General features: G+C 39.5%; 47 protein-coding genes, 1 rRNA gene, 1 pseudogene and 1 riboswitch (1 of these 50 running past the window's edge). Of the genes and pseudogenes, 27 read left to right on the top strand and 22 right to left on the bottom strand.

Going from position 1 to position 57,671, the window contains the following annotated elements:
• Positions 1-52: 52 nt before the first annotated feature.
• The 3 genes from GWI97_RS01325 to btuB form a co-directional block, all read right to left on the bottom strand.
• Positions 53-1,595 (bottom strand): 16S ribosomal RNA (locus GWI97_RS01325).
• A gap of 397 nt (positions 1,596-1,992) precedes the next feature.
• Positions 1,993-2,859 carry a glutamate racemase gene (murI, locus tag GWI97_RS01330; protein ID WP_103005225.1) on the bottom strand — a complete coding sequence of 289 codons (867 nt, stop codon included), beginning with the start codon at positions 2,857-2,859 and terminating at the stop codon, positions 1,993-1,995.
• Positions 2,804-4,672 carry a TonB-dependent vitamin B12 receptor BtuB gene (btuB, locus tag GWI97_RS01335; RefSeq protein ID WP_087802661.1) on the bottom strand — a complete coding sequence of 623 codons (1,869 nt, stop codon included), beginning with the start codon at positions 4,670-4,672 and terminating at the stop codon, positions 2,804-2,806. The genes murI and btuB overlap by 56 nt, the downstream gene beginning before the upstream one ends.
• A gap of 69 nt (positions 4,673-4,741) precedes the next feature.
• Positions 4,742-4,948: riboswitch (cobalamin riboswitch) on the bottom strand.
• A 113-nt stretch (positions 4,949-5,061) separates the two neighbouring features.
• On the opposite strand from btuB, the gene trmA reads away from it, so the two are divergent.
• Positions 5,062-6,159: a tRNA (uridine(54)-C5)-methyltransferase TrmA gene (gene trmA, locus GWI97_RS01340; RefSeq protein WP_087802664.1), complete on the top strand. Its 1,098-nt coding sequence runs from the start codon at positions 5,062-5,064 to the stop codon at positions 6,157-6,159.
• Between the two features lie 123 nt (positions 6,160-6,282).
• Here the strand turns inward: trmA and GWI97_RS01345 are convergent, their stop codons facing one another.
• Positions 6,283-6,684: a YijD family membrane protein gene (locus tag GWI97_RS01345; RefSeq protein WP_087802667.1), complete on the bottom strand. Its 402-nt coding sequence runs from the start codon at positions 6,682-6,684 to the stop codon at positions 6,283-6,285.
• Positions 6,684-7,370 (bottom strand): HTH-type transcriptional repressor FabR, encoded by a 687-nt coding sequence (fabR, locus tag GWI97_RS01350; protein WP_036933247.1) that lies wholly within the window; start codon positions 7,368-7,370, stop codon positions 6,684-6,686. The genes GWI97_RS01345 and fabR overlap by 1 nt, the downstream gene beginning before the upstream one ends.
• 199 nt (positions 7,371-7,569) lie before the next feature.
• Here fabR and sthA point away from each other — a divergent pair, with 199 nt between their 5' ends.
• The gene (gene sthA, locus GWI97_RS01355) at positions 7,570-8,967 is read left to right on the top strand and encodes a Si-specific NAD(P)(+) transhydrogenase (RefSeq protein ID WP_036933249.1); all 1,398 of its coding nucleotides are present in this window, start codon (positions 7,570-7,572) and stop codon (positions 8,965-8,967) included.
• Here the strand turns inward: sthA and oxyR are convergent.
• From oxyR to argC, 5 genes are all read right to left on the bottom strand, one after another.
• The gene (oxyR, locus tag GWI97_RS01360) at positions 8,959-9,876 is read right to left on the bottom strand and encodes a DNA-binding transcriptional regulator OxyR (RefSeq protein WP_036933251.1); all 918 of its coding nucleotides are present in this window, start codon (positions 9,874-9,876) and stop codon (positions 8,959-8,961) included. The genes sthA and oxyR overlap by 9 nt on opposite strands.
• Positions 9,877-10,108: 232 nt before the next feature.
• Positions 10,109-11,491, bottom strand: coding sequence for an argininosuccinate lyase (gene argH, locus GWI97_RS01365; protein WP_036933253.1), 1,383 nt, complete (start codon positions 11,489-11,491; stop codon positions 10,109-10,111).
• Between the two features lie 80 nt (positions 11,492-11,571).
• Positions 11,572-12,780 carry an argininosuccinate synthase gene (locus GWI97_RS01370; RefSeq protein WP_036933255.1) on the bottom strand — a complete coding sequence of 403 codons (1,209 nt, stop codon included), beginning with the start codon at positions 12,778-12,780 and terminating at the stop codon, positions 11,572-11,574.
• Between the two features lie 75 nt (positions 12,781-12,855).
• The gene (gene argB, locus GWI97_RS01375; protein ID WP_036933257.1) at positions 12,856-13,629 is read right to left on the bottom strand and encodes an acetylglutamate kinase; all 774 of its coding nucleotides are present in this window, start codon (positions 13,627-13,629) and stop codon (positions 12,856-12,858) included.
• A gap of 20 nt (positions 13,630-13,649) precedes the next feature.
• Positions 13,650-14,654, bottom strand: a complete 1,005-nt coding sequence (gene argC, locus GWI97_RS01380; RefSeq protein WP_103005224.1) for an N-acetyl-gamma-glutamyl-phosphate reductase — start codon at positions 14,652-14,654, stop codon at positions 13,650-13,652.
• Positions 14,655-14,754: 100 nt separating this feature from the next.
• On the opposite strand from argC, the gene argE reads away from it, so the two are divergent.
• Positions 14,755-15,918, top strand: coding sequence for an acetylornithine deacetylase (gene argE / locus GWI97_RS01385; protein WP_036933261.1), 1,164 nt, complete (start codon positions 14,755-14,757; stop codon positions 15,916-15,918).
• An 80-nt stretch (positions 15,919-15,998) separates the two neighbouring features.
• Here the strand turns inward: argE and poxB are convergent, their stop codons facing one another.
• Entirely contained in the window at positions 15,999-17,723 is a 1,725-nt protein-coding gene (gene poxB, locus GWI97_RS01390) for a ubiquinone-dependent pyruvate dehydrogenase (protein WP_115370530.1), read from the bottom strand.
• Positions 17,724-18,287: 564 nt separating this feature from the next.
• On the opposite strand from poxB, the gene GWI97_RS01395 reads away from it, so the two are divergent.
• The 3 genes from GWI97_RS01395 to GWI97_RS01405 are packed head-to-tail and all read left to right on the top strand — an operon-like array spanning position 18,288 to position 20,733.
• On the top strand, positions 18,288-19,109 hold the full coding sequence (locus tag GWI97_RS01395) for a DUF3100 domain-containing protein (RefSeq protein ID WP_087802675.1): 822 nt from the start codon (positions 18,288-18,290) through the stop codon (positions 19,107-19,109).
• Complete coding sequence (locus GWI97_RS01400) at positions 19,106-19,555, top strand: hypothetical protein (protein WP_036933266.1); 450 nt, start codon at positions 19,106-19,108, stop codon at positions 19,553-19,555. Before GWI97_RS01395 ends, GWI97_RS01400 begins: the two co-directional genes overlap by 4 nt.
• Positions 19,555-20,733, top strand: a complete 1,179-nt coding sequence (locus tag GWI97_RS01405; RefSeq protein WP_036933268.1) for a M20 metallopeptidase family protein — start codon at positions 19,555-19,557, stop codon at positions 20,731-20,733. Before GWI97_RS01400 ends, GWI97_RS01405 begins: the two co-directional genes overlap by 1 nt.
• A gap of 58 nt (positions 20,734-20,791) precedes the next feature.
• On the opposite strand, the gene GWI97_RS01410 is transcribed toward GWI97_RS01405, so the two are convergent.
• The gene (locus tag GWI97_RS01410; protein ID WP_036933269.1) at positions 20,792-21,811 is read right to left on the bottom strand and encodes a LysR substrate-binding domain-containing protein; all 1,020 of its coding nucleotides are present in this window, start codon (positions 21,809-21,811) and stop codon (positions 20,792-20,794) included.
• A 707-nt stretch (positions 21,812-22,518) separates the two neighbouring features.
• On the opposite strand from GWI97_RS01410, the gene proP reads away from it, so the two are divergent.
• From proP to GWI97_RS18305, 4 genes and pseudogenes are all read left to right on the top strand, one after another.
• Positions 22,519-24,021: a glycine betaine/L-proline transporter ProP gene (proP, locus tag GWI97_RS01415; protein WP_036933271.1), complete on the top strand. Its 1,503-nt coding sequence runs from the start codon at positions 22,519-22,521 to the stop codon at positions 24,019-24,021.
• A gap of 10 nt (positions 24,022-24,031) precedes the next feature.
• Positions 24,032-25,462, top strand: coding sequence for a deoxyribodipyrimidine photo-lyase (gene phrB, locus GWI97_RS01420; protein ID WP_087802678.1), 1,431 nt, complete (start codon positions 24,032-24,034; stop codon positions 25,460-25,462).
• A 39-nt stretch (positions 25,463-25,501) separates the two neighbouring features.
• Positions 25,502-26,065, top strand: a pseudogene (locus GWI97_RS18300) (glycosyltransferase).
• 15 nt (positions 26,066-26,080) lie between these two features.
• Positions 26,081-26,443, top strand: a complete 363-nt coding sequence (locus GWI97_RS18305) for a hypothetical protein (protein WP_224215415.1) — start codon at positions 26,081-26,083, stop codon at positions 26,441-26,443.
• 97 nt (positions 26,444-26,540) lie between these two features.
• On the opposite strand, the gene ppc is transcribed toward GWI97_RS18305, so the two are convergent.
• Positions 26,541-29,177 (bottom strand): phosphoenolpyruvate carboxylase, encoded by a 2,637-nt coding sequence (gene ppc, locus GWI97_RS01430; protein ID WP_036933274.1) that lies wholly within the window; start codon positions 29,175-29,177, stop codon positions 26,541-26,543.
• A 657-nt stretch (positions 29,178-29,834) separates the two neighbouring features.
• Here ppc and GWI97_RS01435 point away from each other — a divergent pair.
• A complete protein-coding gene (locus tag GWI97_RS01435) occupies positions 29,835-30,572 on the top strand; it encodes a cyclase family protein (protein WP_036933277.1) in 738 nt (245 codons plus the stop codon).
• A gap of 408 nt (positions 30,573-30,980) precedes the next feature.
• Here the strand turns inward: GWI97_RS01435 and GWI97_RS01440 are convergent, their stop codons facing one another.
• Both GWI97_RS01440 and metB read right to left on the bottom strand, forming a co-directional pair.
• Positions 30,981-33,419 carry a bifunctional aspartate kinase/homoserine dehydrogenase II gene (locus tag GWI97_RS01440; RefSeq protein WP_036933280.1) on the bottom strand — a complete coding sequence of 813 codons (2,439 nt, stop codon included), beginning with the start codon at positions 33,417-33,419 and terminating at the stop codon, positions 30,981-30,983.
• Between the two features lie 9 nt (positions 33,420-33,428).
• The gene (metB, locus tag GWI97_RS01445) at positions 33,429-34,589 is read right to left on the bottom strand and encodes a cystathionine gamma-synthase (protein ID WP_103005221.1); all 1,161 of its coding nucleotides are present in this window, start codon (positions 34,587-34,589) and stop codon (positions 33,429-33,431) included.
• Positions 34,590-34,872: 283 nt separating this feature from the next.
• Between metB and metJ the strand changes: the two genes are divergently transcribed.
• On the top strand, positions 34,873-35,190 hold the full coding sequence (metJ, locus tag GWI97_RS01450; protein WP_036933283.1) for a met regulon transcriptional regulator MetJ: 318 nt from the start codon (positions 34,873-34,875) through the stop codon (positions 35,188-35,190).
• A gap of 135 nt (positions 35,191-35,325) precedes the next feature.
• On the opposite strand, the gene rpmE is transcribed toward metJ, so the two are convergent.
• Positions 35,326-35,538, bottom strand: coding sequence for a 50S ribosomal protein L31 (gene rpmE / locus GWI97_RS01455; protein ID WP_006534140.1), 213 nt, complete (start codon positions 35,536-35,538; stop codon positions 35,326-35,328).
• A 203-nt stretch (positions 35,539-35,741) separates the two neighbouring features.
• Between rpmE and priA the strand changes: the two genes are divergently transcribed.
• From priA to rraA, 7 genes are all read left to right on the top strand, one after another.
• The gene (gene priA, locus GWI97_RS01460; RefSeq protein ID WP_161751810.1) at positions 35,742-37,943 is read left to right on the top strand and encodes a primosomal protein N'; all 2,202 of its coding nucleotides are present in this window, start codon (positions 35,742-35,744) and stop codon (positions 37,941-37,943) included.
• Positions 37,944-38,250: 307 nt separating this feature from the next.
• Positions 38,251-39,282 carry a DNA-binding transcriptional regulator CytR gene (gene cytR, locus GWI97_RS01465; protein ID WP_036933288.1) on the top strand — a complete coding sequence of 344 codons (1,032 nt, stop codon included), beginning with the start codon at positions 38,251-38,253 and terminating at the stop codon, positions 39,280-39,282.
• A 70-nt stretch (positions 39,283-39,352) separates the two neighbouring features.
• Positions 39,353-40,153: a cell division protein FtsN gene (ftsN, locus tag GWI97_RS01470; RefSeq protein WP_036933290.1), complete on the top strand. Its 801-nt coding sequence runs from the start codon at positions 39,353-39,355 to the stop codon at positions 40,151-40,153.
• Between the two features lie 112 nt (positions 40,154-40,265).
• A complete protein-coding gene (gene hslV / locus GWI97_RS01475) occupies positions 40,266-40,796 on the top strand; it encodes an ATP-dependent protease subunit HslV (protein ID WP_036933292.1) in 531 nt (176 codons plus the stop codon).
• A gap of 12 nt (positions 40,797-40,808) precedes the next feature.
• The gene (gene hslU, locus GWI97_RS01480; protein ID WP_036933293.1) at positions 40,809-42,143 is read left to right on the top strand and encodes an HslU--HslV peptidase ATPase subunit; all 1,335 of its coding nucleotides are present in this window, start codon (positions 40,809-40,811) and stop codon (positions 42,141-42,143) included.
• A 97-nt stretch (positions 42,144-42,240) separates the two neighbouring features.
• Positions 42,241-43,158, top strand: coding sequence for a 1,4-dihydroxy-2-naphthoate polyprenyltransferase (locus GWI97_RS01485; RefSeq protein WP_036933295.1), 918 nt, complete (start codon positions 42,241-42,243; stop codon positions 43,156-43,158).
• Positions 43,159-43,267: 109 nt separating this feature from the next.
• Complete coding sequence (gene rraA / locus GWI97_RS01490) at positions 43,268-43,771, top strand: ribonuclease E activity regulator RraA (protein WP_036933297.1); 504 nt, start codon at positions 43,268-43,270, stop codon at positions 43,769-43,771.
• An 82-nt stretch (positions 43,772-43,853) separates the two neighbouring features.
• Here the strand turns inward: rraA and zapB are convergent, their stop codons facing one another.
• The gene (zapB, locus tag GWI97_RS01495; RefSeq protein WP_036933299.1) at positions 43,854-44,096 is read right to left on the bottom strand and encodes a cell division protein ZapB; all 243 of its coding nucleotides are present in this window, start codon (positions 44,094-44,096) and stop codon (positions 43,854-43,856) included.
• A gap of 294 nt (positions 44,097-44,390) precedes the next feature.
• On the opposite strand from zapB, the gene GWI97_RS01500 reads away from it, so the two are divergent.
• Entirely contained in the window at positions 44,391-45,206 is an 816-nt protein-coding gene (locus GWI97_RS01500; RefSeq protein ID WP_036933300.1) for an MIP/aquaporin family protein, read from the top strand.
• A 42-nt stretch (positions 45,207-45,248) separates the two neighbouring features.
• Positions 45,249-46,781: a glycerol kinase GlpK gene (gene glpK / locus GWI97_RS01505; RefSeq protein ID WP_036933303.1), complete on the top strand. Its 1,533-nt coding sequence runs from the start codon at positions 45,249-45,251 to the stop codon at positions 46,779-46,781.
• 101 nt (positions 46,782-46,882) lie between these two features.
• Here the strand turns inward: glpK and emrD are convergent, their stop codons facing one another.
• On the bottom strand, positions 46,883-48,067 hold the full coding sequence (gene emrD, locus GWI97_RS01510; RefSeq protein WP_036933305.1) for a multidrug efflux MFS transporter EmrD: 1,185 nt from the start codon (positions 48,065-48,067) through the stop codon (positions 46,883-46,885).
• 334 nt (positions 48,068-48,401) lie between these two features.
• Here emrD and fpr point away from each other — a divergent pair, with 334 nt between their 5' ends.
• Positions 48,402-49,148 carry a ferredoxin--NADP(+) reductase gene (fpr, locus tag GWI97_RS01515; protein ID WP_036933307.1) on the top strand — a complete coding sequence of 249 codons (747 nt, stop codon included), beginning with the start codon at positions 48,402-48,404 and terminating at the stop codon, positions 49,146-49,148.
• Positions 49,149-49,218: 70 nt separating this feature from the next.
• Here fpr and GWI97_RS01520 read toward each other — a convergent pair whose 3' ends face one another.
• Positions 49,219-49,650, bottom strand: a complete 432-nt coding sequence (locus GWI97_RS01520) for a DUF805 domain-containing protein (RefSeq protein ID WP_036933309.1) — start codon at positions 49,648-49,650, stop codon at positions 49,219-49,221.
• A gap of 97 nt (positions 49,651-49,747) precedes the next feature.
• Between GWI97_RS01520 and GWI97_RS01525 the strand changes: the two genes are divergently transcribed.
• Together GWI97_RS01525 and tpiA are read left to right on the top strand one after the other, a co-directional pair.
• On the top strand, positions 49,748-50,383 hold the full coding sequence (locus GWI97_RS01525) for a DUF1454 family protein (protein ID WP_036933310.1): 636 nt from the start codon (positions 49,748-49,750) through the stop codon (positions 50,381-50,383).
• Positions 50,384-50,489: 106 nt separating this feature from the next.
• Positions 50,490-51,260, top strand: a complete 771-nt coding sequence (tpiA, locus tag GWI97_RS01530; RefSeq protein ID WP_161751811.1) for a triose-phosphate isomerase — start codon at positions 50,490-50,492, stop codon at positions 51,258-51,260.
• Between the two features lie 105 nt (positions 51,261-51,365).
• On the opposite strand, the gene GWI97_RS01535 is transcribed toward tpiA, so the two are convergent.
• Positions 51,366-52,367 (bottom strand): sulfate ABC transporter substrate-binding protein, encoded by a 1,002-nt coding sequence (locus GWI97_RS01535; RefSeq protein ID WP_036933314.1) that lies wholly within the window; start codon positions 52,365-52,367, stop codon positions 51,366-51,368.
• Positions 52,368-52,626: 259 nt separating this feature from the next.
• Positions 52,627-53,604, bottom strand: a complete 978-nt coding sequence (pfkA, locus tag GWI97_RS01540) for a 6-phosphofructokinase (protein ID WP_036933316.1) — start codon at positions 53,602-53,604, stop codon at positions 52,627-52,629.
• A 533-nt stretch (positions 53,605-54,137) separates the two neighbouring features.
• Between pfkA and fabG the strand changes: the two genes are divergently transcribed.
• The 3 genes from fabG to GWI97_RS01555 all read left to right on the top strand — a co-directional run bounded on the left by fabG (position 54,138) and on the right by GWI97_RS01555 (position 57,108).
• A complete protein-coding gene (fabG, locus tag GWI97_RS01545; protein ID WP_161751812.1) occupies positions 54,138-54,893 on the top strand; it encodes a 3-oxoacyl-ACP reductase FabG in 756 nt (251 codons plus the stop codon).
• A 210-nt stretch (positions 54,894-55,103) separates the two neighbouring features.
• The gene (locus GWI97_RS01550) at positions 55,104-56,258 is read left to right on the top strand and encodes a glycosyltransferase family 4 protein (RefSeq protein ID WP_036933320.1); all 1,155 of its coding nucleotides are present in this window, start codon (positions 55,104-55,106) and stop codon (positions 56,256-56,258) included.
• 67 nt (positions 56,259-56,325) lie between these two features.
• Positions 56,326-57,108: a glycosyltransferase family 25 protein gene (locus GWI97_RS01555; RefSeq protein WP_036933322.1), complete on the top strand. Its 783-nt coding sequence runs from the start codon at positions 56,326-56,328 to the stop codon at positions 57,106-57,108.
• Positions 57,109-57,270: 162 nt separating this feature from the next.
• Here the strand turns inward: GWI97_RS01555 and cpxP are convergent, their stop codons facing one another.
• A protein-coding gene (cpxP, locus tag GWI97_RS01560; protein ID WP_036933324.1) for a cell-envelope stress modulator CpxP crosses the window boundary here: on the bottom strand, positions 57,271-57,671 show its 3' portion. 133 nt of this gene lie beyond the right edge of the window; only the last 401 of its 534 coding nucleotides appear in the window; its start codon lies beyond the right edge, outside the window; it ends in the stop codon at positions 57,271-57,273.

Consider the following 57,671-nt stretch of genomic DNA (forward strand, 5'->3'; position numbering starts at 1 on the left):
TTCTTCATCAGACAATCTGTGTGAGCACTGCACATAACACGTATCTCTTAGGTAAGGAGGTGATCCAACCGCAGGTTCCCCTACGGTTACCTTGTTACGACTTCACCCCAGTCATGAATCACAAAGTGGTAAGCGCCCTCCCGAAGGTTAAGCTACCTACTTCTTTTGCAACCCACTCCCATGGTGTGACGGGCGGTGTGTACAAGGCCCGGGAACGTATTCACCGTAGCATTCTGATCTACGATTACTAGCGATTCCGACTTCATGGAGTCGAGTTGCAGACTCCAATCCGGACTACGACAGACTTTATGAGTTCCGCTTGCTCTCGCGAGGTCGCTTCTCTTTGTATCTGCCATTGTAGCACGTGTGTAGCCCTACTCGTAAGGGCCATGATGACTTGACGTCATCCCCACCTTCCTCCGGTTTATCACCGGCAGTCTCCTTTGAGTTCCCGCCATTACGCGCTGGCAACAAAGGATAAGGGTTGCGCTCGTTGCGGGACTTAACCCAACATTTCACAACACGAGCTGACGACAGCCATGCAGCACCTGTCTCAGCGTTCCCGAAGGCACTCCTCTATCTCTAAAGGATTCGCTGGATGTCAAGAGTAGGTAAGGTTCTTCGCGTTGCATCGAATTAAACCACATGCTCCACCGCTTGTGCGGGCCCCCGTCAATTCATTTGAGTTTTAACCTTGCGGCCGTACTCCCCAGGCGGTCGATTTAACGCGTTAGCTCCAGAAGCCACGGTTCAAGACCACAACCTCTAAATCGACATCGTTTACAGCGTGGACTACCAGGGTATCTAATCCTGTTTGCTCCCCACGCTTTCGCACCTGAGCGTCAGTCTTTGTCCAGGGGGCCGCCTTCGCCACCGGTATTCCTCCACATCTCTACGCATTTCACCGCTACACGTGGAATTCTACCCCCCTCTACAAGACTCTAGCCAACCAGTTTCAGATGCAATTCCCAAGTTAAGCTCGGGGCTTTCACATCTGACTTAATTGACCGCCTGCGTGCGCTTTACGCCCAGTAATTCCGATTAACGCTTGCACCCTCCGTATTACCGCGGCTGCTGGCACGGAGTTAGCCGGTGCTTCTTCTGCGGGTAACGTCAATTGATAAAGGTATTAACTTTATCACCTTCCTCCCCGCTGAAAGTACTTTACAACCCTAAGGCCTTCTTCATACACGCGGCATGGCTGCATCAGGCTTGCGCCCATTGTGCAATATTCCCCACTGCTGCCTCCCGTAGGAGTCTGGGCCGTGTCTCAGTCCCAGTGTGGCTGATCATCCTCTCAGACCAGCTAGAGATCGTCGCCTAGGTGAGCCATTACCTCACCTACTAGCTAATCCCATATGGGTTCATCCGATAGCGCAAGGTCCGAAGAGCCCCTGCTTTGGTCCGTAGACGTCATGCGGTATTAGCCACCGTTTCCAGTAGTTATCCCCCTCTATCGGGCAGATCCCCATACATTACTCACCCGTCCGCCGCTCGTCAGCAAGAAAGCAAGCTTTCTCCTGTTACCGCTCGACTTGCATGTGTTAGGCCTGCCGCCAGCGTTCAATCTGAGCCATGATCAAACTCTTCAATTAAAAGTGTTTGATGCTCAAAGAAATCGAAAACTTAGCTATTCATAAATGAATTTACTTTTGTTGTTCACTCTTCAAGACTTGATACATCTAATATTTTAGAAGATATCGTCTCTGCGAGTGCCCACACAGATTGTCTGATAATTTGTTAAAGAGCAGTGCAACATTCGCTGCCGTTTCCGGTCTTCTGCGTTGTTGCGAGGAGGTGCATTCTACATCTTCCTCATTTCGTGTCAAGCGTTTATTTTCAAGGCTTCACACTTTTTTCTTCGTTATCTCAACCAACTCACTTAGTGTGGTTTGCCGTGACAACGAGGGCGCATTATAGGGAGTTTTGTGAAGCTGGCAACACTTTTTTTGATTTTTTTTACTGACCGTTGAATTTTCCATCAAATTGCACTTAAAGTGCCAATTTTCTGAGCGATTTGAAACCAAAGTTCGCTAAAACAGGTTTTAGTAATTCGCTATTCTCATCTTCTTTTAGGCAATAAGCGAAGCTAATTTCATTTGAACCTTTAATTTTCGCTTGATTTACGACCAGCCACGCAGTTCTTCGTGCAATTGCAGCACCAGAATCAATAATTCGTGTGCCATCAGGTAAAATAGAAAGAAGCTCATCTGCTAATAAAGGGAAATGAGTGCAACCTAATACGACAGTATCTGGTGGCTCTTTCATTTTTAACCAAGGTGCAAGAACTTTGCGCAGTTCATCTAAAGAAACGCTTTCACCATGAAGTTTCTTTTCTGCAAGTTCCACCAGCTCTGCCGAACCTAAAGAATGAACTTTGCAATCAGTCGCAAAACGTTCAATCAATTCATGGGTATAAGGTCGTTTTACCGTTGCTCTTGTTGCTAATAATCCAACCACGCCATTGCAAGTCAATTTAGCTGCGGGTTTGATAGCCGGCACTACACCTACAATAGGAATATCAGTAAATTTTGCCCGTAACGCGGGAAGGCTTACTGTACTTGCCGTATTACAGGCAATTACAATTGCCGCGAGATCATGTTTCTCGGCAACCGCGCTAATGATATGAACAACACGGTCAATAATGAATTCTTGTGATTTTTCACCATAAGGGAAAGCTTCATTATCAAAAACATAGATATAGTGAGCATCCGGTAATTTTTCACGGATCTCACGATAAACAGATAAACCGCCAACCCCTGAATCAAAAACTAATACAGTAGGGTTAGCGGTAAGTTGTGCATCAGAAGTTGTAACTTCCTGTGAGGAAGTATTCTCGTCCTGGCGTACGATAGCCATAAGCTGTCTCATAATCTTTATCAAACAGGTTGGCTATTCTACCACGAATTGAGAGATGTGATGTAATAGGATATGACGCAGTTAAGTCCCAAAGACTCACACCACCTAAAGAAACATTTTCATAAGTCCCGTAATCTTTATCCGTGCGCTGACCAATATATTGGTAAGTCACTCCCATATCGAGTTTCTCAACTTGCCAATCAAGTTGATATTTCAACTGTTGACGCGCACGACGATCAAGACGTTGATGTGTTTCTTTATTTCTTGCATCTATATATTGAAGGTTAAAGGTGTGATGGAAAACCCATGTATCCATTTCACCTGTAAACTCCACACCTTTAATTAACGCTTTGCCCACATTGTAATTACGGTATGGATAATTCGATTCGCCTTGGATCAATGAGTCGACATAATTACGATACGCAGTGATTCGCCATTCTAAAGGGCCAGTCAGTCCTTCAAAACCACCTTCCCACTGTTTACTTTTTTCAGGCTGTAAATCAGGGTTACTTCCCCACTCACTATAAAGTTGCGTTAATGTGGGTGCTTTAAATGCCGTACCATAACCACCAATCACACGATAGCCATCGACAAACTCCCATCCAATGTTAGTTTGCCAAGTAGTATGCCAACCATATTCCGAGTGCTTATCAGAACGCACAGAAGCTTCAGCAATAATCTCGCCTAACTTTTGCTGTCCTGTTAGATATAAGCCGGTATTATCGAAATGCTCTTTATTAGGAAACCCGTTAGAACCCGCTTTAATAGATTGACGTTGCCAATCAACACCCCCACCTACACTGCCATTTTCTAATAAAAGGTGATTTCCCCACTGCACATTATATTGTTCAGAGTTGGTAAAACGGCTTCCTTTACCATAACGACCATAACGAGGATCATAGTCATAATCTTTAGTGTAGTTATAACTGGTATTTAAAGAAGAAGAGTAGTTATCACGATGGAACTTCACACCGCCATCATAGGTGCGACTAAATAGTGCTCTTGTATCCGTTAAGATATCGTTATAACTGTCATAATAAGCATCATAAGCGGTACGATTATCAAAACCATAAGCACGTGCATATAAAGAAACGCCATCGTTAATATCGTGATTAACCCCTAACCACAACGATTTATTCATAAATCCATCGCGATCAGGTTGCGGGTGGCCTCCTGTATTCCCATTTGCTTCTACATCATAGCCTTTGGTATAGAGATAACTGCCCGCTACCGTTAATGTTGTTCTATCTCCGACTTTCTGTTTTACAGAACCATCATATTCTTGATAACCATGAGAGCCCATTGTGGCATTAAGCGTTCCTCCTTCCGTTTTTCTTTCTGTCAGGATATTAATCACACCACCAATCGCATCTGAACCATAAACAGAAGAACGAGGCCCTCTTATATATTCAATACGTTGAACAAGAGAAAGGGGAATTTGGCTAATATCAGAGCTACCAGACACATTAGCCTGATTTAAACGCACACCATCCACTAAGATCAGTACATGTCGAGATTCTGCGCCACGTACATAAATAGAGCTCATTTGCCCTATTCCACCGTTTTGCCCCACATCAATACCCGGCATTCTGCGTAATACATCAATCACACTATTACTCTGCCAGCGATCAATCTGTTCACGTTCAACAACGGTGATAGGCGCTAAAATAGAAGAGTTCGGCTCTTGAAAGCGGTTTGCTGTCACACTCAATGTATCGCTGTTATTAGCAAACACACCAAAACTACTCACCATTACACTCAAAGCCACACTCGAAGCTATACTTGAAATAAAGAAAACTTTTTTATTATTCATGAAAATCTGCATCCAACAGAATAAGTAGCAGGATGCCGCCAAAATTAAATAAAACGCGTATTTAATTTAAGATGCGACAGGTCTTCGGCAGGTCTTCGGACTCTAGGTTAAATAAACAGAATTATGTATTTAAGATAATGACTTCCCACTGCACTTATTAATGTGTTCGTAGTGTCTTTTATTATCCTTGATCCTATTACCGCTGCGCGTCAGTTCTGGCTTTGCACCAGATTCCCTTTTCACTCCCATAAGGAGACCGAATAACTATGCTACGATTTCAATTCCATTGAGTCCAGAAATTGAACATGAAGAATACTGGACATCTTCATGAGGATCTCTACAATTTCGCTCGCTTAACTTTATTACTGCCAAAAACAAGGCGAGATACCATGCAGAATTCATTACCAACGCAAACATATCAGTCTCAACTGAATGAAAAAACACAACGTCTACAAACGATGATGGCACCTTTTAATGCGCCTGACGCTGAGGTTTTTTCATCACCAGAACAGCATTATCGTATGCGTGCGGAATTCCGCATCTGGCATGAGCAAGACACGCTTTATCATATTATGTTTGACCAAGAAACTAAGCAGCGTATTCGTGTTGACCACTTTCCAGTTGCCAGTCAACTGATTAATAAAATGATGGTTGCCTTGTTAGCAGAAATCAAAAATAAACCAACATTGAGACAAAAATTGTTTCAAATCGATTATCTTTCGACATTGAGTAATAAAATTATTGTCTCATTGCTTTATCACAAGAAATTGGATGAAGCTTGGCAACAAGAAGCTCAAGCATTACGCCAGACCTTAATTACCCAAGGCTTTGATGTGCAGTTAATCGGTCGTGCATATAAAACAAAAATTATGCTCGATAACGATTTTATTGATGAAGTGTTACCTGTCGCTGGTAAAGAGATGATTTATCGCCAAGTTGAAAATAGCTTCACGCAACCTAATGCTCAGGTCAATATTAAAATGTTGGAATGGGCATTAAAGGCAACAGAAAACGCGAAAGGTGACCTGCTTGAATTGTATTGTGGTAATGGTAACTTTTCATTAGCGCTTGCGCGTAATTTTGAGCGTGTGCTGGCAACAGAAATTGCAAAACCATCTGTTCAGGCGGCGCAATACAATATTGCGATGAATCATATTGATAATGTAAAAATTATTCGTATGTCTGCGGAGGATTTTACGCAAGCAATGAATGGGGTAAGAGAATTTAAGCGTCTAGAAGGGGTTGATTTAAAAGATTACCAATGTGAAACCATTTTTGTCGACCCACCTCGCAGTGGTTTAGATGAGAAAACTGTAGAGCTGGTTAAAACTTACCCTCGCATTTTATACATTTCTTGTAACCCAGAAACATTGTGCCAAAATTTAGAGATTTTAATTAAAACACATAAAATCAGTAGGTTAGCTTTATTCGATCAATTCCCATACACCCACCATATGGAATGTGGTGTGTTATTAGAAAAAAGATAACGGCTTATTTCTCTTCTTAGAGTAAAAAATTCTTTAATAACGCGAATAAAAACAAAAACACCAGCAAGATAACTTGCTGGTGTCAAAATTTCGCTGTGTTTACAACAAAGAGATAAGTACAAACTAGTACTGTTCTGCTTGTGATGCTCTTTCAGCTTCTTCAGCCTGTAGGCGTAAGCGTTGGCGCTGTTTAAATTGACGATAAATCCACAACGCAACAATAACAATACAAACAGAAGAGAAAAAGTTTGAACCCCATTCAGGGTTAACGGTTCTGGTGTAAGCGTTATAACCGAATAGACCTAATAAAAAGAATGAAAAAATCAGCTTAGGCATACCATCGGTCATAGGTTGATTTAAATAGCGCTGATACAAACAGTAAACGGCCAAAATTAAACTGATGAGTGGGAAAATTGACCACGTCTCAATAAATGAATTAAAAAAACTCGAATAAGTACCATGTAAAGCGACACCAATGACTGTGGCAAGTAATAGCGTGCTTTTTTCACAGCGATTTTGTTCCATCATTTGTCTCCTTTCTGATGCGTTTTTTTCTTTATGTCTGGGTTATCTTGTAGAGGTGTTTGCGTCTCTTGCTCACGTCGATACCAATAATAAGCACCTTTAGCAATCATACGCAGTTGTAAAACTAATCTTTCTTCTAATTGTTGACGCTTTTCAATATCAATATCCAGTGCTTCTGCGCCTGCACTAAATACAATAGTGACCATTGCTTCAGATTGCATTTCTGTAAAATAACGTGGCATATGACTCTCTTGCTCAAGATAGTCTGCCAGTTCTGCAATAAAATGTTGGATCTCTCGTGCGACTGCGGCACGAAATTCCGCCGAAGTCCCAGAACGCTCACGTAATAATAATCGAAACGCATTAGGATTATTGCCAATGAATTCCATAAAAGTCGCTACTGATGTTCTGATAACACTGCCTCCTTTCGCAATGCGTTGACGTGCTTGTCGCATCAGTTGGCGTAACATCAATCCACTTTCATCAACCATTGTCAGCCCAAGTTCATCCACATCTTTAAAATGACGATAAAATGAGGTAGGTGCAATACCCGCTTCTCTTGCTACTTCTCGTAAGCTTAAACTGGTAAAGCTACGCTCAGCACTGAGTTGGCTAAAAGCAGCCTCTATTAAAGAGCGACGGGTTTTTTCTTTTTGTTTAGCTCTGATGCCAATATTATTACTCACAGAAATCCTGATAATCCTAATTTGGTTTATGCTCAATATATCAAACTTTGTTAAAAAAGCAGTGCGTGCAATCATCTCTAAAGGCACATTCTCATAAAAACTCAACAAAGTGTGACTAATGCCCTTAATGTCAATTGGGCTATTATTCATTCTAATGTTAATATAGCGTTGTCGGTTTGTATAAAACAGGTCTCTTCTTATGCAACATTCTCATTTCGATGCCATTGTTATCGGTTCAGGTCCTGGCGGTGAAGGCGCGGCCATGGGGCTGGTTAAACAAGGAAAACGCGTCGCAGTTATAGAACGTTATAACAAAGTCGGTGGTGGCTGTACTCATTGGGGCACGATCCCCTCCAAAGCCCTACGCCATGCGGTAAGCCGCATTATCGAATTTAATCAAAATCCCCTTTATAGCGACCAGTCTCGTCTTATTAACTCCTCTTTTTCTCAAATACTTCGTCAAGCTAGCACCGTGATTAGCCAGCAGACTAAAATGCGCCAAGGCTTCTATGAGCGCAATAATTGTACAATGTATTCTGGTGAAGCCGCATTTATTGATGAAAATAGGATCAGCGTACGTTACCCTGATGGTACTTGCGATATTCTTTCAGCAGATAATTTTATTATTGCAACAGGGTCGCGTCCTTATTGTCCGCCTGATGTCGATTTCTCTCATTCTCGTATTTATAACAGTGACACCATACTTGATTTAGAGCATGAGCCTCACCATGTCATTATTTATGGCGCCGGTGTCATTGGTTGTGAATATGCTTCTATTTTTAGAGGGTTAAGAGTAAAAGTAGACTTAATCAATACACGTGACCATCTATTGTCTTTCCTTGATCAAGAGATGTCTGATGCTCTTTCTTATCACTTCTGGAATAACGGTATTGTGATTCGTCATAATGAAGAATACGAAAGTATTGAAGGTGTTGATGATGGTGTTATTGTTCACCTAAAATCAGGTAAAAAAGTCAAAGCAGATTGCCTACTCTATGCAAATGGTCGAACAGGAAACACAGATTCGCTGGGTTTAGAAAATGTGGGTATTAAAACAGATAGCCGTGGACTCGTTTCTGTTAACGCGCATTACCAAACCAGTTGTGAACATATTTATGCGGTAGGTGATGTTATTGGTTATCCAAGTTTAGCATCAGCAGCTTATGATCAAGGTCGTATTGCTGCTTTAGCAATTACAGCGGGAAAATCAGAAACACATTTAATCGAAGATATCCCAACCGGGATCTACACTATTCCTGAAATTAGTTCTGTTGGTAAAACAGAGCAACAACTCACTGCAATGAAAATTCCTTATGAAGTGGGTCGTTCTCAATTTAAACATCTAGCAAGAGCACAAATAGCAGGTATGAATGTAGGGAGTTTAAAAATTCTCTTCCACCGTGAAACTAAGCAAATTTTAGGTATTCACTGCTTTGGTGAACGTGCAGCAGAAATTATTCACATTGGTCAAGCAATTATGGAACAAAAAGGTGAAGGCAATACTATCGAGTATTTCGTTAATACAACCTTCAACTATCCAACAATGGCAGAAGCCTATCGTGTTGCTGCACTGAATGGTTTAAACCGCTTATTTTAATGTACTTTGTTTTTTTGCATAAAAGGCGGTCATATGTTCACGGATTGTCTCTGCAAGTTGTTCATAACGATTACGCAAAGGCGATCCGGGACGATAAACTAAAATAATAGAACGTGATGGATTGGGATCTGTACATTCTAGATAACAAACCCCATCACGTTTTTGTTCTTGAGGTACAGATAAATCAGGTAATAGGGTTATTCCGCTACCTGCAGCGACCATATTACGTAACGTTTCTAAACTGGTGGCTCTGAAATGAGTATCTTCTTTTGCACCTGCCTGAAAGCAAAAACCAAGCGCTTGATCGCGTAAACAGTGCCCATCTTCTAACATCAATAAACGCTGACCAGCTAAGTCCCCCATAGGTACAGACTCTCGTTCATGCCATGGGTGCCCTTCATAAATTGCTAACTTCATCGGCTCTTCAAATAGTGGTACTTCAATAAATGGAGCACTCTCTTTTACCATTGCTAAAATTGCACAATCGAGCTTCCCACTATCTAATTGGGCTAATAAGTTATGTGTTTGTGCTTCATGAAGGTACATCTCTAACTTAGGATAGTTTTTATGCAATTCAGGAATAATATGAGGCAATAAATAAGGTCCAACAGTAGGGATAAGCCCAATATGTAAAGGTCCAGCCATACTTTCACCTTGCAATGAAGCCATTTCTTGTAACACTTTGACTTCACGTAGGATCGTTTTCGCTTGATCCACCAGCAATAAACCTTGTTGAGTAAACAGAACTTTACGGCTAGTTCTTTCAAGTAACATCACACCAAGTTCATCTTCAAGCTTACGAATTTGCCCACTTAATGTTGGCTGACTCACATGGCAAGAATCTGCCGCCCGACGAAAATGTTTATGCTCAGCTAGAGCTACCAGATATTCCAAGTCACGGATATTCATTGCAGATCCTACATTTATTGCTGATAGTTAATGTCTATAGATAATATATCAACTGATAAATTTTTCTATCAGTCGAATGTTATTCTGTCTCTCTTTTTTGGTATTTTCTTAATAAAGACTTCAAACAAAATAATTAATTTCGATATTATCGGCAATTAAAAATAAAAGAACAGAGTAAAATTGACTCTGTTCTTTTGGAATAACAGTAAGTTATCTTAGAGAGATTTTTTTCTTATTTATCCATATTTAAAGCTTCTTTGGCTTTTGCTATCGCATAAGCGACCTGCTTTTGAGAAACTCCCCCCTTTGCAAGACGTTTATCTAAACAAGATTGAAGCGATAAAATATCGTACACATCAATCATGATTTTATCGTTAAACATCTGTAATTCAGAAAGAGGTAGCTCTTCAATCGCTTTACCTTGCTCAATCGCACAGACAACTACTTCACCCACAATATGGTGCGCTTCACGAAATGGCACGCCTTTAGCAACAAGATAATCAGCCAGCTCAGTCGCATTCGCATAACCTTGTTTAGCTGCTTCTTCACAACGAGGACGACGAATTTGAATACCATCAAGGACAAGTGTTGCCATATGCAAACAATCAGACCATGTATCGATCGCGTCAAATAGACCTTCTTTATCTTCTTGCATATCTTTATTGTAAGCCAAAGGTAGACCTTTTAAGGTCATCATCATACCCGTTAGTGCACCTTGAACACGTCCACATTTCCCGCGAATAAGCTCAAGCGCATCTGGGTTTTTCTTTTGTGGCATTAATGATGAGCCAGAAGTCACTTTATCTGATAATTCAATAAAACCCGCTTCACCACTATTAAAGAATATAAGATCTTCTGCAAAACGAGATAAGTGCACCATGCCAATAGCGGCTGAAGATAATAGCTCTAATACATGATCACGATCGGATACGCTATCTAAGCTATTGTGAGTCGCACTCGCAAAACCTAACCATCCCGCTAATTGTTCACGATCGATATCATAAGCCGTTCCTGCCAAAGCCCCACAACCTAATGGGCTGATATCTAAACGCTTCAAAGCATCAGCTAAACGACTTTCATCTCTGGCTAACATTTCATTGTAGGCCAAACACCAGTGTGCAAATGTGACTGGTTGAGCGCGTTGTAAATGGGTATAACCCGGCATCACAGCATTTTGATTTTGTTCTGCGGTAATAACTAATGCTTTTTGTAGCTCAACAATTGCTTGGCGAAGATGAATAACCTCTTCTTTGCACCATAATTTTAAGTCTGTTGCGACCTGATCATTACGACTACGGCCCGTATGTAATTTTTTACCTAAATCACCCACTTTAGCAATAAGCTTACTTTCAACCCAGCTATGAATATCTTCTGCATCACTTTGTAAAATAGAGTGCGGATTCGCAATGACTTCTTCTGATAACTCATTTAAAGCTTGCTCAAGTTGCGCTTGTTCATCTTGCGACAATACACCAACTGTGACTAACGCTTTAGACCAAGCTACTGAGCCAAAGATATCCTGTTGTGCCAGTCGAAAATCAAACCGCAGTGAATCATTGAATTGTTTAAACCGTTGATCAGCTTCCTGACTAAAACGTCCACCCCAGAGTGCCATAATCGCTTCCTGTATTTATTCTGTGTAATTAAAAAGTGAGAGTGATGCATCTCATCTTGGCATCACTCTATTGCCTTACGTTATTTCTTGCTCAATGCACGAATACGGGATGGTAGGGAATATAAACGGATAAACCCTTCAGCATGGCTGTGATCGTAAACCTCATCTTCACCAAATGTTGCAAATTCTTCAGAATATAAACTATTGTCTGATTTCTTCTGAATAGCATTCACATGACCTTTATAAAGCTCTAAAACCACTTCACCATTCACCTCTTTTGCCAGTGATTCTGCAGCTGCTTGTAGTGAAGCACGGATTGGCGTAAACCAACGACCATCATAGGCTACATAAGACATCTCTAAGCCCAATTGCTGACGCCATTTAAACGCATCCCTATCAAGAACCAGTTGCTCTACACCACGCAGTGCAGCCATCATAATGGTGCCCCCCGGTGTTTCATAACAACCACGAGACTTCATTCCCACTAACCGATTTTCAACAATATCAATACGTCCGACACCGTGTTTAACACCTAATGCATTTAATGTATCTAAACATTCAAAAGGTGATTGTGTTTTACCGTTTACAGCAACAACCTCACCTGCTTTTACCGTAACAGTCACTAATTCTGGTGTTTCTGGGGCTTTCTTAGGATCAACTGTCCATGCCCAACAATCTTCATTTGATGCATTCCATGGACTTTCTAATACCCCTCCTTCCGTTGAAATATGCCATGCGTTTTCATCACGGCTATAAATTTTCTCAAGTGTAGCAGTAGTGGGAATATTACGGACTTTCAGATAATCCAGCAGTGCTTCACGAGAACGTAAATCCCACTCTCTCCAAGGTGCGACGACTTTTAGTTGTGGAGCAAGAGCTGCATAGGTGCTTTCAAAACGAACTTGATCGTTACCTTTACCTGTTGCACCATGAGCAACAGCATCAGCACCTAATTTTAATGCCAATTCAACTTGTGCTTTAGCAATAACAGGACGCGCCATCGAAGTACCTAATAAGTAGCTACCTTCATATAAAGCACCTGTTTTTAATACTGGGTAAACATAATCTTTGATAAACTCTTCACGTAAATCGATGATATGACACTCAGAAGCACCAGATGCTAATGCTTTTTGTTCTACGCCAACTAAATCATCACGGCTTTGGCCAACATCTGCAACAAAAGCGACAACTTCACAGTTATCGTAATGTTCTTTTAACCAAGGAATGATCGCCGAAGTATCTAATCCGCCTGAGTATGCTAGTACGATTTTTTTAATACCTTTAGTCATAGTGATAACCTTCAATTTCCAATTTGTTTAAATTCTGCCAACTATCAAATAGCGATAAGATTTCTAGAAACATTTTTAAACTAAAATACGGGTTCCTACTGCAACACCATTAAACAGTGCGGTTAGTTTTTCAGCATGGCGCCAACTTGCAATTTCAACGGGTCGACCGAGTGTTTTGGCGGCTTCTAACGCTGCATTTACTTTCACAATCATGCCGTCAGTGATAATGCCTTGGTCAATTAATGTCTGTGCTTTTTCGGCTGACATCTCTGCTATCTTCTGGCCTTTACCATCTAAAATGCCACTAACGTCTGAAAGCAACACTAAATCAGCTCCCAACGTTTCTGCGATAGCGGTTGCGGCTTGATCTGCATTGACATTCATCAGCTCACCTTTCTCAGTCATACCGATAGAGCTGATAATAGGTAGATAGCCCGCATCCAGTAATAAATTAAGTAAATTAGGAGAGCCTGGAGTTGCATCCCCTACATGACCTAATTCTTCATTGATTTGAGTGACTTTCACTAATTGCCCATCCCCCAAAGAAAGCCCTACACCATTAAGCCCAAATTGGGTTGCCCACGATAACAAGGTCTTATTGGCACTTCCGGCCAGTGCTCCTGTAATGATGTCTATCTGATCAGCGGGTGTAACACGCAGGCCTTGCTTTTTCACGACAGGTAATTGCAATTTACCCATCAATTCATCCACCAAACAGCCACCACCATGTACGATGACCAAAGGACGAGAGTGTGTTGAACGATATTGTTGTAATGCGGTGAAAAAACGTGTTAGCGCTTCTTCGTTATCAAGGAGTACACCACCCAGTTTGATAATTAATGGTTCCATGAAACTTCCCTACTCATTATTTAAATAAGTGATTCGGTTTCAGCGAAGCCAAACCGAATATTCATACACTGCACCGCCTGCGCTGCGGCCCCTTTTAACAAGTTATCTTCAACACCCACCACAATTAGATGTTCACCTTGTTGAGCAAACCCGATATCACAAAAAGCCGTTCCTACTACGGCTTTTAATGCGGGTAATCCTTTGTCATAAACACGCACTAATGGCTTATCTTGATAAGCTTCGTCAAAGACTTGTCTGACTTCCTCTTGTGTCACGCCTGCTTTTAACTTACAGGTGATAGTGGCTAAGATCCCTCTGGCAAAATTACCTAAATGGGGGGTGAAAATCACATCAATGCCCAGATGTGTTGCAATTTCAGGTTGATGACGATGAGTAAATACACCATAAGGTTGCAAACTCACTTCACAAAAACTGCTGGTTAAAGAGGCTTTTCTACCCGCGCCACTTACACCGCTGGTGGCATTAATGACTGGCCATTGCGCGGTATCTAACAGTCCCGCTTCCACTAAGGGTTTTAATGACAACTGAGATACCGTTGGATAACAGCCCGGCACAGCAATTAATTGCGCCTGACTGATAATGTCAGCATTCCATTCAGCTAATCCATAAACTGCTTGTGATAACCAATCTGTATTCTTATGCTCGAATCCATAGTATTGTTGATAAAAATGCTCGTTTTGCACTCGATAAGCACCCGATAGGTCGAACACCACACAACCTTGCTCTAAAAAAATCGGGGCAATGTCATGGCTGACTTCATGGGCTGTTGCTAAAAAAACGATATCAATATTCTCAGCCGCTTTAACAACATCAACCATTGGCTCTAAAGGGAGATCCACTAAGCCACGATATTGAGGATGAAGTTCAGAAAAGCACTTTCCTGCATCTGCACTTTGAGCTGATACCATCAGTCTGCTCAAATTCACATGGGGATGCTGCTGAAGATAGGCGGCTAATTCAGCGCCAGTGTAACCACTTGCTCCTACAATCAGAGTATTTAACATGTCATTCTTACCTTGTACTATGAACACAAACCGATTAATGTATTTTTATTCAAAAAAAGTGCATGAATATTGATACTATTATGAAGAAAGGCTGTCAACAGTGAATATTAAATTACCTACATTTATTGAGATTTATCGTCAATTAATTGCAACACCCTCTATCAGTGCTACAGATGCTAAGAACGATCAAAGCAACGAATCACTGATTAATTTGCTTGCTAATTGGTTGGAAACATTAGGCTTTTCCATTGAAATTCAACCTGTACCTGAAACTAGAGGAAAATTTAACCTTTTAGCAACATTAGGAACAGGGAAAGGCGGGTTATTACTTTGTGGTCACACTGACACTGTGCCATTTGATGAAGGTCGTTGGACACAAGATCCTTTTACACTGACAGAAAAAGAAAATAAGTTATACGGCTTAGGCACTGCGGATATGAAAGGCTTTTTTGCTTTTATTCTTGATGCATTGCGAGATGTAGATACTAAGGCGTTAACTCACCCTCTTTATATTCTCGCCACCGCAGATGAAGAAACCTCTATGGCAGGCGCACGTTATTTTGCTGCTAATACGACAATCCGCCCTGATTTTGCCATTATTGGCGAACCGACATCCCTAAAACCTATTCGTGCTCATAAAGGACATTTATCAAATGCGATACGTATTACGGGGCAATCAGGACATTCTAGCGATCCAGAAAAAGGCGTGAATGCGATTGAGCTAATGCATGAATCCATTACTCACCTTAGTACACTGCGCGATACGCTAAAAACGCGCTATAACAATCCTGCATTTATTATCCCTTATCCCACCATGAACTTTGGTTATATTAATGGCGGTGATGCGGCAAATCGAATTTGTGCTTGCTGCGAACTTCATATGGATATTCGCCCATTACCTGGGCTTACATTGCAAGATTTAGATGATTTACTACACGAAACATTAGCTCCCGTAAAAGCACGTTGGCCGGGGCGCTTAAATGTTGAAGCGCTACACGATCCTATTCCTGGTTATGAATGTCCAACCGATCATAAAATGGTTGCTGTCATTGAAAAGTTATTAGGCGAGAAAGCGCAAACGGTGAACTACTGTACTGAAGCGCCATTTATTCAAGATCTCTGCCCGACCTTAGTATTAGGTCCAGGCTCGATTGAACAAGCCCATCAACCTGATGAATTTATTGATACATCATTTATTGAACCGACTCGTGAATTAATGGGGCAATTAATTGAAAACTTCTGTTTAACAGAAAAAGCGCAATAATAAAAACCCTATCAGCTTACGTTGATAGGGTTTTTTATCTTCAATTAATACTCTAAATAATTCGGATTGCAGATAGGCGATTAACGTAACCAATTGGTTTTGGCTAGTTGAACAATTTCATCACCTCTACCATTAATAATCGCTTTCATCATATACAGGCTAAAACCTTTTGCCTGTTCAAATTTAATCTCAGGAGGCATTGAAAGCTCTTGTTTTGCCGTTACCACATCCACAATCACTGGGCCATCATGTTCAAAAGCCTCTTTCAGTGCACTATCCAAATCCTCACCTTTCTCAACACGAATACCTTTGATGCCAGAGGCATTGGCAATAGCAGCAAAATCAGGGTTATGCAAATCTGTGCCATCGGTTAAATAGCCACCGGCTTTCATTTCCATCGCCACAAAACCTAATACACTGTTATTAAAAATAATTACTTTCACTGGCAAATTCATTTGTGCTAACGAGATAAAATCGCCCATTAACATAGTGAATCCACCGTCACCACACATTGCAACAACTTGACGTTTTCTATCTAATGCTTGTGCGCCAATAGCTTGAGCCATGGCATTTGCCATCGAGCCATGATTAAACGAACCTAGTAAACGGCGTTTTCCATTCATTCCAACATAACGGGCCGCCCATACTGTTGGTGTCCCCACATCACAGGTAAAGATGGCATCATCATTTGCCATTTCACTCAATCTGCGTGCTAAATACTGAGGATGAATAAGTTCACGTTCACTCGGTTGTGCAAGTGCATCCAAATCTTGCCGAGCTTTGGCGTAATGTTTCAATGACGCATCAAGGTGAGAGGTATCTATTTTCTCTTTTAAACGAGGCTGTATGGCGTTTAATGTTGCTTTAATATCACCAATCATTGCCATATCGACATGACAATGTGAACCGAGACTGCTTGGATTAATATCGATTTGAATAATATTGGCTTTTGATGGATAAAACGCGCGATAAGGAAATTGTGTTCCTAATAGCACCAGCGTATCCGCATTTTCCATCGCATGATAACCCGATGAAAAACCAATTAACCCTGTCATTCCTACACTGTACGGATTTTTCCACTCAATGTGTTCTTTACCTCGCAATGCATGTACAACTGGCGCTTTTAAAGTTTGAGCCAGTTTAATTACTTCATCATGGGCTTGAGCACACCCAGCGCCACACATTAACGTGATATTTTTTGCATTGTTCAGTGCATCGGATAACTTTTCGATTTCAAAACGATTGGGCATGATCAGTGGAAACTGTAGCGGATACCAATTTTCATGAGCATCTTCTGGAGCAGGTTTTAATGCAACATCTCCTGGTAAAACAACAACCGCAACTCCTTTTTTCAAAATAGCGGTTCGCATCGCGATGGCAAGTATTTGAGGGATTTGTTCTGGGTTAGACACTAATTCACAATAATGGCTACATTCGCGGAAAAGTTCTTGAGGATGTGTTTCTTGAAAGTAGTTACTGCCAATCTCAGCAGAAGGGATATGTGCTGCAATGGCTAATACAGGTACATGATTACGATGACAATCAAAAAGCCCATTAATAAGATGCAAGTTTCCTGGTCCACAAGAGCCAGCACAAACCGCTAATTGGCCATTTACCGCCGCTTCTGCTCCTGCTGCAAAAGCGGCCACTTCTTCATGGCGAGTGCCCATCCACTCAATCGTTCCCATCTTTCGTAAGCTATCACTTAATCCATTGAGTGAATCGCCTGTCACGCCCCAAATACGTTTTACACCTGCATTATGGAGTACTTTAGCAACATAGGTTGCAACTGTTTGCTTACTCATGGTGATATTTTTCCTCAATTTTGGGTAAATGCACCTCTGCGAGCTGAGCTTATCGCCTTCCCTCTTCTATTTTTCTTGCTCACGAGCTTGCAGAGAAAATCATCTCACTAACTCAAATATAAAGAATAACACCAATCACTATAATGTCACTGTAGAGATAAAATCAGTGCAAAAAAAATGCAAAAATAAAATATCACTTTCAAATACATTCATTAAATTTATAATAACCGCATTAAATAAGAATATATCTCATTAATATCGTACTATTATTACTAAATAATAGACAAATCTTGCTTATAGGATTATTTTAATAATTAAAATAATTTTTAGTTGAGATTTTTCACATCACATCTTTATTAACAATTAAGCTGACTCATTTCAGCCTTACTTACTGTCTTTATTAAAAAATTTAACCTTTCCCTATTTGTTAATAAATTTATCATCATTGTTTTATTTCATGTCCCATGAAAAAGAGGTATGAAATAAACATGACATTGGTCACGCTACCTTTTGCTTTTTGTCCTCTAGAATAAAGCCTGATTATTTTTCGACGGAGATTAACGGATGGACAAAAGTAGAAGTCCGATAAAGGTTTTCTTTATTAGTATTCTGGCAGTCCTTTTCTTAATTTTTATTTCACAATATGTTATTGGCAAAAAAGAAATTAAAATTGGCATTGCAGTAATACCTATTCTACCAATGTTATTTGCAGTAATTATTGGTATGTGTATATCTGCTGGATTTACCCGTAAAAAAATTAAAGTATGGGGTAAATTATTTACAGAAAAAGAAGAAGGCTTCTGCGGTAAAATGGTAGGTTTCAGCCTACTTATTTTAGGTACGCAATATGCAGGGATGATTGTTCCTAATATTAAAATGATTTTAAGTGTCGGTATTCCTTTATTTGTTCAGGAACTCGGAAACTTATTACCTGTATTAATTGCGGTTCCATTAGCGATTAAATTTGGATTTGGTCGTCGTACAATTGGTGCTTGTTCATCTATTAGTCGTGAACCTTCTATCGCCGTTATTCAAGGTAAGTTTGGTACAGGCTCACAAGAATATATTGGTGTATTAGCCATTTATTTATGTGGTTCTGTTATCGGTACTTTGTGGTTTAGTGTATTAGGAAGTATCGCACCATTAACAGGATTACATCCACTTGCGCTTGCCGCAGGCTCTGGCGTGGGTTCTGGTTCAATGTTAAGTGCAGCATCAGGTGCATTAATTAATGGTCTTGATGAAGCTTTAGCACAGCAAGTATTAAGTGTTGCTGCTGCATCTAATTTATTATCATCAGCACTAGGCGCACTGTCATTAACCTATTTAGGTTTACCTCTTTCAGAAAAAATTTATAAAATTTTCACCAGAGGCAAAACTGCATGAAAAATATAATTATTGATATGAAATTTGTATTCGTTGCTATTTTACTGGCAATGTTTACTCAGACGTTAACATCAGGGATCGCTCTTTATGCAATGTGGGATAGCTTTATTGCTATGTCATTAGTGGTATTTATTTCACTCGTTGCAAAACATTATTTACCTTCATCTTTACCAACATTTGCTTATGCAACAATTATCGGGATTCTAATTTGTTTACCCGAAACACCAATAAGAGATTTCTTTATTAGTTCTATTGGTAAAGTCTCTTTCTTATCTTGTTGTGTACCTTTATTAGCATTTGCTGGTTTATCTGTTGGTGGTCAATTAGAAGAACTTAAGAAAATGTCATGGAAAGTTATTCTTATTTTCATGATTGTTTCAACATGTTGTTTCTTTGGCGCATCAATCGTCGCGCAAATTGGATTTACTATCCAGGGAGTTATCTAATGAATAATATTTATAATGTCAGTGAAAAACTCTTTCAATTAAATGACTTTAGTAAAAAAACACGACAAGACCTGCACAAAATACCTGAGCTATCAGGTGAAGAATATAAAACATCTAAATACTGTCGTGAATTAATGGAAAGTTTTGGTTATCAAATTAAAACTTTTGATGGATATACTGGCTTCACAGCAGATTTAATCGTTAATTCTGAATTTCCATTAATTGCTATCCGTGCCGATATGGACGGATTAGAAATGCCAGACTTAACCAATAATGAACATAGTTCAGTTCACCAAGGTTGTGCTCATAACTGTGGTCACGATACTCATATGACCATGGCATTAACCAGTGCAAAATATCTTGCCGAAAATAAAGAAGAGATGAGCGCGAACGTCCGTTTTATTTTCCAAATGGCTGAAGAAGATATGCGTGTTCCTGGTGCTGAAAAAATGGTCGAACTGGGTTGTATGGAAGGCGTTGATGAAACCTACGCACTTCATAATGATGCGGCCATTGAAACCGGTTGTGTACGCTTTAATGATGGCGTGATGTCATCTTATGGCTCAGCATGGACATTAGATGTTTATGGTGTTTCTGCACATGGTTCAACACCACATAAAGGCTTAGATGCGATTCGTGAAGCAACTCGCTTAATTGATTATATGGATTATGTTGTTGCGAAAAAAACAGATCCATTTAGCCCAGCAGTCTTTGGTTGTGGCATGATCAATGGGGGAACAATCCCTAACGCATTAGCTGACCACGTTCAAGCTCGCGGTACTATTCGTTCTATGGATGAAAATACCGATCAAGTATTGAAAGCCAGCTTTGACGAAATCGTGGCTCGTAGCACCGCTGGTGGGTTTAAAACAACATTAAGCTACAGCGGATACCCTGCTGTTGTGAATCACCCTACTGCACATCAGCGCTTATTAGATGCGATGCGTAAATTCTTACCAGAAGAGAATATTGAATCGAACGGTAAACCAATGACGGGCAGTGAAGACTTTAGCTATATGGTCAATGCCACTAAAGGTAAAGTGGGTGCAATGTTCTTCTTAGGAAGTGGTAACCAAGCGAAAGGGATTAATAATTACCTTCACGCCAATCCTTATTTTGTTGATGATGATTGTTTATTAGTTGGAGCTCAGATTTTTATTAATATTCTGACTCGCTAATCTTTTATTATTCTGCCCGAAGCCCGTTATTGCCCCCGCAAAACGGGCTTTTTCATTCCTACGCTAATTCTGCATCGTTATTATTGAGACTCACTGAACGCAAATCAGGTAATATTTGATAAACTTCTTTACTGTGCCATTGCGTTTCCCATTGCTCTGGCATCTGAATAATATTCCTATCAATGTGAGGTGCATAAAGAGAAATAAATTCATGCATATAATCCTTCATATGCGTATGTTTACTGACACAAATATGGGTATAGCTCGGTTGTACAAGGTGATCGATATTAATACATTTTAATGCGCGACTATCTTCCGCTTCATCATAAGAAGCCGTTGCAATAACACCAATGCCTAAATGGCGCTTAACGTAGTATTTAATAATCTCCGTATCAGTCGCAGTTAATGCCACTTTGGGTTTAAGATTATTTTTATAAAATACCTTGTCTAACTTCGACCCTCGAGTAAAACCAAAAACATAAGTAATTAATGGATATTCAGCCATTTGTTCAATAGTCACTTGTTCATTGTCTTTTAATTCGGCAAGAGGATGATCGTAAGGAACGAGTAAACTGCGCGTCCAGCGATAACAAGGCAGAGTAATTAAATCTTCATACAAGTGCATAGACTCCGTTGCAATAGCAAAATCTACGTCACCGTTTTTGACCATTTCGGCTAACTGAGCCGGTGCGCCTTGATGAAAATGCAAAGAAATATTAGGGTAATAACGTCGAAAATGGTCAATAACATTGGGCAATGAATAACGTATTTGGGTATGTGTTGTCGCAATATGCAAATCAACTTTTTTATTACGATCTTCTTCAGCCACAATACTTTTAATTCGATCAACTTGTCCGAGAATATCGCAAGCAATTTTATGTACTTCTTTACCCATTGGGCTTAGTGCTAATAAGTTGTTATTTTTACGGACAAATAGCGATACACTTAATTCATCTTCTAATATTTTGAGTTGTTTACTAATTGTGGGTTGAGAGGTATAGAGTTTTTCAGCCGCATTAGTAATGTTGAAATTATTTTTTACGACTTCAACAAAGCTTTTCAGTTGATTAATGTTCATAGAGGTACCTGGGTTAATCTGCACAAATGCGCGGTTAATTATTAATTTTATAAATTTTTATTCTAAATATGAGCAACAGATAAATTATCTTTACTATCTCTGTTTTGATATCCCGCCATACTACCTTGATATAACCTTATAATAAGAATAGCGAGATCTATTCTATTATCCACACTTTCGCCTTAACTATTCGAAAGAATAATAAAGCAAAATAAGGTGTTATTATTTTCTATTTATCTATCAGCCTTTGTATTATGCACAATGCTCATACAAATGCGTTAGCCTGAATCAAAAAAAACAGATCCACCTAACACTATGTTATTAAAATAGAACTTTAATTTTATTTTTAGGGTTTCATTGCAATTACTTTCAGTCTTCCTAAGTCAAATTTACAATCACTAACACCATAAATTTTACAGAAAAGTAGAATTACGTTATGATATTGATCACATTTTAATACTTAGAGGCTATGTTTTGTTATATCAAAACAACAAAGAAAACATCCTAATATCTTATTCAATCTCATCTATACTTAATAAATATTCTCTTATCTATTAGCTTAATATCACTATTTAATTTTGGTAGAAGTAAGCTGTTTTTTAGTGAATTTTTATCACTCACTCTTCTCGCTAACAAATAGTCACTTCATTTCTTTTAATTAATTGAATAACAAGAAATTACGAATACCTTAATAAAGGTTACTTAATATGAAAATGAAGAAAAAAAGAAACAAACCATTACAAATCAATGATATAACCATTATTGATGATAGTAAGCTCAAAAAAGCCATTACAGCAGCCGCATTAGGTAATGCCATGGAATGGTTTGACTTCGGTGTTTACGGCTTCCTTGCTTACGTTTTAGGTCAAGTCTTCTTCCCTGGTGCATCACCTGGCGTACAGATGATTGCGGCTCTTGCCACCTTCTCTGTGCCTTTCTTGGTAAGACCATTAGGGGGTGTTGTATTTGGGATGCTAGGGGATAAATTTGGTCGTCAGAAAGTTTTATCTGTCACCATCATTATTATGGCACTCAGTACGTTTGCCATTGGTCTTATCCCGGCGTATGAAACCATCGGTATTTGGGCGCCCGTCTTATTATTACTTGCCAAATTAGCACAAGGTTTCTCTATTGGTGGTGAATATTCAGGAGCAGCAATTTTCGTTGCTGAATACTCACCCGATCGTAAACGTGGATTTATGGGAAGCTGGTTAGATTTCGGTTCAATCGCAGGCTTTGTCATGGGTGCGGGTGTTGTTGTACTTATCTCTACTATTTTAGGTGAAGCCGCGTTTCATGAATGGGGATGGCGTATTCCGTTCTTCTTAGCATTACCATTAGGTCTTATTGGCTTATATTTACGTCATGCTTTAGAAGAAACACCAGCTTTCCAACAACATGTTGATGCAATGAATAGTGACGACCGAAAATCTATTCAAGATCCACCTCGTGTTTCATTACGAGAAATCGCATCGAAATATTGGAAAAGTTTAACCGTATGTGTAGGTTTAGTGATTGCCACTAATGTCACCTACTATATGTTATTAACTTATATGCCGAGTTATTTATCTCATAACCTAAACTATTCGGCAGATCACGGTGTGCTGATCATCATCGCGATTATGATAGGTATGTTGTTCGTACAACCTGTCATTGGGTTATTGAGTGACAAAATTGGTCGTAAACCCTTTGTTATTGGCGGTAGTATTGGCTTGTTTGTCCTTGCTTACCCAGCATTTATGATGATTAACAGTGATGAAATCGGTTTAATTTTCTTAGGATTATTAATTCTTGCGGTTTTACTTAACTGTTTTACTGGAGTAATGGCATCCATTTTACCTGCCATATTCCCGACCCATATTCGTTATAGTGCACTAGCCATCGCATTTAATATCTCTGTATTAATTGCGGGTGCAACACCAACAGTAGCTGCATGGTTAGTTGAAGCGACCGGTGATTTGTATATGCCTGCTTATTATCTGATGATTGTTGCCGTTGTCGGTTTGATCACAGGGATTAAGATGATTGAAACTGCCAATAAACCATTGCGTGGAGCAACACCGGCAGCATCTGATAAATCAGAAGCTAAAGAAATTTTATCAGAGCACTATGATAGTATTGAACACCGTGTTGAAGATATCGAGGCAGAAATTGAAGCATTACAGAAAAAACGTCAAGCCCTTATCGATCAACATCCTAAATTAGATTAAGAGAGGTTATATGCACCCGTCTCCTGTTCATTTAGTTTGGTTTCGTCATGATTTAAGAGTGACAGATAACAAAGCACTCTTTAATGCTTGCCAAGATAAACACGCACAGGTGCATGCTCTTTTCACCATCACGCCTGAACAATGGAAAGCCCATAATATGGCTTTGTCATGTCAGGCGTTTATTCATGATGCCTTACTCAGTCTTTCAATCTCTTTGGCGAAACTCAATATTCCCCTGACATTGATCATGAGTGATACTTATTCAACTGCAGCCAATGAAGTGGCACACTATTGCCAACAATATCAAGTAACGGCGCTTTTTTTCAATCACCAATATGCCCTTAATGAACAACGCCGTGATAAAAAAGTCATTGAATTGCTAGAAAATAAAACAACGGTTTATGCTTATCATGACAATACATTTATTCCACCGGGTAATGTGATTACACAACAAGGGGAGATGTATAAAGTTTTTACACCCTTTAGAAATGCATTTTTACGCCTCTTTTTTTCACAAGATAATGCGTCATTACCTGCTCCAGAAATAAGGGCACATCAAAAAACAGTTACCCCATTAAAAGCGCCATTATTTTCACTGGACTATCCACCAACACTCTCTTTTCTCGCCACAGAAGAAGAGGCGCTTAAACGCTTAAAACAATTCTGTTATGAAAGTGCCCCTCATTATGCAAAATGGCGAGATATTCCTGCAGTCGATGGCACAAGTCGATTATCCCCTTATCTCTCTATTGGATTACTGTCTATTCGCCAATGTTTTAATCGCTTATACCAAACTGAACCTGACTTTTTGGAAAACAGTGCATCAGGTGCTTTCGTATGGTTTAACGAATTGATTTGGCGAGAATTTTACCAACATTTAATTGTGGCTAATCCTCATTTATGCAAACACATTGCCTTTCAGCTTTGGACAGAAAAAATCAATTGGCGCAATGATAAAGCGGAATTTAATGCTTGGGCACAAGGTTTAACCGGCTTTCCTATTATTGATGCCGCCATGAGACAGCTTAATCATACAGGTTGGATGCATAACCGTTTACGTATGCTCACAGCCAGTTTTCTTATCAAAGATTTGTTAATTGATTGGCGTTGGGGTGAACGTTATTTTATGTCACAACTCATTGATGGCGATTTCGCATCAAATAACGGTGGCTGGCAATGGGCCGCATCCACAGGAACCGATGCAGTACCTTATTTTCGAATTTTCAATCCCACAACCCAAGGCCGTAAGTTTGATCCTGATGGTGAATTTATCCGCCAGTGGCTTCCTGAGCTAGCCAATGTGCCTAATCGGTATATTCACACACCTCATGAGTGGGCAGCAAAAACCAATAATCCTCTTGATTATCCATTACCGATAGTTGATCACGCCAAAGCACGAATAAGAGCGATTGAGTCTTATGAAAAGGCAAAAAAAGGATAAGATAGTAAAACTTTATTTATTGATAACTGGCTCAATATTGTGAAAACACCCCAAATTTCTGTCATCGTTCCTATGTTTAATGAAGCGTCTCGTATGACGAGATTATTGGATAGTGTGATCACTCAAACATTCACCGATATTGAAGTCATTATTGTTAATGATGGTTCGACAGATAATAGTGCTGAAATCGCCACGTCTTATTGCCAAAAAGATGCGCGTGTGAAGCTTTATCAATAAACTAATCAAGAATTATCCAGCGCAAGAAATACGGGTTTAAAATATGCGCAAGGCGAATGGATAGTTTTTTTTGATAGTGATGATTTTATTAAACCTGAATTACTCGCACATTGGTATCAATTAGCTGTTACCCAACACGTTGATGTTTTAATTGGTAATGATGAACGATTCAATCCAAGTGATCTTAACAAGCACCAAAAAACCATCCATCAACGACAGCCTTATCAAAAAGTCATAAAAGGTAGTGAGTGGATCATTCATGCCGTCACTCAACATCAATGGCCACATTTCGTTTGGTTGCAGTTAACTCGGCATGACTTAATAAAAAAACATCAACTTCAATTTATTGAAGGTCTTTACCATTAAAATATTTTGTGGACAATGCAATTAGCGCTTGTTGCAGAGCGAATAGGTTTTGATAACCAACCTCTCTATTATTACTGTGCTAATCCTGACTCTATTACACGTAAACCCGACCAACAAAAAGAAGCTCAACGAACACAAAGTTATTTGCAGATAATCTTACAACTATTAAAAGAAACCGATAAACAATCTGATCAGTTATTAGCAAAAGCACTCCGCCAACAGGTAGTTCGTGAATTAGGCAGTTTTTTTATTCTTTTTCGTAAATGTTGTGATGCAAAAAATCAAAAAATAATCGCAAAACAATTTTCTACTTATTCTTTATTTTCCTCTCTCAATAAAAGCGTAAATAATTGGCATCAACGCTGGTTTATTTTTTGAGTTAACTGCATTTTATTTATCGCCTCTTTGAAATAAGTAAGCATAAAAAAACAGCGCTGTTATTAAGCGCTGTTTTAGTTTCTAAATACGGATTGCTCTAGCCTGTGTTACGCATACCAGCTGCAATACCAGCAATTGTTACCATTAGCGCTTGTTCAATGCGTGGATCAGACTCGCTATGAGTACGAGAGCGCTGTAATAACTCAGCCTGAAGTACGTTTAATGGATCAGTATACACATTACGTAACGCAATAGATTCCGCTACCCATGGTAAATCCGCCATTAAATGCTCATCCTTTGAAATCGCCAAGACACTCTTAATATCATCGGAAAGTTGTTGGCGTAATTTTGCACCTAGTGGCCATAAGCGCTCTTCAACTAAGCGTTGGTCGTAATATTCCGCTAACCATAAATCTGCTTTAGCGTACACCATTTCCAACATCGCAATACGTGTATTAAAGAACGGCCAGTTCTCACACATATCGTCTAATACCGCCTGTTTTCCGCTATCAATTTCATGTTGTAATGCAGCGCCAGCACCCAACCAAGCAGGTAGCATTAAGCGGTTTTGAGTCCATGCGAAGATCCACGGGATAGCGCGCAAAGTTTCAACACCTCCAGTAGGGCGACGTTTTGCAGGACGTGAGCCTAATGGTAGTTTACCCAACTCGCCTTCTGGCGTTGCCGCTCTAAAGTAAGGCACAAAGTCTTCTTGTCCTCGTACATAGTCACGGTACATTGCACAAGAAACGTCAGACAAGGAATCCATTACCTCAATCCAAGGCGCTTTTGGCTCTGGTGGTGGTAATAAATTCGCTTCTAAGATTGCACCTGCATAGTGAGCAAGGCTACTGATGGTGACTTGTGGTAATCCGAACTTAAAGCGGATCATTTCGCCTTGTTCTGTCACACGCAGGCCACCTTTTAAACTTCCTGGTGGTTGAGAGAGTAATGCTGCATGAGCTGGCGCACCACCGCGACCAATTGTACCGCCACGTCCGTGGAATAACGTTAATGTCACACCTGATTTTTCACACAGTTTGATTAACGAATCTTGTGCTCGATATTGTGCCCATGAAGCAGCCATCACACCCGCATCTTTTGCAGAGTCGGAATAGCCAATCATCACCATTTGCTTGTCATCAATTAAATCGCGATACCACGGAATATCAAACAAACGTGTCATTACACTTTCAGCGTTATTTAAGTCTTCAAGTGTTTCAAATAACGGCGCAACCGGTAAGCGAATATCCGCACCCGCTTCTTTCAACAACAGTTTTACGGCTAATACATCCGAAGGTACTTTTGCCATTGATATAACATAAGAGGCGATAGAATCTTTCGGTGATTGTGCAATGACACGGCAAGTTTCAAATACTTCTTGGGTCGCCGCACTTGGTTGCCAATTTGTCGGGATAAGTGGACGCTTAGAATTTAATTCTTCCAATAAGAATGTTTGTTTTTGCTCTTCAGACCAATCCGCGTAATCACCCAACTCTAAATATTGTGTTAATTCAGAGAGCGCTTCGGTGTGATTGGTACTTTCTTGGCGAATATCGAGCTTAACTAGCTGTAAACCAAAACAACGGATACGGCGTAATGTATCTAACAATTGTCCATTAGCAATAATACGCATACCACACTGATTTAGTGATTGATAACATGCGTATAGTGGCTCCCAAAGCTCTGCGTTATCAATCAACAAACCTTCTGGTGGTAATGATTGTTGACCTTTAATGCGTTGTTCTAAATAATCACGAGTCACTTGTAAGCGAGTGCGTAGCTGTTTAGCGATTTCACGATAAGGCTCTGCAACTTCAGCCCCCCCCGCCAATTCACGTAATTCAGGTGTACTTTCTGTCATCGAAAGTTCTGAAACAAGTACTTGGATATCATTTAAGAATAAATCAGCTGCTTTCCAGCGACTTAACAGTAAAGCATGACGCGTGATTTCTGCTGTAACGTTTGGGTTGCCATCGCGGTCGCCTCCCATCCATGATGTAAAACGAATGGGTGATGCTTCTACCGGTAAGTTGTAATCTATCGATTCTTTAAGCTGTTCGTTAAATTCACGTAAAAAAGCAGGAACGCCTTCCCATAAACTATTTTCAACAACAGCAAAACCCCATTTTGCTTCATCAATCGGCGTTGGACGGACTTTTCTAATTTCATCTGTGTGCCATGATTGAGCGACTAACTGACGTAAGCGACGCATAATATTCGTGCGTTCATAATCAGCTAAATCATCATGATCGAGTTGAGATAAACAGGTATTCACTTCAACCAGCTTATGAATAAGAGTACGACGTGCAATTTCGGTTGGATGCGCCGTTAATACCAACTCAATAGAGATTTGTTCTACGGCTTCTTTTAATTGCGTATCGGTAAAATTCTTATCTTTTAGTCGGGAGATTAATTTTGCCAATGCCACAGGATTACTTGCGGCTTCGCCATGAGGTGAAATACTATGATATTGTTCAGCTACATTCGTCAGGTTCAAAAATTGATTGAATGCTCTAGCAACGGGTAATAATTCATCATTAGATAGATTCTGTAACGTGAGCAACAACTTTTGTCGCTGCACTTCATTACCTGCTCGCGATGATTTAGATAATTTTCGAATAGATTCAACCTTATCTAAAATTTCCTCACCAAGTGCTTCTTTTATCGTATCTCCAAGTAGCTTGCCGAGCATACTGACATTGCTACGCATAGCAGAATATTGTTGATTCATGAGACTCCTGACCTTGTCTTTGTGGCGGTAACAACATGCATCTTCCTATTAGAAAAGTCATGTCCTCCCAGTTGTGTAATTAACTTTCATCTCTAATGTGACTTTATTTTGATTTTTGTGATAAGCCACACTGCTTTTTTTACTTAGCCTACTATTCATATCAGAAAATAATCGTTTTGGGGGATTTTTCTGAAATTTAATTACGGCTTTAGTCTTATAAGAATGGCTAATATTCGTGTTGTTTTAGCTCAATTTTGCCAAGAATAAGGACATTTTTTTGTTTCTTATCGGCTAAGAAGCGTTTTTTACTATGAAGGGGAAGATACGTGGGAATTTATCTGGTTAAAAATTTGGATGAATTTTTTTAATATTGATGAAATGTCTGGTGTGATTTGTACTTTTTAGTTTTTTACGTCCATGTGTTATAACCGTTCACGCTATCTCATACCTTATTCTTCCTATCTTTTTTTACTCACTCTGTCAGATTAAGATTTTTATTATCAAACAGGTTTAACGCTTTATTTTGTTTTTTCTTTATGTTTATTATCACTAAAGCAAACTAATTTCTGTTTAAAATAAAATCAAATTCAACATCCATAACATTAAAAACGATCAAATCACTCTATTACTATTTCCGTTATCAGACAGGGGAAACCGATGACAAATGAATTAATGAATGCACTTTCTATCATCAAATCTAAAAAATGGGTAGATTTAACACACAGCTTCGATAAAGATTCACCTCATTTTTTTATGTTTGACGCAGCTAACTTCAAAACCCTTTTTGATTATCAAGATGGTTTTTTTGCTCAGCAATTTACATTCCCGGGCCAATACGGTACGCATATTGATGCACCTTGTCATTTTGTTCCTAATACTCGTTATCTGCATCAGTTAGAACTGAAAGAATTAGTGTTACCACTGATTGTTATTGATCAATCAGAGCGCGCAAAAATTGACGCTAATTTCTCATTTTCAAAAAATGATATTCTTGAATTTGAAAAACAACACGGTGAAATTGAAGCCGGTACTTTTGTCGCATTACGTACTGACTGGAGTAAGCGCTGGCCTTCACAAGAGGCGATGGATAACAAAGATGCTGAAGGAAAAAATCAAATTCCGGGCTGGGGGCTTGATGCTCTCAAATTCTTATTTGAAGAGCGAAAAATAAAAGCTATTGGTCATGAAACATTTGATACAGATCCAGCAAAAGAATTCCATAAAAACAATGCGTTATTAGGTGAGTATTACGTATTGGAACAGGATACTTATCAAATTGAATTAATGACTAATTTAGATCAACTCCCCACTCGTGGGGCTGTTATTTTTAATATTGTCGCCAAACCCAATAATGCCACTGGTTTCCCTGTACGTTCTTTTGCCATTCTACCTTAATAAACGAATAAAGCGCTGAAAAATCAGCGCTTTAAATTAAGAATAACAAATTATTCTTTCAGTAAATTAAATTGTCTGTTGTAAAACACGTGGTAAATAGAATTGTACTCTTAATAACGTTCAAACACGTTGTAACTGTACTTCAACTTCCACTCAAGACGCTAAAATTTCACATCATGAGCTACTGACAATCGTTCTCTTTAGCTTGATGGTTCACCTCCGTCATTTCATTTCTTAGTGGGACAATCTGTCTTACTACTTTTGACATTAATCGCTCCTTTGTGACTAGAGATACTTCAAGTATAGCCAAAGAATTTAAAAAAATTGAGTGATATGACACAAAAATGACAAAAGGTTATCAGCAAAAAATAACCCGCTGATAACCTTTATAAAAAAGAAATAATTAAATTACAGTAATTGAGAGAGACGGTTTAAATCTGATTGAATTGCACCTGCAGTCACATCTCTTCCTGCTCCCGGCCCTCTTATAACTAGTGGATTATCACGATACCAACGGCTTTCAATCGCAAACAAATTATCACCGGGTAACAGTGAGGCTAGAGGATGATCTTTTCTTACTGCTTCAACACCCACTTTGGCTTTACCATTGGCATCAAAACGCGCGATATACCGCAATACCATATCCATTTCATTTGCAGCAGCTAACCGCTGTGCCATTTGTTCATTGATCAACGCACTGTTATCAAAAAACGCTTCTAGTGAACCCGTTTCAGCTTCTACTGGCACTAAAGATTCAACTCTCACTTGCTCTGGCTCAATATCATAACCCGCTTCACGAGCAAGAATAACCAGCTTACGCATTACATCTTGTCCTGATAAATCGATTCGTGGATCAGGCTCTGTTAACCCTTGTTGCCATGCTTGTTCTACCAATTCACTAAAAGGTACCGAGCCATCAAATTGTAAGAATAACCACGATAATGTGCCTGAGAAAATACCACTAATTGATAAAATGGAATCACCACTTTCGCGTAAATCGCGCACGGTATGGTTTATCGGTAAGCCTGCGCCCACTGTTGCGTTATATAACCAATGACGGCCAGTTTTAGAAAAGGCATCTCGTGTAGCCCGATAACGCAAACTTGATGCGGAGCCAGCAATTTTATTAGCGCTAATAACATGAAAACCATAGCTGGCAAAATCTTCATAAGAAGTAGCAAGGGACTCATTCGCCGTAATATCAACAACCACTAAATCATCATAAGGATGTGCTCTCATCCAAAGATAAAGTGATTCTTCAGTATGCTCTGTTGCTTCTTCATCAAAGAAAGCCAATGCACGACTAGGGTTAATACCTTGATAATCAAGTAAACTGCGACGACTATCAACGACCCCCGCAAGAATAAATTCAAAATCACTGCGTGCAGATAACGGCTCTTGCTCTCGTGCAAAAAGCTCTAGCCAACGAGAGCCAATATTACCCTTACCAAACAACACTAAACCAATCTGTTTTTCTGCTCTAAATAGCGTTTGATGCAAACCTTGTAATAAATGTTCGGTATAATTACGCAATACAGCGACTAAGCTAATGTTATCTTCAGCATGCCAAATAAATTCAACAGGTTGGTCTTTAAGTTGTTGATAAAAACGATGACAATGCAGTGGGTTTTTACACACACCCGCACCAACTAACGCCACTAAAGAGAACCCTTCACGTAAATGTAATTTACCCGGCAAAACCGCATCTTGTAATACATCTAATGCACTGTTTGCGACTTCACTGGTATAACAGAGCTGTAAAAGTTGGCTGTCTTTGTCCACGCCAGTTGCTAAAGGACGAATTTGCGCACGTTTAAGTAATTCATCAACTTCTTTTGCTACTTGCTCAAAGTTTTGATGGGATGAGAGTTGTAGCTCAATTAAACAAACATCGTCATGACTTGTAACGATCTTGGCGCCCGTTCCTGATGCTAAAACACGTTCTATACGTGTTGAACCTTGCTCAGGTTGATAACTACAACGAAGTTGCAAATCAATATTACTGCCTGATACGGGTTGCAATGTCCGTGTATGTAAAACAGGAGCTGCTAAACGAGCCAACTCACTGGCTTCATCTAAACGTAATAAGGGTAATAAGCAGGCATCTTTAACTTTACGTGGATCCGCACTGTATACTCCCGCGACATCACTCCAAATGGTCACTTTTCCGACATCAGCTAACGCGCCCACTTGCGTAGCTGAATAGTCACTACCATTACGACCTAATAAAACCGTTTCACCTTGTTGATTACGGCTAATAAAACCAGTCACAACAAAACGACATTCAGGATGTTTGGCTAACAGTGATTGCAATAATGGGCGAGATAATATTTCATTCACTTGAGGTTGTGCGGCTCTTTCTGCACACAAAAATTCACGAGCATCTAACCAAATACTCGGTAAACCTTGTTCAGTTAGTAGTTTTGCCATTAATCTTGCAGACCAGATTTCACCATGGCCGACAACTTCGGCATAAGTCGCCTCTGTCATAGGCTTATCAAGTAAATAACTTAAACGTTCAAGATCGGCAATAAACGCTTGAGAGAGAAGCTCTGCATTTTCTTTTGAAAGAAGACCTTCAATTAATGACAATTGGTAGCGTCGTAATGTTTGCTGAACTTGATGCGCTGAAATGCGATCACTTTGACTCAGTTTAAGCCAGCTAATTAGCTGATTGGTTGTTGAACCCGCCGCAGAAACCACCATGAGATCATTCGGTTGGCTATAGTTTGTCATGATATTCACGACACGTTGATAACATTTTATGTCTGCAAGACTGCTACCACCGAATTTATGTAACTGACGGCAAATCGGTTCCGCCTGTTGTTTAATTGCCACTACGCTCATGATCCATGGTTACCTTTTAGTTGCTGCATCAAACGCATTTTGTAAATCGTTGATTAAATCCTGGCTATCTTCAATACCTACAGAGATACGGAGCAATGAGGGACTTATTCCCGCTATTTTCTTCGCCTCATCTGACATGCCCGCATGTGTCATTGTGGCAGGGTGACAAATTAAGGTTTCTACCCCACCTAAAGATTCTGCCAGTGTAAAGAGAGTTAAGTGAGATAAAAAGAGTTTAATTACCTCCACCCCCCCTTTTAACTCAAAACTTAACATCGCACCGAAACCTTGCTGCTGTTTTTTTGCTATTTGATGGCCTGCATGATTTTCCAGTGCGGGGTAATACATTTTTTCGACTAAAGGCTGTGTTTGTAAAAATGCCACTAATGTCTGTGCATTTTCTTGTTGAAGTCGAATTCGAGGCACGAGAGTTCTTATACCTCGTAATAATAAATAACTATCAAATGCGCCAGATGTGACGCCAATATTATTCGCCCACCAGCTTAGCTCCTCAAGCTGTTTCTGACACTGACAGATAACAACACCCGCAACAATATCTGAATGACCATTGAGATATTTTGTGCAGGAGTGCACAACAATATCTGCACCTAATGTTAATGGCTTTTGTAAGACCGGACTCATAAAGGTGTTATCCGCAACCACTAAAGCACCTTGTTGATGAGCTAGTTCACTGATCTTTTGAATATCCGTTATTCTTAAAAGAGGATTACTTGGTGTTTCGATAAAAACAATTTTAGGCTGATGTAATAAAGCTTGCTTTAGTGCAATATCATCATTTTGATCCACAAAAATGACCCGGTAAGCTCCACGCTCTTGTTGACTGTTAAAAAGGCGATAACTCCCCCCATAGCAGTCATGAGGTGCAACGATAACATCGCCTGGTTTTAAAAAAACCGTACAAATTAAATGAATTGCCGACATTCCACTGCTAGTGACAACAGCGCCTACCCCTCCTTCTAGCTCAGCTAATGCTTTTTGCACCATATCACGTGTGGGATTACCGCGACGAGAATAATCATGTTCACGAGGCTGATTAAATTCTAAGAAATTATAAGTGCTAGAAAGATAGATAGGCGGTACAACACAACCAAATTGTGTATCTTCATTTAGCCCATTATGGATAGCGAGTGTTGCTGTTTTCTTCGTCATGCAGGCACCTTGTCACAGCGATAAATGGAAAAGTCGACAACAGCATATCCAATTAGACACCAAGACGTCAATACATCTAGACATCTAAACTCCTTTACGGATAGATTAAGTAATGGAATAATACCTGAATTAAGGATATCACCAGTGACCATTACTTTTTCTCTCACCTTCAGTCAGAAGAGTCGGTGGTTTTAGAAAAGTCATGATAAACTGGTATTGCCACATCAGAATGTGGGTTAACCCTATTCTGACTTCAACTAAATGATATTAATAAAGGTAATCCATGGCTGAATGGAACGGTGAATATATCAGCCCTTACGCTGAGCATGGCAAAAAGAGTGAGCAAGTTAAGAAAATCACAGTTTCAATTCCGTTGAAAGTGTTGAAAATTTTGACCGATGAACGCACTCGCCGTCAGGTTAATAACCTAAAACATGCAACCAATAGTGAATTATTGTGTGAAGCATTTTTGCACGCATTTACCGGACAGCCTCTCCCAAATGATGAAGACTTACGTAAAGAACGTAATGATGAAATCCCTGAAGAGGCAAAAGAAATAATGCGCCAGCACGGGGTTGATCCCGATACTTGGGAGTATTAATCAGCGCCGATTTATTGACTCATTGCTTGATTAACACGAATAAAAAAGCCCAAAGCAAAAACTTTGGGCTTTTCTTTAGTGCCAAACTGTCCGCAAGATACCAGACTTTGCTGATATCGTGTAGCAACAAATATCTTATTTGCTACCTGGGATTTTGAAGCGTTTGTTGAACAGATCAACACGACCACCGGTTGCAACATCACGTTGTTTACCAGTATAGAATGGGTGGCATTTATCACAAACGTCCAGATTCAGGTTGTGACCTGCTGTGGAGTTGATTTTCATAACGTTACCGCAAGAACAAGATGCAGTAATTTCTTCGTATTTAGGATGAATATCTTTTTGCATGGAAAACCTCTACTAAGGCCGTGTCGCCATTCAGCCCACAGCCGAACACCACACGTCGTGTTGATTGAAATTAAGTGTCTGGTAATTTATCTACCAAAGGGGGCGGATCATACAGAATATCTACTAAACGCGCAATGAAATCTGCACACTTTTTGTGATATTCTTAACGCTACCTTTTCGCTAAAACACTCGGAAACCCTGATATGACTATAGTTCAGGTAATTTTACCTGTACCACTGTTCTCCTCTTTTGATTATCTGTTACCAGAAGGGATCAATGCGCCAGTTGTCGGTAGTCGAGTCATCGTACCTTTTGGTAATAAACGCCGTTCTCTTGGGATTGTCAAAGGACTCGCTACACACAGTGAGTTTCCAATCGAAAAGCTAAAACCTATTGAGGAAATTCTCGATACTGAGACACTCTTCCCGGGGGTTTTATGGGATATGTTAAATTGGGCCTCGGCTTATTATCACTACCCTTTAGGAGAAGTATTATTTCATGCCATGCCCATTTTATTACGGCAGGGGAAACCGGCTGAATTTACTCCATTATGGCAATGGTATGCCACAAAAGAGGGAGCTAATCTCGACCTTAATCGTTTAAAAGGGGCAAAAAAACAGCAACAAGCCTTAGCCGCACTTCGTCGTACACCTTTATATCGCCATCAGCTTGATGAATTCGATATCACTACAGCAACACTCAATAACCTAAAAAAGAAAGAGTTTGCAGATTTACGTCCGATACAACCTGCCCCCATACATTGGCACAATGATTTTGCAGTGCAAGGTGAACGATTTAAATTAAATACCGAACAAGCTATAGCGGTGGGTGCCATTACGGCTCAAGCCGATCAATTTTCACCTTGGTTATTATTAGGTATTACAGGTTCGGGCAAAACAGAAGTTTACTTAAGTGTATTAGAAAAAATACTCGCACAAGGTAAACAGGCATTAGTGCTAGTACCTGAAATTGGCTTAACGCCTCAAACTATTCGTCGTTTTAAAGCACGTTTTAATGCCCCTGTAGATGTTTTGCACTCTGGATTAAATGATACAGAACGCTTAGCCGTTTGGTTACGCGCCAAACGCGGTGATAATGCGATTATTATTGGCACGCGCTCAGCCCTTCTTACCCCCTTTCAGCATCTTGGTATTATTATTATCGATGAAGAGCATGATGGCTCTTATAAACAACAAGATGGTTGGCGTTATCATGCCCGTGACTTAGCTGTATTCCGTGCGAAACAAGAAAATATTCCTATCGTGATGGGAACAGCAACGCCATCAATTGAAACCAGTTTTAATGTTGAACAAAAAAAATATCAACAACTAACACTTACACAACGAGCAGGAAATGCCAAACCTGCAACTGAGCATTTAATTGATTTAAAAGGACAGCCCCTCACTACGGGATTATCACCTATTTTAATTAAAGCCATAAAAGAGCACCTAAATGCTGGAAACCAAGCCATGCTCTTTTTAAATCGCCGAGGATTTTCGCCTGCATTGTTATGCCATGAGTGTGGGTGGATAGCAGAATGCCCTCGCTGTGATCACTATTACACGCTACATCAAAAGCATGGCATGTTGCGTTGCCATCAATGTGATAGTCAACGACGAATTCCAGCACAATGCCCACAATGTGGTTCAACTAATTTAATGCCTGTTGGGTTAGGAACAGAGCAACTTGAACAGGGGATTGGTGAATTATTCCCTGATACGCCCGTTACGCGAATCGATAAAGATACCACCAGCCGTAAAGGGGCTTTAGAGCAACAACTTGAAGATATTTACCAAGGTGGCTCCCGTATTCTTATTGGTACACAGATGCTAGCCAAAGGGCACCATTTTCCGGATGTCACTTTAGTCGCTTTACTCGATGTTGATGGCGCTCTATTTTCAAGTGATTTTCGTGCAGCCGAGCGCTTTGCTCAGCTTTATACACAAGTATCAGGTCGTGCTGGCCGAGCAGGTAAGCAAGGCGCTGTATATTTACAAACTCACCAACCTGATCATCCTCTGCTATTGACGTTATTAGAAAAGGGCTACGATGCCTTCACGAAAGAAGCGTTACAAGAACGACAAGCTACTTTCCTGCCTCCCTACTCCAGTCATATAATGATCCGTTCAGAAGATCATAATAACCAACGTGCGCCTCAATTTTTACGGCAACTCAAACAATTTCTTGAACAACATCCAATGCGAGATCCCAATTTATGGGTTATGGGGCCGGTTCCTGCTATTCAAGCTAAACGTGGAGGAAACTATCGTTGGCAATTATTGCTACAACATCCTTCGCGAGGTTACTTACAAAAATTAATGTCCGTCACTTACCCTCAAATTGTGGCTTTGCCTGAGAGTAAGAAAGTAAAGTGGAATATTGATGTTGACCCAACAGATTGTTAATCGTTTTTATTATATCTATTTGAATATATTCCAGCCAAATTTATATTGAGAATAAAATTCTGATGAAATACTTGTTACAGTCCAAGACTATTTATCAATTTTGCGAACTAACTCATAAAAACGATTGGTATCACACTTTTTATGCAAACTAGGTAACAGTATCTATTTAAAAAGCGGGTAGAATAACAATTTAGAATATTTCTCAAACTAAAACCGTCGATAAAATCTTTTTTTGAGCACCGGCGGTTTTTTTACAAATAAAAAAAGCAATCGTTTAACTAAACCATCCAAAAGGGAGGTATGGGGTTTGCAACAGAATAATAAAGATAATACGCAAGCAACAATGAAAGATGTTGCCCTTGCAGCCGGTGTGTCCACAGCAACCGTATCACGGACTTTAATGAATCCGGAAAAAGTATCCTCACAAACCCGTCAGAAAGTTGAACAGGCTGTTCTTGACGTGGGCTATTACCCACATAACCTGTCAAAAAATCTTAAACGCAACGAGTCAAAAACGATCCTTGTGATCGTCCCTAACATCAGTGATCCCTTTTTTACTGATGTCGTATGTGGTATTGAAGAAACCGCCGCACAACATGGTTATCTTGTTCTTATTGGTGATTGTAAGCATCAGCAAAAACACGAAAATGCATTTATTAACCTCATTATCACCAAACAAATTGATGGTATGTTACTGCTTGGATCACATATTCCTTTTGATGTTTCCAAAGAAGAGCAGAAAAACCTACCGCCAATGATCATGGCGAATGAATTTGCACCCGAACTCGAATTACCTACTGTTCATATTGATAATCTCACAGCCTCTTTTAGAGCAACACACTATTTACAGCAAATGGGGCATAAGCGTATTGCTTGTATTACAGGCCCTGAAGATATGCCTTTATGTCGCTATCGCTTACAAGGCTATATTCAAGCTATGCGTAGAACAGGGGTTCCTTTACGTGAAGACTATATTATTCGTGGTGATTTTACCCATGAAAGCGGTGCAGAAAGTCTGAAAAAACTGATTTCTTTACCTGAACCACCGACAGCGGTGTTCTGTCATAGTGATATTATGGCGATTGGCGTTATGTGGCAGGCGAAAAAACTAGGGTTAGAGCTCCCGAAAGATCTCTCTGTAATTGGTTTTGATAATCTTGATATCACACGCTACAGCGAACCCGCTCTGACAACGATGGAACAACCTCGTTATGAAATTGGACGTCAATCTATGCTGTTATTGCTCGATCAATTACAAGGTAGACCTGTTGCACCAGGTTCTCGCTTATTAGATTGTGAGCTAATTATAAGAGATAGTGTCTGTCAGCTTAAAAGCTAGGCAAAACACACTATGTTAAGTAACATATCGCTCGTGATACCTATTCCTTTAATTATCAGCGAATCGAACTGTGGCACAACGAGACTATGTGGGACGAGGGCAGACATCTGCTCGTCGTAAAAAGACAACGAAAAGTAAAAATAAAAAGGCTGCTAAAGGGTTGCCTTTGACAACACTTATCGCGGCAATCGCAATTGTGGCGCTGTTTATCGGTGGCCTCTATTTTATTACGCATAATAAAAAAGAAGCCATAGAAACAGCACCAACAATCACTGGGCAGCATCCAGCGAATAGCTTACCGCCTAAACCGCAAGAGCGTTGGCAGTACATTAAAGAACTGGAAAATCGTCAGGTGGGTACGCCTTTATTGCCCGAATCTTCCTCTTCAGGTAGCCAGATTAATCCGAAAGCAACACTTTCACCTGAACAATTGAGATTTTTACAGCAAATTGAAGCAGATAAGCGTCAGCCGGCCGTTCAGTTACCTGAAGTCCCTTACAATGGGGAAGTTCCGCGCTCACAAGTGGTCGTAACACCACCGGCAACAACCCTACCTTCTGTGGTTCAACAACCGACACAGACTCAATCCGAGCAAGTGCCAGCCCCTGCAACCGTGACGCAACCACCAAAACCGGCTGTGGCTACAACGCATTTTTTAGTGCAATGTGGCTCATTTAAAAATACAGAACAAGCCGAATCAGTAAGAGCAACACTGGCTTTTTCCGGTATTGAAAGTCGAGTAACAAAAGGCAATGATGGCTGGATACGCGTATTATCAGGACCTTACAGTAAAGAACAAGCCAATTCAGTCAGTAAACAAGCAGCTGGCGCTGGCGTATCAGGTTGTATTCTTCGCTCTTCTGGGGGTTGAAAAATAAATTTTCTCCCCCACCTATAATTCTAATTCACATAACGGGCCGTGCTTTATCTCAAAGATAAGCACTTTCCGTCTCATTTTTATTGATTAAACCAGGGGCTGACTCATGACTACAATCGTAAGTGTTCGCCGTAAGGGCCAAGTTGTAATCGGTGGTGATGGACAGGCGACGATGGGTAATACCGTCATGAAAGGCAATGTTCGCAAAGTACGCCGTCTTTATAACGACAAAGTCATTGCGGGATTTGCTGGCGGCACTGCTGATGCTTTTACTCTTTTTGAACTGTTTGAACGCAAATTAGAACTTCACCAAGGGCATTTAACCAAAGCTGCGGTAGAGCTCGCAAAAGATTGGCGCACAGACAGAATGCTACGCAAATTAGAAGCACTACTTGCTGTTGCAGATGAAAATACATCTCTTATCATCACTGGTAATGGTGATGTCGTTCAACCAGAACACGATCTCATTGCTATCGGCTCTGGTGGTCCTTATGCACAAGCAGCGGCAAGAGCCATGCTAGAAAATACTGAACTTTCTGCACGCGAAATCGCTGAAAAAGCACTGAGCATCGCTGGAGATATCTGTATTTACACTAACCATAATGTCAACTTTGAAGAACTCTCTTCAAAAGAGTAAGGATTTGAGAGCATGTCTGAAATGACTCCTCGCGAAATAGCCAGCGAACTTGATAGATTTATTATTGGTCAAGATAAAGCGAAACGCGCTGTGGCAATTGCCCTACGTAACCGCTGGCGCCGTATGCAACTTGATGAAGCGCTACGCCATGAAGTCACCCCTAAAAATATTCTGATGATTGGTCCTACTGGTGTGGGTAAAACTGAAATTGCACGCCGTTTAGCAAAATTAGCCAATGCACCTTTCATCAAAGTTGAAGCAACTAAATTCACTGAAGTAGGTTATGTGGGTAAAGAAGTTGATTCTATTATCCGTGACTTAACCGACTCTGCGGTCAAAATGGTGCGTAGCCAAGCGATTGATAAAAACCGTTTCCGTGCTGAGGAAATGGCGGAAGAACGCATTCTGGATGCACTTATTCCACCAGCAAAAAATAACTGGGGTGTCGCAGAGCAAGCCTCTGAACCTTCTGCTGCTCGCCAATCTTTCCGTAAAAAATTACGCGAAGGCCAATTAGACGATAAAGAGATTGAAATTGAGTTATCTGCAACACCAATGGGTGTTGAAATCATGGCTCCTCCAGGAATGGAAGAGATGACAAACCAATTACAATCTATGTTCCAAAATTTAGCGGGACAAAAACAAAAAGCGCGTAAGATGAAAATCAAAGATGCGTTTAAGCTTATTGTTGAAGAAGAAGCCGCTAAACTGGTTAACCCTGAAGAGTTAAAGCAACAAGCCATTGATGCAGTAGAGCAACACGGTATTGTCTTTATTGATGAAGTAGACAAAATCTGTAAACGTGGTGGTCAAAGTTCTGGCCCTGACGTTTCTCGTGAAGGGGTGCAACGTGACCTCTTACCACTGGTCGAAGGTTGTACAGTTTCAACAAAACACGGTATGGTGAAAACAGACCATATTCTGTTTATTGCATCAGGTGCTTTCCAAGTTTCCAGTCCTTCTGATTTAATTCCTGAATTGCAAGGACGTCTGCCAATTCGCGTTGAGCTTCAAGCGCTGACAGCAGAAGATTTTGAGCGTATTCTTACAGAACCTAATGCATCGCTAACAAAACAGTATGAAGCTTTAATGGCAACTGAAGGGGTCTCTATTAGCTTTACTGAAGACGGTATTCGCAAAATTGCCGAATCAGCATGGCGTGTTAATGAGACAACTGAAAATATCGGCGCTCGTCGTTTACATACCGTTTTAGAACGCTTAATGGAAGAAATTTCCTACGATGCAAGCGAACGACAAGGTCAATCTATATTGATTGATGCAGAATATGTGAAACAGCATCTGGATGAGCTTGTAGCAGATGAAGATCTGAGTCGATTTATTTTATAATCAACTTGTGCGATCCTTATCAGCAATATTTACGTGGGAGGCTTGCCTCCCATTCTTATTTTTATAATAACAATGAACATGAGTATCGAATTTCAGCATGAGCTCTCTAAATTCCACTAGCCGGACACAAGCCTGGCTTGAAAGTTTACGACCCAAAACACTGCCTTTAGGGTTAATTGCCATTGTGACTGGCTCCGCATTAGCGTATTGGATGGGTCATTTTGAGCTACCTATTGCACTGCTTGCTATTTTGACGGCAGGGACATTACAAATTCTATCCAACCTTGCTAATGACTACGGTGATGCTGTAAAAGGCACGGATACAGAAGAGCGTTTAGGGCCACTTCGTGGAATGCAAAAAGGCGTAATAACGCCAGCTCAAATGAAAAAAGCCTTAATACTAAATGTCATCATCTCATGTATTTCAGGTATCGCACTGATTATTGTCGCATGCAAAAAACCAGAAGACGCCATTGGCTTTTTAGTGATGGGGTTACTTGCCATTGTTGCAGCCATTACCTATACCGTAGGCCGACGTCCTTATGGCTATATGGGATTAGGTGATATCTCCGTCTTAATATTCTTTGGCTGGTTAAGCGTAATCGGGACTTATTACTTACAATCGAATACTTTTGATATTGTTACCCTTCTCCCCGCCACAGCCTGTGGTTTACTTTCTGTTGCCGTCCTAAATATTAATAATATGCGCGATCTAGAAAGTGATATTCAAGCCGGTAAAAATACATTAGCCGTTCGTTTAGGCCCTTCAGGCTCTCGAACCTACCATACGTGTGTTATTTTTCTCTCTATTGCGTGCTTAATTATCTTCACACTTCTTTATATGCACCGCTGGACAGCATGGCTATTCTTACTCGCCACCCCCATGCTTTTACTGCATATTAAACGTGTTAATGCCGACCACTCTGGCGAAGCGATGCGTCCTTTACTTGAACATATGGTAAAAGCGGCATTACTCACTAACGTGCTCTTCTCTTTAGGTTTAATTTTAGAATAATTTAGTCCGATTGTTGATTTGACTCACTGAATTTTCAGTGAGTCTTTTGCCAACAGCCCCTGTTAAGGGATATACTGGCTCTTCCTGTGGCAACCTGACGTAATCTCCTATGAAATATGATACTTCTGAACTCTGTGATATCTATCAAGAAGATATCAATGTCGTAGAACCGCTTTTCTCAAACTTTGGTGGTCAAAGCGCCTTTAGTGGTCAAATCATCACCGTGAAATGCTTTGAAGATAATGGTCTGATTTATGATTTACTAGAAGAAAATGGCAAAGGCCGTATTCTTTTAGTTGATGGCGGTGGCTCTGTACGTAAAGCCTTAATTGATGGTGAATTAGCACAACTTGCCGTATCGAATGAATGGGAAGGCATTGTCGTTTATGGTGCAGTACGTCAAGTTGATGTATTGTCAGAACTTGATTTAGGTATTCAAGCGATGGCTGCCATACCTGCGGGTTGCCCGAGTGAAGGCATTGGTGAAAGTGATATCCGCGTTAACTTTGGCGGTGTTACATTCTTCTCTGGTGATTATCTTTATGCGGATAACACAGGGATCATTTTATCAGAAGAGCCTTTAGGCTTAGATGAAGATTTAATTGAAGATTAATTTTACTTTTATCTGCTTTCTTACGATTTAAGACACAAAAGCCACCGTCTGGTGGCTTTTGTATTTTTGGCTTAAAAAACCATTACTGTACGTCTTCCATTTTACCTAACAGTGCACGTAAACGCTCTTGCCAGCTTGATTGCTCTTGTTTTAGCTCTTCGTTTTCACGAACAAGGGCTTCGCGTGATCCTTTCGCTTCTTGAACTTCTTGGTTCAGCGCATCATTTTTTTCTTTTAGCTCTTCAATTTCCATCTGTAATAACGTGATGGTATCAATAGCCTGTTGTACTTTTGATTCTAACTTTTCGAAAACTTCAAATGACATACTGTAATCCCCCATATAATCGATACTTCCGATTGTAAGTAGCCTATCAACAACTGTCTAGCATCTTCCGTGGAATTACATTCTTTTTTCAATTTATCAAAAACACTGGTCAGATCACATTACAAATGTCGAACAAGTCACTAATTAAGAGCGTTTTCACTCATTTTCTTGATGAGACACACAAATTTCAATTTCGCTTATTCTCGTTTACGCTCATTAACGATAAATTTACAGTTATCTTTTCAATTCGAAAAGAATACTAACAATAAATAACCCTCTTTCAGGATAGAATATATGAGCCAGACGAAAACCTCTCTTATGGGTCAATGCATTTCTGAATTTATCGGAACTGCGTTGCTAGTCTTCTTCGGCCTCGGTTGTGTAGCTGCGGTACGTATTGCAGGTGCAGAGCTAGGACTATGGGAGATAAGTATTATCTGGGGGCTGGGTGTTGCCTTAGCCGTTTATCTTACCGCAGGCACCTCGGGTGCTCACTTGAACCCGGCAGTTACTGTTGCGTTTTGGTTATTCGCTTGCTTTGAACGCAGAAAAGTTATCCCTTATATTATTGCACAAATGTTAGGTGGCTTCTTTGCCGCAGCCATTGTGTACTTTATGTACTACAATGTTTTCCTCGACTACGAACAAGTTAATGGCATTGTCAGAGGCTCACAAGAAAGTCTCTTCACTGCTGGTGTATTTTCGACTTATCCTGCAGCTCAAATTTCCGTTGTACATGCCTTTTTTGTTGAAGTTATCATCGCCGTTATTTTAGTTGGCTTAATTTTAGCCTTAACTGATGACGGTAACGGTGTACCTAAAGGCCCATTAGCGCCTTTACTGATTGGTATTTTAATTGCTGTTATCGGTGGTGCATTTGGTCCATTAACTGGATTCGCCTTAAACCCTGCTCGTGACTTTGGTCCAAAACTGGTTGCGTACTTTGCTGGTTGGGGTGATATTGCGCTGACTGGTGGACGTGATATTCCTTATTTCTTAGTGCCAATGATTGCTCCATTTATCGGTGGTATCTTAGGTGCATTGGCTTACCGTAAATTAATTGGCCGTCACTTACCTTGCGATACCTGCAAAATTGAAGACGATAAATAATACTTAGAGCAAGATTGTTGATTATCAAAACAGGTTACTAACATGACAACAGAAACAAATACATCAAATACTGAAAAGAAATACATTGTTGCGCTTGATCAGGGAACAACCAGCTCTCGTGCTGTAGTGATTGATCACGATGCTAACATCGTCAGTATTTCACAACGCGAATTCACTCAAATTTATCCTAAGCCAGGCTGGGTTGAACACGATCCAATGGAAATTTGGGCAACACAAAGTGCAACCTTAGTTGAAGTCTTAGCAAAAGCAGATATTCCATCTGATCATGTCGCAGGTATTGGTATCACAAACCAACGTGAAACCACCATTGTGTGGGATAAAGAAACGGGTAAACCTGTCTATAATGCCATTGTATGGCAATGTCGCCGTACTGCCGACTTCTGTACTCGTTTAAAAGATAAAGAAGGTGTCGAAGAATATATTCGCCAAAATACAGGCTTAATGGTTGACCCTTATTTCTCTGGTACAAAATTAAAATGGATCCTCGACAATGTCGAAGGTGCTCGTGAAAGAGCAGAAAAAGGCGAGTTATTATTTGGTACTGTTGATACTTGGTTAGTTTGGAAAATGACGCAAGGTCGTGTTCACGTTACTGATTTCACTAACGCCTCACGAACAATGTTATTTAATATCCACTCGTTAGATTGGGATCAGAAAATCCTCGATCTGCTGGATATTCCTCGCAACATGTTACCAAAAGTAGTGCCATCGTCAGAAGTTTATGGCCAAACAAATATTGGTGGTAAAGGTGGTACACGTATTCCTATCGCGGGTATGGCGGGTGACCAACAAGCTGCACTTTATGGTCAACTTTGCGTACAAAGTGGTATGGCGAAAAATACCTATGGTACAGGTTGCTTCTTACTGATGAATACAGGTAAAGAAGCCGTTCGTTCTAATCATGGTTTGTTAACAACAATCTGCTGTGGCCCGCGTGGTGAAGTAAACTACGCCTTAGAAGGTGCAGTATTCGTTGGTGGTGCATCTATTCAATGGCTACGTGATGAATTAAAACTCATTGATGAAGCGACTGACTCTGAATACTTCGCGACTAAGGTTAATGATACAAACGGTGTTTATGTTGTTCCTGCGTTTACTGGCCTAGGTGCTCCTTATTGGGATCCGTATGCGCGTGGTGCTATCTTCGGTTTAACCCGTGGTGCTAACCGTAATCATATTATCCGTGCAACCTTAGAATCTATCGCTTACCAAACTCGCGATGTTTTGGATGCAATGCAAGCCGATTCAGGCGCACGTTTACAATCATTGCGTGTTGATGGTGGTGCAGTTGCCAATAACTTCTTAATGCAATTCCAGTCCGATATTTTGGGTACTCGTGTAGAACGCCCTGTTGTTCGTGAAAGTACAGCATTAGGTGCGGCATTCCTTGCTGGCCTTGCGATTGGTTTCTGGAATGATTTAGAGGAAGTCAGAAACAAAGCCGCTATCGATAAAGAATTCCGCCCTGGAATTGAAACCACTGAACGTAACTATCGTTATAACGGTTGGAAAAAAGCCGTTGCTCGTGCCCAAGAATGGGAAGATCGCGGTTAATTGCAGTAAAACAGGTTGAGAGAGAAGTAGCCTAGGCTACAAAACTAAAATGCCGAGATAAAAATCTCGGCATTTTTCATCTAATTTGCGGCATCGCTAATCTAAATAGTATGTTCTTCATGGCTAAAACGATGAGCCAACGGAAGCCAACAAAGCATAATAGCGACTGACATAGCGAACATAATCATGCCTAAGCTAAATTGATTATGTTGTGGTAATAAAGCGGAAAACCACGTTGCAACACCTGATCCCACATTTTGTAATCCCCCTACCAGCGCACCCGCAGAACCTGCTAGATAAGGAAATGGTTCCATAGCCCCCGTTGTTGCAAGCGGAAATAACATGCCTGCACCAAAGAAAAATAATGCAGCGGGTACCAGTAAAGTCCAAATATTAATGACATTTAGCCAACCAGGGATCCACATTAAAATACCGGCTGATAAACAACAAAAGACAGAGTGCCACATCAATTGCACAAAGGTTTTACCTTCACGACCAGCATACCAAGCACCAAAGAATGCTGCAGGAATAGGCAAAATAAATAATATACTGATAGTAATACTATTTAAGCCTAATACCCCGCCCATTAAGACACCACTCGATGCCTCAAAAACCGCAATACCAGATAAAGCACAAATCAGCATAATTAAAAATGCACTGAAGGTACTGTTTGAAAGCAATAAGTAAAATGATGACAGCATGTTACGTTTTTCAACTTGTACAGGACGTGTTTCTGGCATCCAGCGATACATACAAAACAGAACACTCGTTCCTAATAATAACAAAAAGATATAACACGCATGCCAACCAAAGAAGTGTGCGACGATGCCACCAATCATTGGTGCTAATAATGGACTAACTAAAACACCCATATTTAATAAGCTATTGGCATAACGTAATGCAGTACCTGTATATAAGTCACGAGGTTGTGTCCGTGTCATCACGCCCGCAACCCCTGTCCCCATACCTTGTAAAGTACTTGCAATAACCAATGTAGTTAAATTTTGTGAGAAAATCGCCACTAGTGTCGATAAACAAAAGATAGTCATCCCGACCAAAATCACAGGGCGGCGTCCTACTTTATCAGAGATAGGCCCATAAATGAGTTGTGAAAAACCATAAGAAAAAAGATAGGCGCCCATCACTTGCTGTACTGCACCGGTCGGCTCACCAAAGTAAACCGCCATATCCGCGATCACAGGCACATAGATGGTTTGCGTCATTTGACCCACAGCAACCAGTGCAATTATCAATAATAATAGATTTGCATGTTCTAACTTTCTCATTTCTTTTCTTTGCTCAGAAATTTCAAATAAATTAACAGACAGACGCACACCACAGAGAATTTATAAAAAATAAACTCTGCAAAATGTACACCTTTTAAGAATGAGACTAAGTTAACAAATTTGGAGAAATTTGCGAGATAGCCAGCAATTTTTGCATGACACCTAATGTCAGAGAAAAACACCATAGTTGTCAATATAAATGTACATATTGTGTCATTCATTGACAAAATTTCAGATAAATAATATCACCACATCATCTTGATAAATAAAAAATCACTTCCTACTTAGAATGAATAAGCGACATCAACGCATTTATCGTAAGGAGATAACCTCTATGGCAAATTGGGTGAATGGAAAAGTTATCCAAGTTAATCGCTGGACTGACTCGTTAATAAGTCTTGTTGTAAATGCCCCTGTTGATAAATTTACAGCGGGACAATTTGCAAAATTAGCATTAGATATTGATGGCGAACGAGTGCAACGTGCCTATTCTTATGTGAATGCACCGAATGATCCTAACTTAGAATTTTATCTGGTGACTGTACCCGAAGGAAAATTAAGCCCTAAATTAAGCGCTCTAGAAATAGGGGATGAATTACTTGTCACCGAGCAAGCCAGCGGCTTTTTTGTATTAGAAGAAGTACCTAGTGCTAATACCCTTTGGATGCTTTCTACAGGAACCGCCATAGGGCCTTTTTTATCGATTTTACAATTAGGGCAAGATCTGGATAGATTTGAGAATATCGTTCTTGTTCACGCAGTTCGTTATGCTAATGACTTAAGTTATCTCCCTTTAATGGAAAAACTCGTTGAACATTACTCAGGAAAATTACGCATTCAAACTATTGTTAGCCGTGAAAATCATATTGGCTCATTAACAGGTCGTATTCCTGCATTAATTGAAAGTGGTGCCTTAGAAAAAACCGTTGGCTTAACCATCTCCCCAGAAGAGAGCCACCTTATGTTATGTGGTAATCCACAAATGGTAAGAGATACCCAACAACTATTAAAAGAACAACGAGAAATGCGTAAACATTTACGACGTAAACCGGGGCATATCACCAGCGAACAGTATTGGTAATATGAAAAAGCAAAATAAATAAGGGCAATCTTCTCTTTTGCCCTTATTGGATTTATTTTAATAAAAAGTATTAACGCCAGCGACGGTAATTCACTTGCTCCGTGTGTTTACCAAAGTAGTTTTCACTTTGATTGCCAATAAACACACCGCAATCTAACAACATAATCATCCCGATAAAGGAAGGAAGAAAACGCCCCATCGCCCATTGCCAAAATGGTTCTAAACTACTTGTATCAGTGAGTCCCAACATCACTGCAAGTAAAAGCAATAAAAGCCATATTCCTCTTTTATTTCTATCGTGGAGTCTTTTGGTAAAAATCGCGCAAAAAGGGTAGAGAATAAAGAAGATCGATATCCACATTACGATAGCCGGTAAGGGATAAATCACTTCATTAATAATAAAAAGGCCCAAAAAAAGAGCAAAACAGACACCAAAACCGACCCAAAAATCACGACGCCCAATTCGCCCTTTGAATGAAAATGCCCAATGTTGTAAGGTCATAAATTCTCAATAATTTACTTAATGTGTGAATGACACTGTCCATTTAGTATCAAATAATACAGACTAGCCAATAACAGCACAGACAAACGGAGGACAGATGATAAAAGAAAGTACACTTTCTACGTTATACCTGATAATCATAAGCATTGCTCTTTGTTTGCCAACTTCCGTTTTCGCAACAGGGATGTCCGTCGCACAAAAGCAACCCACTAAAGATGATATTGCTTATCTTAAACAAGATGCACCTGTTTTTGAGATAACGATCCCTGAGCTACGAGCAAAGTTCAACCAACAAAATCCGTTATTATTTCTTAATGAATATAAAATTATCACCAACCATAATATTGCGATCCCACTTGTCAGAGCAGCAACTCGTATCACACCTTATCTTTACTCATCTGCAATATTAGAGCGTGGTAGTGAAAAAATTAAAAGCCTACAACTGACACTTATCCACACACCAGACTCACCTGAATTAGAAAAAATAAACCGTGAGATCACCACACAATACATTATCACTTTGGTCGCTCAATTTGACCCATCAATAACACCAACACAAATTCAAGAAGTGCTCGATTTGTTTGCATTTAAAAACCAAACACCCGCTTACATTAGCCATAACGTTGGGGCTATTCGTTACATTATTGCACATGAAGATGATAAATTAACGACCTTCGCCATTGAACCGATTAAGCTTTCTTTAAATAGCAAGATCGTTTCAGCTATTCCGTGATAAAAAACAAAGCTATTCTATTCAATGTTCTCTATACTGTTGTGCATCAACAGAATTCAAGTTTATTAGCAAACTAAATTTAAACCACTCGGTTGGAGGAAAAGTTATGCGCCATCCATTAGTCATGGGTAACTGGAAACTCAACGGTAGCATTCATATGGTTCATGAGTTGATTACTGCACTACGTAAAGAAGTTAGCGGTGTTGCAGGTTGTGATGTTGCCATCGCACCACCCGCAGTTTACCTATGCCAAGCACGCCATGAAATTGGTGGAAGCCGTATTGCATTAGGTGCTCAAGATACAGGTGTTAACTTATCTGGTGCTTTCACTGGTGAAACTTCGGCAGAAATGCTGAAAAACGTTGATGTTAAATACGTTATCATTGGTCACTCTGAGCGTCGTACTTATCATAAAGAATCTGACGAGTTTATCGCTCAAAAATTTGGCGTGTTGAAAGAGTTAGGTTTAACGCCAGTATTGTGCATTGGTGAAACCGAAGCAGAAAACGAAGCGGGTAAAACACAAGAAGTCTGTGCTCGCCAAATCGATGCTGTTTTAAATGCACACGGTGCAGCGGCATTTAAAGATGCCGTGATTGCTTATGAACCAATCTGGGCTATCGGTACAGGTAAATCTGCTACTCCAGAACAAGCTCAAGCTGTTCATAAATTTATTCGTGATCATATTGCGAAGAAAGATGCCGCTATCGCTGAACAAGTTATTATCCAATACGGTGGCTCTGTTAACGATAAGAATGCAGCTGAACTATTTGGTCAACCCGACATTGATGGCGCATTAGTCGGCGGTGCTTCACTAAAAGCTGATGCATTTGCCGTTATCGTTAAAGCAGCAGCACAAGCGAAAGCGAAAAAATAATTTTTATCTTCCCGGCTTATACCGTTAAAGGATAAAAAATAGATAAAATCACCTTACTGAATATAAACCAGAAGGTGATTTTTTTGTTTTTCGCTTTATTACACATCAACGACGACTAATTTCATCAAATACCCCCCCTGTCGCAAAATGTATTTTCTGCGCAGATTGCCAATCACCAAAAACCTTATCAATAGTAAATAGTTCGAGTTTTGGGAAAAGGCTTTGGTATTTTTCAGCAATCACTTTGTCTCTAGGGCGATAATAGTTTTTTGCTGCAATCTCTTGCCCTTGTGGTGAGTAAAGATAATTTAAGTAAGCCGTTGCAATTTCTCGCGTTCCTCGTTTATCAACCACTTTATCAACAACAGATACTGTAGGCTCTGCAAGAATAGATACGGATGGAGTAACTATCTCAAATTGATCTGCCCCTAATTCATTAATTGCTAATAAAGCCTCGTTTTCCCATGCAATCAATACATCACCAATACCTCGTTCAACAAATGTATTTGTAGCGCCTCGTGCACCTGAATCTAGTACTTCAACTTGCTGATAGAGCGCTTTCACGAAGGCTTTTGCTTTTTCGCTATCTTGATGATTGGCTTTTAATCCATATCCCCAAGCAGCAAGATAGTTCCATCTTGCACCACCAGACGTTTTAGGGTTTGGTGTAATAATGGAGATCCCCGGTTTTATCAGTGAGTCCCAATCCGTTATCTGCTTAGGGTTTCCTTTTCTCACCAGAAAAACAATTGTTGAAGTGTAAGGTGCTGAGTTATCAGGTAATCGAGTTATCCATTGCTTATCAAGATTTCCCCTTTGTGCAATCGCATCAATATCATAGGCAAGCGCTAATGTCACAACATCTGCGTCTATACCATTGATAACCGATGTTGCTTGCTTTCCTGATCCACCATGTGATTGACGTACTGTGACTTTATCTCCTGTTTTGTGTTCCCAATACTGGCTAAATGCTTGATTATACTGTTGATACAGTTCCCTTGTCGGATCATAAGAGACATTTAATAATTGAATATCTTTAGCCCATAGATTATTAGAAAAAAGTAATGCGATTAAAGTCGTTGATACTAAACCCCATTGTTTAAACATGTCTATCCATCCCCTGTCGTTAAGTATTTAACTAGGCTGACAGAAAGTTTTATAACGATGAAATAACAAAAAACTGATTGATATACACAACGGGAATATAACTATTAATACAAGGGATGTTAGAAAGAATTGAAGAAGAATAGGATTATAAAATGAAATGTTTTCACTCGAGAAGCTACTCTGACACATCATGTATCAGAGCAGTTCGCGAATAAGGATAGCACTCAGAAAGACTTGGGTATTACGAGAAATCTATTAACTAATACAGTTTTTTCGCTGTTTCATACCAATCGGCTTTAAAGACACGTTTCATATTCATAACCGCATCAATAATATCATGGTGAACCAGTTTTTCGTTTTGAATACCTACGCAACGACCACCGTAACCTTCTAATAGCAGTTGAACAGAGTAAGCCCCCATACGAGAAGCAAGAATACGGTCATAAGCGACAGGAGAACCACCACGTTGAATATGACCTAATACTGTTGCACGTGTTTCATGTTTAGTTTCAGCTTCAATAAAACGAGCTAATTCATGCACATCACAAACGTGTTCTGTGATTGCGACGATTGCGTGGCGTTTACCACGTTCAATACCCGCTTTGATTTCTGCGAGCAGTTCGTCACGATTAAATGGTAATTCGGACTCAGGTAGAACAACAAACTCACATCCCCCAGCAATTGCAGCAGATAGCGTTAAATCACCACAATAGCGTCCCATGACTTCCACGATAGAGATACGTTTATGAGACGTTGAGGTATCACGTAAACGGTCAATGGCTTCAACTGCCGTTTCTAATGCTGTAAAATAACCGATTGTGTAGTCAGTACCCGCTACGTCATTATCGATTGTGCCTGGTAAACCAATACATGGAAAACCTGCTTCCGTCAGTTTTTTCGCACCAAGATAAGAACCATCACCACCAATAACCACTAAGGCATCAAGCTCATTTTGTTTCATGTTCTCGATAGCAACAGCACGCACATTGTCTTCACGGAATTCAGGGAAACGAGCAGAACCAAGGAACGTACCACCGCGGTTGATCATATCTGACACGCTAAAACGGTCGAGTTTTTTCATGCGGTTTTCATACAGCCCCATATAGCCATCAAAAATCCCATAAACCTCTAAACCTTCACTTAGTGCGGCACGAACAACACCACGGATCGCGGCATTCATTCCGGGTGCATCACCACCACTTGTTAAAACCCCAATTCTTTTGATCCCATTGACCATGATTACCTCTGATTCTTATTCGATGTAATTATTGCAAAATTGTTGGAATAACTTTTTATTTCAATACCGGCTTATCTGGTGTTATTTTCCGATATTGTAAATGCTGAATTGATTCAACAATACCATTGTACGCATATTTTTTACCAGTTCATCATTATCGTACATTTTTTTTCATAAACTTGATGCGCATTAAATTAATCAGATAGCCTGTATAAAGTTTAGACTAGCTTATCTCAAATGTGTTTCACTAATAAGTTAACACTTTTTATACAGACAATTTACTGCCTTTTTGCATTCACCTCAAAAAAACACTATTTATGCTAAAAAATAGCATCCGCGTATTTTGATAAATATTCCGTTTTCCCTGATGCAATGTTCTATCTGGTATTTATCTCTCTATTTTGTGATGTCATCCTTTTAAAGAAAAAAATGATCTAAGGTACATTTGTGACCCACTACAAAGTTTTCTGGTTGATTTACCGTTTTTCAACCTAGACTGATACAGTAGAACTCATACTATCATAGGAGGTTTTATGTTTGATTTAACGGGTAAAATCGCTTTGGTTTCAGGTGGTGCAAAAGGTATTGGTAAGGGTATTGTCATCGCCCTAAAAAATAGTGGCGCTAAAGTAATTATTGCGGATATTGATGATGTTGCTGGCAATAAAACAAAACAAGAATTAAATGTTGAATTTATGCACCTTGATGTCACTAATCAATCTGCCTGTGAAACAGTGATTGATGATGTCGTAAAAGAGTATGGTAAACTCGATATTCTTTGTTCCAATACGGGTATTTTTCCTCAAGCAACCATTAAAGAGATGACCGAAGCGGATTGGGATAAAATGCATACTGTTAACCTTAAAGGTATGTTCTTTTTAGTGAAAGCTGCACTTCGTATCATGGAGAAACAAAAACAAGGTCGCGTGATTATCACGTCCTCCATTACGGGAGCAATCACAGGCTATCCAGGTTGGAGCCACTACGGCGCAAGTAAAGCAGGTCAATTAGGCTTTATGCGTAGCGCAGCACTAGAATATGCTCGCCACGGTATTACGATTAATGCAGTGATGCCGGGAAATATCCTCACTGAAGGCTTACAAGCCCAAGGCGAAGCCTATTTAAATCAGATGAAGGCTTCTATCCCAACGCATACTTTAGGTGAGCCAGAAGATATCGGCTACGCCGCCGCCTTCTTTGCCTCCAATGAAGCAAAATATATTACAGGCCAGACAATTATCGTCGATGGCGGACAAATTTTACCTGAATCTCCAGAAGCATTGTTGTAGGTCAAGATAAAAATCATGTAGACTGGTGCGATATATTTTCGCACCTTAAAAATATAAGAATATGATTTGTGATTTCTGGGTCATTTCAATTTGCTCTCTACTACAAATTACTCACACTCACGAATAAAATACATCTCCTACATAAAATTTACAAAATTATATTTTTATATTAAAAGATTATTTAATCTCTCAATTATGAGCTCTACAATCATGAATACAAAAAATAAGCGTAAAATTAAAGTTGGCCTTATCGTTGATGAGTTTTTTGGAGCTGCAAATACTCGCTTTGGTGGATATGGGTATTTAGCTAGATATTACATTGCTAAATATCTAAAAAATGAAGAATTTGAATTCGATGTTTTATTAGGTAAAGGTAAAAGTCACTTTTTTGCTGAAAAAACAATTGTTGATGGTGTAGCGCTGTATAAACTTCCTCGTAGAAAATGGTTTACTCAACAATTTTTAAAAAAGAAAGATTATGATATTTACTTCAGTGTTGAACTTACACACGATAATGTACTAAAGAATGAATTAGATCCATCTAAACGACTAATTCTTTGGATACAAGACCCTAGACCTATGTATGAATGGGATGAAATTTTTACAGTAAAATTAATTCCAGAAACATCTTACTATAATCAAAAAATCTATGACCTTGTTCACTCTTGGTACAAACAAGGAAGAGTGCGGTTTATTACTCAAGCTAAGTGCCTTAATCAAAAAGCCATTGATTTATATAATTTAGATAAAAATGTTCCAATTGATTTTGCTCCAAATCCAATTGACATTGACTATAAATTCGACGTTACAACTCACCCTAAACAAAATAATGTTGTTTTTTTAGGACGCATTGCATCCGTTAAACGAGGTTGGATTTTCTGTGAAATTGCAAAAAAAATGCCTGAATACAATTTCTATGTTTTAGGTAAAATATTTAGAGCTGATGACAAAAATCATGACATCATGTCTGAATATGAAAAAATTCCTAACCTTCATTTTGTAGGCCATGTCGAAGGAGAAAAGAAAAATAAATATTTACGCGATGCAAAAGTACTAGTTAATAGCTCTATTCATGAAGCACTACCTGTTTCATTCCTTGAAGCCTTATCTTTTGGGACATTACTTGTTAGTAATAGAAACCCCGACGACTTAACATCTAAGTTTGGTATCCATGTTGGTGAGGTGCTAGGTAATGGTTTTGATAAAGTAGACCTATTTGTGAATGCAGTTAGAGAACTTATTGAGAATGATGAAAAAAGAAAAACGTTATCAATAGAAGCCATTGATTACGTCAAAAAAATTCACAGTGTTGATGATTTCATAAAAAATACACATGCAATCATCAAAGATGAGCTAACAAAATAAAAATCTAACTAGGGGAAATAATACTTTTATGTTTCCCTTAAGATATTACTTATATAAAGAATATTACATGAATAATTTCATAATTAGCTTAAAAGATAATAATGAAAAGAGACGTAAACATATATCTAATCAATTTAATTCAAAAAATATTCCATTCTTATTTTTTGATGCTATAAATAAGAATAACTTAGATACTTCAGAACATTTAAATATAAGCTTTAATAATCCTAATTTAACTGCTGGAGAAAAAGGATGTTTTTTAAGTCATATTTTTTTATGGAAAAAAATTATTGATGAAGATATTGATGTGGCTGGAATTTTTGAAGATGATATTTACTTAGGAAAAAATTCTGAGAAATTGCTAAGTAATTATTCATGGGTGAATAAAAATATTGATATTATAAAAATTGAAAAATCCAATGATAAAATAAAAACATCCATTAGACCAATAAAAAAAATCATGAATATTCAAATTGTTAGATTAAAAAGTCGACACTTAGGTACTGCAGGATATATTATCACGAATAAAGGTGCTCATTTTTTATTTGATAAAATCGCTCAAAAACCTATTAAGAATCCAATAGATCATGAGATATTTAATGATTTATTAATAGACAATAAATATATTGTTGGACAAACTATGCCTTGTTTATGTATACAAGATTTTGTTTTAAATAAAAATGATAATAACTTTCCTAGTATTTTAGAAGATAATAGAATTCATCGCGTTATACATAAGATAGGAAATAATAATAAAATAATACGAGAACTATCTAGACTAAAAGAACAAGTTTTAGATTTCACACTAAAAAACACAATAGAAAGAAAAGTATATTTTCACCTAAAATAGAATTGATATAACTAAAAATATAACGGACAAAAAAAAGCCCCTCTCCAGAGGGGCTGCAAAAGACAGGGATGGTGTCTATGGCAAGGAAAAAACTTCGTTGTTGCTACTTACTCTCTAACTAGGTACTGCTGTACTACACTCTTACTTACTTCATTACGGATTCTATTGACCTTGTTGATCAAAATCTGACATTCGCTGCTGGTAATTCTTTTCCAACTGCGCTTTCTGTTCTGGGGTTAATAACTGATACATTTGATTATGAACTTTCGCCATTTCAACATGACGCTCAATCGCTTGTTTGTCCATATCTTGTATTTGTGCTCTAACAGCCGCTTCATCAAATTGAGGTGCAGTAACTAATTTATGCATATTCTCATGACGTTGACGGTAGTTTCCGTTATATCTGTCTTGATGATGCTGGCGCATTAAATCACGCATCTGAGTACGTTGTTGCTCTGTTAATGTAATTCCGTTAAACATACGAGATTCACCATAATTGCGATCCATCATATGTCCACGTTGTCCGCGGTGACCTCTATAATCACGGTCGCCATGCATACCAT

Origin of the sequence: Proteus sp. G2300 (assembly GCF_009915965.1) — a bacterium.
Taxonomy (GTDB): domain Bacteria; phylum Pseudomonadota; class Gammaproteobacteria; order Enterobacterales; family Enterobacteriaceae; genus Proteus; species Proteus vulgaris.

Bases quoted from the DNA above. Each gene is read 5' to 3' on its own strand.
- btuB (WP_087802661.1), bottom strand. From the start codon at position 4,672: ATGAATAATAAAAAAGTTTTCTTTATTTCAAGTATAGCTTCGAGTGTG.
- GWI97_RS01535 (WP_036933314.1), bottom strand. From the start codon at position 52,367: ATGTTTAAACAATGGGGTTTAGTATCAACGACTTTAATCGCATTACTT.
- GWI97_RS01345 (WP_087802667.1), bottom strand. From the start codon at position 6,684: ATGGAACAAAATCGCTGTGAAAAAAGCACGCTATTACTTGCCACAGTC.
- GWI97_RS01370 (WP_036933255.1), bottom strand. From the start codon at position 12,780: ATGACTAAAGGTATTAAAAAAATCGTACTAGCATACTCAGGCGGATTA.
- sthA (WP_036933249.1), top strand. From the start codon at position 7,570: ATGCAACATTCTCATTTCGATGCCATTGTTATCGGTTCAGGTCCTGGC.
- GWI97_RS01520 (WP_036933309.1), bottom strand. From the start codon at position 49,650: ATGACCTTACAACATTGGGCATTTTCATTCAAAGGGCGAATTGGGCGT.
- proP (WP_036933271.1), top strand. From the start codon at position 22,519: ATGAAAATGAAGAAAAAAAGAAACAAACCATTACAAATCAATGATATA.
- glpK (WP_036933303.1), top strand. From the start codon at position 45,249: ATGACAACAGAAACAAATACATCAAATACTGAAAAGAAATACATTGTT.
- GWI97_RS01395 (WP_087802675.1), top strand. From the start codon at position 18,288: ATGGACAAAAGTAGAAGTCCGATAAAGGTTTTCTTTATTAGTATTCTG.
- fabG (WP_161751812.1), top strand. From the start codon at position 54,138: ATGTTTGATTTAACGGGTAAAATCGCTTTGGTTTCAGGTGGTGCAAAA.
- phrB (WP_087802678.1), top strand. From the start codon at position 24,032: ATGCACCCGTCTCCTGTTCATTTAGTTTGGTTTCGTCATGATTTAAGA.
- argC (WP_103005224.1), bottom strand. From the start codon at position 14,654: ATGTTAAATACTCTGATTGTAGGAGCAAGTGGTTACACTGGCGCTGAA.
- argH (WP_036933253.1), bottom strand. From the start codon at position 11,491: ATGGCACTCTGGGGTGGACGTTTTAGTCAGGAAGCTGATCAACGGTTT.
- rraA (WP_036933297.1), top strand. From the start codon at position 43,268: ATGAAATATGATACTTCTGAACTCTGTGATATCTATCAAGAAGATATC.
- ppc (WP_036933274.1), bottom strand. From the start codon at position 29,177: ATGAATCAACAATATTCTGCTATGCGTAGCAATGTCAGTATGCTCGGC.
- oxyR (WP_036933251.1), bottom strand. From the start codon at position 9,876: ATGAATATCCGTGACTTGGAATATCTGGTAGCTCTAGCTGAGCATAAA.
- GWI97_RS18305 (WP_224215415.1), top strand. From the start codon at position 26,081: ATGCAATTAGCGCTTGTTGCAGAGCGAATAGGTTTTGATAACCAACCT.
- metB (WP_103005221.1), bottom strand. From the start codon at position 34,589: ATGACGAAGAAAACAGCAACACTCGCTATCCATAATGGGCTAAATGAA.
- GWI97_RS01435 (WP_036933277.1), top strand. From the start codon at position 29,835: ATGACAAATGAATTAATGAATGCACTTTCTATCATCAAATCTAAAAAA.
- hslV (WP_036933292.1), top strand. From the start codon at position 40,266: ATGACTACAATCGTAAGTGTTCGCCGTAAGGGCCAAGTTGTAATCGGT.
- GWI97_RS01400 (WP_036933266.1), top strand. From the start codon at position 19,106: ATGAAAAATATAATTATTGATATGAAATTTGTATTCGTTGCTATTTTA.
- GWI97_RS01485 (WP_036933295.1), top strand. From the start codon at position 42,241: ATGAGCTCTCTAAATTCCACTAGCCGGACACAAGCCTGGCTTGAAAGT.
- murI (WP_103005225.1), bottom strand. From the start codon at position 2,859: ATGGCTATCGTACGCCAGGACGAGAATACTTCCTCACAGGAAGTTACA.
- GWI97_RS01410 (WP_036933269.1), bottom strand. From the start codon at position 21,811: ATGAACATTAATCAACTGAAAAGCTTTGTTGAAGTCGTAAAAAATAAT.
- emrD (WP_036933305.1), bottom strand. From the start codon at position 48,067: ATGAGAAAGTTAGAACATGCAAATCTATTATTATTGATAATTGCACTG.
- GWI97_RS01550 (WP_036933320.1), top strand. From the start codon at position 55,104: ATGAATACAAAAAATAAGCGTAAAATTAAAGTTGGCCTTATCGTTGAT.
- GWI97_RS01525 (WP_036933310.1), top strand. From the start codon at position 49,748: ATGATAAAAGAAAGTACACTTTCTACGTTATACCTGATAATCATAAGC.
- metJ (WP_036933283.1), top strand. From the start codon at position 34,873: ATGGCTGAATGGAACGGTGAATATATCAGCCCTTACGCTGAGCATGGC.
- GWI97_RS01500 (WP_036933300.1), top strand. From the start codon at position 44,391: ATGAGCCAGACGAAAACCTCTCTTATGGGTCAATGCATTTCTGAATTT.
- GWI97_RS01405 (WP_036933268.1), top strand. From the start codon at position 19,555: ATGAATAATATTTATAATGTCAGTGAAAAACTCTTTCAATTAAATGAC.
- GWI97_RS01555 (WP_036933322.1), top strand. From the start codon at position 56,326: ATGAATAATTTCATAATTAGCTTAAAAGATAATAATGAAAAGAGACGT.
- rpmE (WP_006534140.1), bottom strand. From the start codon at position 35,538: ATGCAAAAAGATATTCATCCTAAATACGAAGAAATTACTGCATCTTGT.
- trmA (WP_087802664.1), top strand. From the start codon at position 5,062: ATGCAGAATTCATTACCAACGCAAACATATCAGTCTCAACTGAATGAA.
- GWI97_RS01440 (WP_036933280.1), bottom strand. From the start codon at position 33,419: ATGAGCGTAGTGGCAATTAAACAACAGGCGGAACCGATTTGCCGTCAG.
- zapB (WP_036933299.1), bottom strand. From the start codon at position 44,096: ATGTCATTTGAAGTTTTCGAAAAGTTAGAATCAAAAGTACAACAGGCT.
- fpr (WP_036933307.1), top strand. From the start codon at position 48,402: ATGGCAAATTGGGTGAATGGAAAAGTTATCCAAGTTAATCGCTGGACT.
- tpiA (WP_161751811.1), top strand. From the start codon at position 50,490: ATGCGCCATCCATTAGTCATGGGTAACTGGAAACTCAACGGTAGCATT.
- priA (WP_161751810.1), top strand. From the start codon at position 35,742: ATGACTATAGTTCAGGTAATTTTACCTGTACCACTGTTCTCCTCTTTT.
- hslU (WP_036933293.1), top strand. From the start codon at position 40,809: ATGTCTGAAATGACTCCTCGCGAAATAGCCAGCGAACTTGATAGATTT.
- argB (WP_036933257.1), bottom strand. From the start codon at position 13,629: ATGGAACCATTAATTATCAAACTGGGTGGTGTACTCCTTGATAACGAA.
- pfkA (WP_036933316.1), bottom strand. From the start codon at position 53,604: ATGGTCAATGGGATCAAAAGAATTGGGGTTTTAACAAGTGGTGGTGAT.
- poxB (WP_115370530.1), bottom strand. From the start codon at position 17,723: ATGAGTAAGCAAACAGTTGCAACCTATGTTGCTAAAGTACTCCATAAT.